Annotated in this window: 53 protein-coding genes (2 of these 53 only partly in view); 35 read left to right on the top strand and 18 right to left on the bottom strand. The window is 70.6% G+C overall.

Annotated elements, in window-relative coordinates; translation table 11 throughout:
- A protein-coding gene (locus HLB44_RS07930; protein WP_173122002.1) for a LysR family transcriptional regulator crosses the window boundary here: on the bottom strand, positions 1-387 show its beginning. Its footprint begins 567 nt before the window's first position; the window shows 387 of its 954 coding nt (coding positions 1-387); its start codon is at positions 385-387; the stop codon falls past the left edge of the window.
- 34 nt (positions 388-421) lie between these two features.
- On the opposite strand from HLB44_RS07930, the gene speB reads away from it, so the two are divergent.
- Positions 422-1,372 (top strand): agmatinase, encoded by a 951-nt coding sequence (speB, locus tag HLB44_RS07935; protein ID WP_173122003.1) that lies wholly within the window; start codon positions 422-424, stop codon positions 1,370-1,372.
- Here speB and HLB44_RS07940 read toward each other — a convergent pair.
- On the bottom strand, positions 1,315-1,908 hold the full coding sequence (locus HLB44_RS07940; protein ID WP_173122004.1) for a GNAT family N-acetyltransferase: 594 nt from the start codon (positions 1,906-1,908) through the stop codon (positions 1,315-1,317). The two genes, speB and HLB44_RS07940, sit on opposite strands and share 58 nt — an antisense overlap.
- A gap of 16 nt (positions 1,909-1,924) precedes the next feature.
- Positions 1,925-2,425 carry a nuclear transport factor 2 family protein gene (locus HLB44_RS07945; RefSeq protein WP_173122005.1) on the bottom strand — a complete coding sequence of 167 codons (501 nt, stop codon included), beginning with the start codon at positions 2,423-2,425 and terminating at the stop codon, positions 1,925-1,927.
- A 64-nt stretch (positions 2,426-2,489) separates the two neighbouring features.
- On the opposite strand from HLB44_RS07945, the gene HLB44_RS07950 reads away from it, so the two are divergent.
- Positions 2,490-3,044: a winged helix-turn-helix transcriptional regulator gene (locus HLB44_RS07950; RefSeq protein WP_173122006.1), complete on the top strand. Its 555-nt coding sequence runs from the start codon at positions 2,490-2,492 to the stop codon at positions 3,042-3,044.
- Here the strand turns inward: HLB44_RS07950 and HLB44_RS07955 are convergent.
- Positions 2,939-4,225: an SMP-30/gluconolactonase/LRE family protein gene (locus HLB44_RS07955; protein ID WP_173122007.1), complete on the bottom strand. Its 1,287-nt coding sequence runs from the start codon at positions 4,223-4,225 to the stop codon at positions 2,939-2,941. The two genes, HLB44_RS07950 and HLB44_RS07955, sit on opposite strands and share 106 nt — an antisense overlap.
- 5 nt (positions 4,226-4,230) lie before the next feature.
- Positions 4,231-5,127, bottom strand: a complete 897-nt coding sequence (locus tag HLB44_RS07960) for a M24 family metallopeptidase (protein ID WP_173122008.1) — start codon at positions 5,125-5,127, stop codon at positions 4,231-4,233.
- 82 nt (positions 5,128-5,209) lie between these two features.
- Between HLB44_RS07960 and HLB44_RS07965 the strand changes: the two genes are divergently transcribed.
- Positions 5,210-5,881, top strand: coding sequence for a Crp/Fnr family transcriptional regulator (locus tag HLB44_RS07965; protein ID WP_173122009.1), 672 nt, complete (start codon positions 5,210-5,212; stop codon positions 5,879-5,881).
- A 31-nt stretch (positions 5,882-5,912) separates the two neighbouring features.
- Here HLB44_RS07965 and HLB44_RS07970 read toward each other — a convergent pair whose 3' ends face one another.
- Positions 5,913-7,334, bottom strand: a complete 1,422-nt coding sequence (locus tag HLB44_RS07970) for a M20/M25/M40 family metallo-hydrolase (RefSeq protein ID WP_173122010.1) — start codon at positions 7,332-7,334, stop codon at positions 5,913-5,915.
- A gap of 63 nt (positions 7,335-7,397) precedes the next feature.
- Entirely contained in the window at positions 7,398-9,110 is a 1,713-nt protein-coding gene (locus HLB44_RS07975) for a phospholipase D-like domain-containing protein (protein ID WP_173122011.1), read from the bottom strand.
- 143 nt (positions 9,111-9,253) lie between these two features.
- Here HLB44_RS07975 and HLB44_RS07980 point away from each other — a divergent pair, with 143 nt between their 5' ends.
- The 7 genes from HLB44_RS07980 to HLB44_RS08010 all read left to right on the top strand — a co-directional run bounded on the left by HLB44_RS07980 (position 9,254) and on the right by HLB44_RS08010 (position 13,910).
- Positions 9,254-9,715 carry a hypothetical protein gene (locus tag HLB44_RS07980; protein WP_173122012.1) on the top strand — a complete coding sequence of 154 codons (462 nt, stop codon included), beginning with the start codon at positions 9,254-9,256 and terminating at the stop codon, positions 9,713-9,715.
- 2 nt (positions 9,716-9,717) lie between these two features.
- Entirely contained in the window at positions 9,718-10,635 is a 918-nt protein-coding gene (locus HLB44_RS07985; protein ID WP_173122013.1) for a DUF2145 domain-containing protein, read from the top strand.
- A gap of 51 nt (positions 10,636-10,686) precedes the next feature.
- Positions 10,687-10,989 (top strand): type II toxin-antitoxin system RelE/ParE family toxin, encoded by a 303-nt coding sequence (locus HLB44_RS07990; protein WP_173122014.1) that lies wholly within the window; start codon positions 10,687-10,689, stop codon positions 10,987-10,989.
- On the top strand, positions 10,986-11,285 hold the full coding sequence (locus HLB44_RS07995; RefSeq protein WP_173122015.1) for an addiction module antidote protein: 300 nt from the start codon (positions 10,986-10,988) through the stop codon (positions 11,283-11,285). The genes HLB44_RS07990 and HLB44_RS07995 overlap by 4 nt, the downstream gene beginning before the upstream one ends.
- Before the next feature lie 18 nt (positions 11,286-11,303).
- Positions 11,304-12,680: a phospholipase C/P1 nuclease family protein gene (locus HLB44_RS08000; RefSeq protein ID WP_173122016.1), complete on the top strand. Its 1,377-nt coding sequence runs from the start codon at positions 11,304-11,306 to the stop codon at positions 12,678-12,680.
- A gap of 78 nt (positions 12,681-12,758) precedes the next feature.
- Entirely contained in the window at positions 12,759-13,628 is an 870-nt protein-coding gene (locus HLB44_RS08005) for a hypothetical protein (protein WP_173122017.1), read from the top strand.
- A 24-nt stretch (positions 13,629-13,652) separates the two neighbouring features.
- Positions 13,653-13,910 carry a hypothetical protein gene (locus HLB44_RS08010; RefSeq protein WP_173122018.1) on the top strand — a complete coding sequence of 86 codons (258 nt, stop codon included), beginning with the start codon at positions 13,653-13,655 and terminating at the stop codon, positions 13,908-13,910.
- Between the two features lies 1 nt (position 13,911).
- Here HLB44_RS08010 and HLB44_RS08015 read toward each other — a convergent pair whose 3' ends face one another.
- Positions 13,912-15,147, bottom strand: coding sequence for an anion transporter (locus HLB44_RS08015; protein ID WP_173122019.1), 1,236 nt, complete (start codon positions 15,145-15,147; stop codon positions 13,912-13,914).
- Between the two features lie 18 nt (positions 15,148-15,165).
- Positions 15,166-16,824 carry a type VI secretion system contractile sheath domain-containing protein gene (locus tag HLB44_RS08020; RefSeq protein ID WP_173122020.1) on the bottom strand — a complete coding sequence of 553 codons (1,659 nt, stop codon included), beginning with the start codon at positions 16,822-16,824 and terminating at the stop codon, positions 15,166-15,168.
- Between the two features lie 65 nt (positions 16,825-16,889).
- On the opposite strand from HLB44_RS08020, the gene HLB44_RS08025 reads away from it, so the two are divergent.
- The 14 genes from HLB44_RS08025 to HLB44_RS08090 all read left to right on the top strand — a co-directional run bounded on the left by HLB44_RS08025 (position 16,890) and on the right by HLB44_RS08090 (position 30,714).
- Positions 16,890-17,276, top strand: a complete 387-nt coding sequence (locus HLB44_RS08025) for a hypothetical protein (protein ID WP_173122021.1) — start codon at positions 16,890-16,892, stop codon at positions 17,274-17,276.
- Between the two features lie 20 nt (positions 17,277-17,296).
- Entirely contained in the window at positions 17,297-17,980 is a 684-nt protein-coding gene (locus tag HLB44_RS08030) for an SDR family oxidoreductase (RefSeq protein ID WP_173122022.1), read from the top strand.
- An 18-nt stretch (positions 17,981-17,998) separates the two neighbouring features.
- The gene (locus tag HLB44_RS08035) at positions 17,999-18,304 is read left to right on the top strand and encodes an acylphosphatase (protein ID WP_173122023.1); all 306 of its coding nucleotides are present in this window, start codon (positions 17,999-18,001) and stop codon (positions 18,302-18,304) included.
- 108 nt (positions 18,305-18,412) lie between these two features.
- Positions 18,413-19,246 (top strand): AraC family transcriptional regulator, encoded by an 834-nt coding sequence (locus HLB44_RS08040; RefSeq protein WP_173122024.1) that lies wholly within the window; start codon positions 18,413-18,415, stop codon positions 19,244-19,246.
- Between the two features lie 299 nt (positions 19,247-19,545).
- Positions 19,546-21,408 (top strand): hypothetical protein, encoded by a 1,863-nt coding sequence (locus tag HLB44_RS08045; RefSeq protein ID WP_173122025.1) that lies wholly within the window; start codon positions 19,546-19,548, stop codon positions 21,406-21,408.
- Positions 21,405-22,709, top strand: a complete 1,305-nt coding sequence (locus HLB44_RS08050; RefSeq protein WP_173122026.1) for an MFS transporter — start codon at positions 21,405-21,407, stop codon at positions 22,707-22,709. The genes HLB44_RS08045 and HLB44_RS08050 overlap by 4 nt, the downstream gene beginning before the upstream one ends.
- 18 nt (positions 22,710-22,727) lie before the next feature.
- Positions 22,728-23,342, top strand: a complete 615-nt coding sequence (locus tag HLB44_RS08055) for an NAD(P)H-dependent oxidoreductase (protein WP_173122027.1) — start codon at positions 22,728-22,730, stop codon at positions 23,340-23,342.
- Positions 23,343-23,358: 16 nt separating this feature from the next.
- Positions 23,359-23,964 carry a GTP cyclohydrolase II RibA gene (ribA, locus tag HLB44_RS08060; RefSeq protein ID WP_425500794.1) on the top strand — a complete coding sequence of 202 codons (606 nt, stop codon included), beginning with the start codon at positions 23,359-23,361 and terminating at the stop codon, positions 23,962-23,964.
- A gap of 9 nt (positions 23,965-23,973) precedes the next feature.
- Positions 23,974-25,734, top strand: a complete 1,761-nt coding sequence (locus HLB44_RS08065) for a WD40 repeat domain-containing protein (protein ID WP_173122029.1) — start codon at positions 23,974-23,976, stop codon at positions 25,732-25,734.
- Positions 25,735-25,810: 76 nt separating this feature from the next.
- Entirely contained in the window at positions 25,811-27,178 is a 1,368-nt protein-coding gene (locus HLB44_RS08070) for an amidase family protein (protein ID WP_173122030.1), read from the top strand.
- A gap of 66 nt (positions 27,179-27,244) precedes the next feature.
- A complete protein-coding gene (locus tag HLB44_RS08075) occupies positions 27,245-28,231 on the top strand; it encodes a formylglycine-generating enzyme family protein (RefSeq protein ID WP_425500795.1) in 987 nt (328 codons plus the stop codon).
- 106 nt (positions 28,232-28,337) lie between these two features.
- Positions 28,338-29,135, top strand: coding sequence for a glutathione S-transferase family protein (locus tag HLB44_RS08080; protein WP_173122031.1), 798 nt, complete (start codon positions 28,338-28,340; stop codon positions 29,133-29,135).
- The gene (locus HLB44_RS08085; protein WP_173122032.1) at positions 29,135-29,884 is read left to right on the top strand and encodes a carbonic anhydrase; all 750 of its coding nucleotides are present in this window, start codon (positions 29,135-29,137) and stop codon (positions 29,882-29,884) included. The genes HLB44_RS08080 and HLB44_RS08085 overlap by 1 nt, the downstream gene beginning before the upstream one ends.
- Positions 29,884-30,714 (top strand): 2-keto-4-pentenoate hydratase, encoded by an 831-nt coding sequence (locus HLB44_RS08090; protein ID WP_173122033.1) that lies wholly within the window; start codon positions 29,884-29,886, stop codon positions 30,712-30,714. The genes HLB44_RS08085 and HLB44_RS08090 overlap by 1 nt, the downstream gene beginning before the upstream one ends.
- A 13-nt stretch (positions 30,715-30,727) precedes the next feature.
- Here HLB44_RS08090 and HLB44_RS08095 read toward each other — a convergent pair whose 3' ends face one another.
- Genes HLB44_RS08095 through HLB44_RS38125 form a run of 3 tightly spaced genes read right to left on the bottom strand, consistent with a single transcriptional unit; the run spans position 30,728 to position 34,412 of the window.
- Complete coding sequence (locus HLB44_RS08095) at positions 30,728-31,138, bottom strand: type II toxin-antitoxin system VapC family toxin (RefSeq protein ID WP_173122034.1); 411 nt, start codon at positions 31,136-31,138, stop codon at positions 30,728-30,730.
- A gap of 3 nt (positions 31,139-31,141) precedes the next feature.
- Positions 31,142-31,402, bottom strand: a complete 261-nt coding sequence (locus tag HLB44_RS08100) for a hypothetical protein (protein ID WP_173122035.1) — start codon at positions 31,400-31,402, stop codon at positions 31,142-31,144.
- 40 nt (positions 31,403-31,442) lie between these two features.
- Entirely contained in the window at positions 31,443-34,412 is a 2,970-nt protein-coding gene (locus HLB44_RS38125; protein WP_173122036.1) for an ATP-binding protein, read from the bottom strand.
- Positions 34,413-34,677: 265 nt separating this feature from the next.
- Between HLB44_RS38125 and HLB44_RS08110 the strand changes: the two genes are divergently transcribed.
- The 4 genes from HLB44_RS08110 to HLB44_RS08125 are packed head-to-tail and all read left to right on the top strand — an operon-like array spanning position 34,678 to position 38,533.
- The gene (locus tag HLB44_RS08110; protein ID WP_173122037.1) at positions 34,678-35,670 is read left to right on the top strand and encodes a TRAP transporter substrate-binding protein; all 993 of its coding nucleotides are present in this window, start codon (positions 34,678-34,680) and stop codon (positions 35,668-35,670) included.
- Between the two features lie 25 nt (positions 35,671-35,695).
- Positions 35,696-36,214 (top strand): TRAP transporter small permease, encoded by a 519-nt coding sequence (locus tag HLB44_RS08115; RefSeq protein ID WP_173122038.1) that lies wholly within the window; start codon positions 35,696-35,698, stop codon positions 36,212-36,214.
- 10 nt (positions 36,215-36,224) lie between these two features.
- A complete protein-coding gene (locus HLB44_RS08120; protein ID WP_173122039.1) occupies positions 36,225-37,508 on the top strand; it encodes a TRAP transporter large permease in 1,284 nt (427 codons plus the stop codon).
- Complete coding sequence (locus HLB44_RS08125; protein ID WP_173122040.1) at positions 37,505-38,533, top strand: Gfo/Idh/MocA family protein; 1,029 nt, start codon at positions 37,505-37,507, stop codon at positions 38,531-38,533. Before HLB44_RS08120 ends, HLB44_RS08125 begins: the two co-directional genes overlap by 4 nt.
- Before the next feature lie 18 nt (positions 38,534-38,551).
- Here HLB44_RS08125 and HLB44_RS08130 read toward each other — a convergent pair whose 3' ends face one another.
- Entirely contained in the window at positions 38,552-39,427 is an 876-nt protein-coding gene (locus HLB44_RS08130) for a TauD/TfdA family dioxygenase (RefSeq protein ID WP_173122041.1), read from the bottom strand.
- Between the two features lie 65 nt (positions 39,428-39,492).
- Between HLB44_RS08130 and HLB44_RS08135 the strand changes: the two genes are divergently transcribed.
- From HLB44_RS08135 to HLB44_RS08145, 3 genes are read left to right on the top strand one after another with little or no spacing between them, the layout of a single operon-like run.
- Positions 39,493-40,014 carry an MOSC domain-containing protein gene (locus HLB44_RS08135; protein ID WP_173122042.1) on the top strand — a complete coding sequence of 174 codons (522 nt, stop codon included), beginning with the start codon at positions 39,493-39,495 and terminating at the stop codon, positions 40,012-40,014.
- Between the two features lie 38 nt (positions 40,015-40,052).
- Complete coding sequence (locus tag HLB44_RS08140; RefSeq protein ID WP_173122043.1) at positions 40,053-41,039, top strand: NADPH:quinone reductase; 987 nt, start codon at positions 40,053-40,055, stop codon at positions 41,037-41,039.
- Between the two features lie 19 nt (positions 41,040-41,058).
- Positions 41,059-41,703, top strand: coding sequence for a dihydrofolate reductase family protein (locus HLB44_RS08145; RefSeq protein WP_173122044.1), 645 nt, complete (start codon positions 41,059-41,061; stop codon positions 41,701-41,703).
- Here HLB44_RS08145 and HLB44_RS08150 read toward each other — a convergent pair whose 3' ends face one another.
- Positions 41,704-43,356, bottom strand: coding sequence for a sulfurtransferase (locus HLB44_RS08150; RefSeq protein ID WP_173122045.1), 1,653 nt, complete (start codon positions 43,354-43,356; stop codon positions 41,704-41,706). It lies immediately after the preceding gene.
- A 185-nt stretch (positions 43,357-43,541) separates the two neighbouring features.
- Here HLB44_RS08150 and HLB44_RS38130 point away from each other — a divergent pair, with 185 nt between their 5' ends.
- Together HLB44_RS38130 and HLB44_RS08160 are read left to right on the top strand one after the other, a co-directional pair.
- Positions 43,542-44,459 (top strand): GNAT family N-acetyltransferase, encoded by a 918-nt coding sequence (locus HLB44_RS38130; protein ID WP_173122046.1) that lies wholly within the window; start codon positions 43,542-43,544, stop codon positions 44,457-44,459.
- An 8-nt stretch (positions 44,460-44,467) separates the two neighbouring features.
- Complete coding sequence (locus HLB44_RS08160; RefSeq protein WP_173122047.1) at positions 44,468-45,262, top strand: SDR family NAD(P)-dependent oxidoreductase; 795 nt, start codon at positions 44,468-44,470, stop codon at positions 45,260-45,262.
- Here the strand turns inward: HLB44_RS08160 and HLB44_RS08165 are convergent.
- Positions 45,248-47,842: a sensor domain-containing protein gene (locus tag HLB44_RS08165; RefSeq protein WP_173122048.1), complete on the bottom strand. Its 2,595-nt coding sequence runs from the start codon at positions 47,840-47,842 to the stop codon at positions 45,248-45,250. The two genes, HLB44_RS08160 and HLB44_RS08165, sit on opposite strands and share 15 nt — an antisense overlap.
- A gap of 134 nt (positions 47,843-47,976) precedes the next feature.
- On the opposite strand from HLB44_RS08165, the gene HLB44_RS08170 reads away from it, so the two are divergent.
- A complete protein-coding gene (locus tag HLB44_RS08170; RefSeq protein ID WP_173122049.1) occupies positions 47,977-52,422 on the top strand; it encodes a DEAD/DEAH box helicase in 4,446 nt (1,481 codons plus the stop codon).
- 27 nt (positions 52,423-52,449) lie between these two features.
- Here HLB44_RS08170 and HLB44_RS08175 read toward each other — a convergent pair whose 3' ends face one another.
- From HLB44_RS08175 to HLB44_RS08185, 3 genes are all read right to left on the bottom strand, one after another.
- Positions 52,450-52,800, bottom strand: coding sequence for a nucleotide pyrophosphohydrolase (locus HLB44_RS08175; RefSeq protein WP_173122050.1), 351 nt, complete (start codon positions 52,798-52,800; stop codon positions 52,450-52,452).
- 21 nt (positions 52,801-52,821) lie between these two features.
- Positions 52,822-54,789 (bottom strand): RNA polymerase sigma factor RpoD, encoded by a 1,968-nt coding sequence (gene rpoD / locus HLB44_RS08180; RefSeq protein ID WP_173122051.1) that lies wholly within the window; start codon positions 54,787-54,789, stop codon positions 52,822-52,824.
- A gap of 147 nt (positions 54,790-54,936) precedes the next feature.
- Positions 54,937-55,398 (bottom strand): hemerythrin domain-containing protein, encoded by a 462-nt coding sequence (locus HLB44_RS08185; RefSeq protein ID WP_173122052.1) that lies wholly within the window; start codon positions 55,396-55,398, stop codon positions 54,937-54,939.
- 127 nt (positions 55,399-55,525) lie between these two features.
- Here HLB44_RS08185 and HLB44_RS08190 point away from each other — a divergent pair, with 127 nt between their 5' ends.
- Positions 55,526-55,634, top strand: the beginning of a protein-coding gene (locus HLB44_RS08190) for a DMT family transporter (RefSeq protein ID WP_343051252.1). 839 nt of this gene lie beyond the right edge of the window; the window shows 109 of its 948 coding nt (coding positions 1-109); its start codon is at positions 55,526-55,528; its stop codon lies beyond the right edge, outside the window.

Consider the following 55,634-nt stretch of genomic DNA (forward strand, 5'->3'; position numbering starts at 1 on the left):
CAGCAGCGCATCGACGATGCCCAGCCGCAGCCGTGCGCCGGGCGCCTGGCCGAGCTGCGCCACGTCGTCGCGAAACGCCTGCAGCGAGGCCAGCAGCCGCAGCGCGCTGCGGTGCAGCTGCTCGCCGGCGGGCGTCAGCACGAAGCCGCCGCGCCCGCGTTCGGCCAGCCGCGTGCCGACCCGGGTCTCGAGCTCCTTGAACTGGCGGCTGACGGTCGACAGATCCGCCTGCAGCTCGGCCGTTGCCGCCGACAGGCCGCCCGCCGCGACGACGACGCAGAACAGCCGCAGCTGGCGCAGCTCGGCATCGCCGACGGGCGCGAAGGCGCGCGCCGCGTCGCCGGCAAACAGGACCTGGGCGTCAAGTGAACTTGCTCGGCTGGTCATTCTTCGAGGTCGTCAAGCGGCCTACGCTGCCGCGATGTTTGCATTCTTGTCGTCCTCGAGCTTCCTGCGCGCACCGCCGGTGAATCCGCAGGCGCCACCGCGCCCCTTCGGTCTCGCTGGCCTGGCGTGGGACGGCGCAACCACCAACCGCCCCGGCGCACGTTTCGGCCCGCAGGCGATCCGGCAGGCCAGCCAGATGCTGTGCGACGGCATCCACCCGCTGTTCGACGTCAGCCCGGCCGGCATGCTCGACGATCTGGGCGACCTGCCGCTGCCGAACACCGGGCTCGAAGCGATGCGCGCCGCCTTCGCCGCGCAGCTGCCGGCGCTGCTCGCGCGCCAGCACATGGTGTGGCTGGGCGGCGACCACTCGGTGACCTTGCCGATCCTGCGCGCGCAGCGCCAGCGCCTCGGCCGGCCGCTCGCGGTGATCCACTTCGACGCCCATTGCGACACCTGGCGCGACCACTTCGGCGAGCCGAGCGGCCACGGCACCTGGGTGTCCGAAGCGATGCAGGAAGGGCTGGTGCTCGACGCCTGCTTCACGCAGATCGGCATCCGCTCGGCCGGCGAGCGCGCGGCGCGCGATCACGTGCGCGAGCGCGGCGGCCTGATCTTCACGGCGCGCGACCTGCGCGGCCGCGACAGCCCGGCGCAGCTGGCCCCGGTGATCGCGCAGATCCGCGAGCGGCTGGCCGCGCACGGCGCGCCGCCCGTCTACCTGAGCCTCGACATCGACTGCCTGGACCCGGCCTTCGCACCCGGCACCGGCACGCCCGAGCCGGGCGGCCTGAGCAGCGCGCAGGTGTTGACCTTCCTCGAAGAGCTGGCCGACCTGCCCTTCGTCGGCATGGATTGCGTCGAGGTCGCGCCGGCCTACGACCATGCCGAGCTGACCGCGTATGCCGCGGCCAGCTTCGTCTGGACCTACCTGGCCGGGCGGCTGGCGTGCGGCGGCGCACGGGTTGGCGCGTCCAGCACGTAACGCACTTCGTCGCTGGAGCGGCCCTTGAAGTGGTCGGCCTCGCGCTGCAGGCCGGCCTCGATGAAACCCAGGCGCTGCATCAGGCGGATCGACGACAGGTTCAGGCTGTCGATCTCGGCCTGCACGCGCTGCACGCGGTAGTCGTCGAACAGCAGCGCGAGCAGGCGGGCGCAGGCCTCGGCCGCGAAACCCCGCTGCTGGAACGGCACGCCGATCTCGTAGGCGATGAAGGCGCGCCGGTCGGCGAGCACCGTGGCCTGCACCGTGCCGACCAGCGGCTCACCGGGCAGTTGAATGGCCCGCAGCGCCCAGTTCAACCAGACCTGCGTGCCGTCGTCGGAGCTGCGGCGCTCGAGCCGGGCATAACGCTGTTCGAGCGCGGCCACGGTGGCCGGCGGGTCTTGCGGGATGAAGTGGTACAGGCGCGGATCGGCCAGCAGCGGGAACAGCTCGGCGGCATGCGCGCCGCGCAGCGGCTCCATGCGCAGGCGCGGCGTGCTCAGCACGGCTTCGGGGTCGACGGGGGCGGCGCTCATCGCCCGCATCATCGCCTCAACCGGGTGACGCGGTCATGAAGGGTCCCACCTCCGGCCACGGCCGGTCGGTGATCGGCGCGGCCAGCGCTTCGTCGAGCCCCTGCGCCGCGCGCCAGGCCAGGAAGCGGGCGCAGCGCTGCGTGTCTTCGAGCGTGTGGATGTGCTCGATGCGGCCCCAGCGCATGCGCATCTGCTGCATCACGACGTTGCGGTACGGCCCATCGGGAGCATGGGGAACGCGAAACTCCAGCCGCACGTAAATGCGCGTGTTCCACGGCGGGCCGACCACGTCGACCGCTTGCACTTCGAACTGCAGCCCGGGGAACAGGCGGTACAGCCGCTGCCACCAGGCGGCCATCGCGCCGGCGCTGCAGCGCAGGCCGCCGATGGCCGAGTCGCCCTCGAAGCGGTATTCGAAACGCGGCGCGAGGCGGGAGAGCATCGGCGCGAAATCGCCGCCGTTGAGCGCCGCGAAGATCCGCCGCAGCTTGCGTTCGACGATCAAGGCGTACATCATCTCAGTTGGCTTGCTTGATGCAAGCAATGTAGCCACAAAGCTTTCTTCAAGCAAGCCATCTGCCATGGAACGCACCTCGGTCGCCGACTTCGCCTGCTCGATCGCCCGCACGCTCGACCTGGTCGGCGAGTGGTGGACGCCGCTGATCCTGCGCGACCTGTTCCTCGGCATTGACCGCTTCGACGAGCTGCAGCGCGACCTCGGCCTGGCGAGCAACGTGCTCTCGGCGCGGCTGAAGAAGCTGGTCGACGCCGGCATCGTTCACAAGCAGCCGCTGCCGGAGGACGGCCGCGCCGTGCGCTACGTGCTGACCGAGCGCGGGCGCGACCTGTACCCGGTGCTGCTGGCGTTGATGGCCTGGGGCGACAAGTGGCTGGCGGGGGATGCCGGCCAGCCGCTGCAGGTGGTGCACTCCGCCTGCGGCGCAGTGACCGCCGCGGTGCCGCACTGCTCGGTCTGCGGCCGGCCGATGGCGCTGCACGACATTGAATTCCGCCCTGGCCCGGGCGGGCGCTACGGAGCCGGCACGGCAGTCATCGCCGAGCGCTTCGCATCGAGCGCGGCGGGGTACGGCAGCACCGCCAGCCCGCCGACATCGGGCCGGAAGCGCGGCAGGTAGAGCCGGTCACGGCCCGGCACGACGACCGAGATGTCGGGCACGACGCTGCCGTCGTGCAGGCTGGCGTACAGCGGCGTGCGGCCGTCGGGCGACAGAGCCATCACACCACTCGAACGGCCGACCGGCAGCCAACTGCGCGGCAGGCGCAGCAGCAGCGACTTCAGCCACGCGTGGTTGTGCAGCGTCGTTGCCAGCGGCGTGCGCAGCTTGATCAGGCCGATCCAGATGCGGCCCTGCGGATCGCGGTCGAGGCCATCGGGCAGGCCGGGCAGGTTCGCATGCAGCACCTCGAAGCGACCCGGCCCGGCATCACCCAGGTGCAGCCGCAGCAGCCTGAAGTTGGTGGTCTCGGTGATCAGCAGCGAGGTCTCTTCGCCGCCGCCGGCCGAAGGGGCATCCCACAACACGCCATCGATGAAGGCGAAGCCGCTTGCCGCCAGCCGCACGCTGCGGCGCTGCAGGTCGACCAGCCAGAGCCGGCCGTTGCGCGCGCGGGTGATCGCCTCGTTGAAGGCGCCGCCGCCCATCGACGCATCCGCCGCCGCGAAGGGTTCGCTGAAGACGATGCGCTGGCCGTCGGCGCTGATGTCGAGGTCGTTGCAGAACTGCACCGGGCGGCTGTTGGCGGGCGTCATCGCGTCGAGCGCCAGTGCGGCACTGGCCGCGGGCACCGCTTCGTGGCCGAGCGCGCCTGCCGGCACGTCGAGCAGCACCGGCTCGATGCGCCGCGACTCGATGTGCAGCCGGTACAGCCCGGGGCGCTCATCCGGCGCCGACGCGCGGCCGTGCAGGCGCGATGCGCAGAAGTACAGCAGGTCCGGGTTGCGCGGATCGAAACGCGCGCCCGCCGGGATCAGCGGCGCGCGCACCCAAGGCCGCGCGGCGCCGCTGGCCAGGTCCAGGCGCCAGATCTGGCCGTCGAGCGCGGTGACGAAGGCGCGGCCCCGGTCTTCCTGCAGCACGACCTCGTCCTGGCCCGGCAGGTGCGGCGCGATGATGGAGGCGTGCTGGCGCAGCTCGTCGCCGGCGGCAGTCACCGCGCGCAACTCGGGCGCCGGGTCGGCGAGCGGGTATTGGTCGGCGATCACCGCATCGGCGGGGGCGGCGGCGTGCCACCAGGCGGTGGCCGCGACGGCGGCGGCGATCAGCAGGGCCAGCGGAAGGGAGCGCAGTCGGATCATCGCTATCACCAGGTTGGCGCGGCCACATGCGGCACGCTGTCGTCGAGCCAGTAGGCGCGGTTCGGCTCGACGACCAGGATCTCCTCGAACTTCGCGCCGCCGCCGGCAAAACCGATGTGCGGCTCGATCGCCCACAGCCCGAGCTGCCTGCCCTGGTGCTCCGGCGACAACACCTGGCTCGCGCCGCCATGGCGCAGGAAGGCCCAGTTCGCCTGCAGGCTGAACCAGCCGAGGTAACTGCCGCGGCCGATGCGCAGCGGCGTGCCCTGGCGCGGCTTGACGCGGTAGACGCGGTGGCCGAGCACGCAGAACGGGTACTTGGCATGCACGTTGTCGAAACCGGCGGCGCTGATCTGGCGGTCGACCTCGGCCCAGATCGCATCCGACTTCAGCCCGCTCATGAAGAGCGCCGGAATGCGCGCGCGCAGCCCGCGCAGGAAGTCCATCGCCCGGGCGAGCTCGTCATGCGGCCCGAGCGCGCAGGCGTAGCCGACGTCGCCGATGTAGCCGTCGACCATCGGCGAGACGTCGAGGATCGCGCAGTCGCCCGCGGCCAGGCGCCGCTCGCTGGGGTGGTAGTCGGCGTAGCGCTGATAACCGTCGAAGCGCGCGTGCTCGCCGAACCACGCGAACGGCCGGTGCAGGTAACGCGTGACGCCCTGGTCTTCCAGGTGCTGCGCCAGCAGCTCGGCGGCCTCGACCTCGCGCATGCCCTCGTGCAGCTGCGCGGCGACCGTGGTGACGCAGTGATAGGCGATGCGCTGCGCCCGCCGGAAGCCGGCCAGTGCCTCGGGCGGCGCCAGCGCATCGGCGCGGCTGGGCAGCCGCGACAGCCAGCGCGACGCGGCGCGGTAGCCGCGGTCGAGCCAGCCGCTCGGTTGGACCTGGTAGCCGATCGGCATCGGAGGAGCCCCCTGGGTGATGACGCGCCGTACTATCCCGGGCCAACGTGACGAAGACTGTCGCGCTTGAGCAATCAACCCGATGCATGAACCCGACGCCGATCCGATGCGCCTGCCCGAGCCGGTGCAGGCGCTGCTGCTCGCGCAGGCGCACCGGCGCAAGCTGGCGGCCGGTGAATCGTTGTTCCTCGCCGGCTCGATGCCCGATGCGCTGTTCGGCGTGGTCAGCGGGTGCCTGTGCGTCAGCCAGAGCGGCGCCGACGGCCGCGAGGCGGTGATCGCGCTGCTCGAGCCGGGCCACTGGTTCGGCGAGGTGTCGCTCTTGATCGGCCGCGAGCGGGTCTACGACACCTGCGCGACGCAGCCGAGCGAGGTGGCGGTGCTCGGTGCGGCCGAGTTCCACCGGCTGATCGCCACCGAGCCGGGGCTGCTGATGGCCTTCACGCAGCTGGTCTGCCGCCGCCTGCGCGCGGCGCTGGCGTGGATCGACGATGCGCTGCTGCAGCCGCTGCCGGTGCGCCTGGCGCAGCGGCTGGTGCGGCTGGCGCAGGAGGCCGCCGCCGCCGGCGATGCGGCGCTGCCGGTGTCGCAGGAGCAGCTGGCGGCGATGCTCGGCGTCTCGCGCCAGACGGTGAACCGGCAACTGCAGCAGTGGCAGCGCATCGGCGCGCTGCGGCTGCGCTACGGCCGCATCGAAGTGGTCGACGCAGCGGGGCTGACGCGCGCGGCGGCCGCGGCGGACGGAGCCGCCTGAGTGATCCCGGCGGACACAGCCGCCTCAGCGTTCACGGCGCCGCCGACCGCGGCAGCGGCATCGGCCCGAAGCTGAGCTCGCTCTGCGCCGCCAGCCAGGTCATCACCGCCCAGGCGGCGACGTTTTGCCGCAGCTTGGCCGGATCGACCTTGTCCAGCGTGTCGTTGGCGGTGTGGTGCACGTCGAAGTACTCGCTGCCGTCCTGGCTCAGCTCGAGCGCCGGCCAGGAACGGCGACGCATCAGCACGCCGGCGTCGGGCCCGGGCGTGCCCTCGTTGCTGCCGAGCACGATGTTCAGCGGCGCCAGCTGCTCGGCGATTGCGCGCACCGCCGGCAGCGCCTCCGGCCGCACGCGGCTCTGGAAACGGTAGACCAGGCCGGCGCCGAGGTCGCTCTCGGCGACGAACTGGTGCACCTGGTCGCGGTATTTGTCGGCGTAGGCCACCGCGCCGTCGAAGCCGTTCTCCTCGTTGCCGAACAGCACCACGCGCACCGTGCGCCGCGGCTTCGCGCCGCTGTCGAGGATCAGCTTGGCGGCGGCGGTGACGATGCCGACGCCGGCGCCATCGTCGAGTGCGCCCGGGCCGAGGTCCCAGCTGTCGAGGTGCGCGCCGATCAGCACCACCTCGGCCGCCCTGTCGCTGCCCGGGATCTCGGCGATGACGTTGTGCGTCAGCGCCGGCACGTCGGTCTCGGCCTGCAGCGACAGCTGCATCGTCAGCGGCTGGCCGTAGCGCTGCAGCCGCGCGATCAGGTCGGCATCGGGCACCGAGACGGCCAGCGCCGGGATCGGCGCGACGCCGTCGGCATAACGCGTCGAGCCGGTGTGCGCGAAACGGTCGCGGTCGGTGCCGATCGAGCGGATCGCCACCGCCAGCGCGCCGCGCCGCGCGGCTTCGCTGGTGCCGTTGATGCGGGTGGCGACGGCGCGGCCGTAGCCGCGCGCGTCGGCCGTGCGGTCGGTCTTCTGGTCGATGAAGACGATGCGGCCGCGTGCGCGCTCGCTGGTGTCGGCCTTCAGCGCGTCGAAGTCGGCGTAGTAGGCGATCTCGGCCTGCAAGCCGGGCTTCGGTGTGGCCACGCTGTTGCCGAGCGCGGCGACGACCAGCGTTTGCAGATAGGGTGCGGTCAGGCTGGCCTGCACCTCGCCGCGCTTCCACACGCGCAGCGGCACCGGCTCGGCGCGCACGTTGGCAAAGCCCAGCGCCTTCAGCTTCGCCAGCGCCCACGCCACCGCGCGCGCATCGCCGGCCGAGCCGGCCGGGCGCGGGCCGACCTCGGTGACCAGCGAATCGACGAGCTCGTAAGCGAGCGGGCTCTGCGCGGCGCGGGCGGCGAGCGCGCGGCTCGTCGCCAGGTCGGCGGCACTGAACGCGGCGGGCTGCGCCTGGGCCGGCGGCAGCAGCAGCAGCGCGGCGGCGGCGATCAGCGGCGCAAGGGAACGGATCGGCATCGTGTGCATCGGGGTTTCAACGCTCGTGGCGGGACGCTGATCCTAACGAGGCATCGACGCGCGCTACAGCCAGTCCTCGCCGATCAGCAGCGACATCAGCGCGAGCTTCAGCCGCAGCGTCCACGAGCTGTCGGGCTCGTCGGCAAGCGCGTGTTCGCGGCCATCCTCGTGCATCAGCCACTCGATGGCGCCGTCGGCGGCGCGGCGCAGCCGGTAGCTGCCGGTCAGCACCTCGGGGCGCGACAGCCGCGCCAGCTCGGCGGCCAGCGCCGGGCTGTGAATCGCCACGCCGATCTCGGTGTTCAGCCGGCGCGAGCGCGGATCCATGTTCAGCGAGCCGATGACCACCTGGCGGCGATCGATCACCGCGACCTTCGCATGCAGCCGCGCGGTCGAGCGGCCGAAGGCGCCGAGCGCCGTGGTGCGCGCGGTCAGTGTCGGGCTCAGCTCGCGGATCTCGACGCCGGCCTCGAGCAGCGCCGGGCGGTAGCGGGCGTAGCCGTGGTGCACCAGCGGCTCGTCGGTGGCGCCGATCGAGTTGGTCAGCAGCTGCAGCCGCACCCCGCGCCGGGCCGCGTCGCGCAGCGTTGCCACGCCGTCCGCGCCGGGCACGAAGTACGGCGAGACGATCGCCACCGACGCCTCGGCCGAGCGCACCAGCGCCAGCGTGCGGTCGACCGCGCTCGCCGGGCAGGCCGAGTCGTCGACGCAATCGCCCTTGTCCGGCGCGTCGGCCAGCAGCTGCGCGGGCGCGGCATGCAGCTGGATGCGGGGGCCGGCGCTCAGCTGCACCTCGAGCGACGGGCGGCCCAGTGCATCGAGCTGCGGCGGCAGCGCCTCGTCGCTGACGGCCACGGCGGCGTCGAAGCGCAGGCGCAGCGCGCTGCCGTCGGTGCTGTCCTCGAGCGCGGCCACCGGCCACGCGCGCTCGCTGTTCCAGAAGCTGTCGAACAGCGCCGACAGCTCGTTCACCACCGGGCCGGCGGCCAGCACGTCCATGTCGATGAAGTTGGCCTGCGCGCTGCGCATGAAGTACTCGTCGCCCAGGTTGCGGCCGCCGGCGATGGCCAGCGCGTTGTCGGCGATGAAGAGCTTGTTGTGCATGCGCTGGTTGATGCGTCCGAGCTCGTGCAGCGAGCCGAGCACGCGCTGCGCGACGCTGCCCGAGCGCACCGGCAGCGGATTGAACATCCGCACTTCGACGTTGGCCTGCGCGGCCAGACCGGTGAGCAGCGGCAGCACCGGCGCCGCATGCAGATCGTCGACCAGCAGCCGCACGCGCACGCCGCGGCGCGCCGCATCGCCGAGCGCGCGCAGCACCTGGCGGCCTGAGTGGTCGTCGGCGATCAGGTAGGCCTGCAGGTCCAGCGTGCGCTCGGCGCGCTTGGCCAGCGCGAGCCGCGCGTCGAGCGCATGCGGGCCGTTCGGCAGCAGCTGGAAACCCGACAGCGCCGGCGCGTCTGCGGCCAAGCTGGCCGCGGCGACCTGCTGCAGCGGCGACGGGCCGGAGCCTTCGACGAAGGCCGTCGAGGGCGCGCGCGCGACCTTGGCCGGCAGGCTGCCGCAGCCGGCCAGCAGCACGATCAGCACCAGGCCGGCGAACCGCAGCAGCGATGCGCGGCGCGGCGGGTGGGAGGCGTGGGGGGTGGTCGGGGCGTCCATGTCGGTGCGGGCGGTGATGCGGTCGTGCAGAGGAGGGGATGTCGGCAGTCTCCCGGTGCCGGCGCCGGCGCACATCGCCCGCAAGAGCCAATCGCGGCCTGTGGTGCGGGCCATCGCGGGACGATGCGCTGCGATGCACTGTGGCCCGCGGCGGCGCATCCGGCCCCCGGCTTTCGACGAAGTGCCGCGCGCCGTCGCCAAGCGTCGTCGGCGTGGTGCGAGCGGGTATCCTCGTCCTCCAAGCCTGGAGTCCTTTCATGTCCCGCCGCCTCTGCCTTGCCCTGATGGGCCTGTCGTTCGTTTCCGTCGTGCCTGCGTGGGCGGCCAGTTCCACCGCGTCGTCGACCAGCTCCGCCGCGTCGAATCTGGTCGGCAGCCTCTCCGGCTCGATCCGCCAGTCGAGCCAGAGCTCGTCGAAGGGCACCGGCGTCGCCGCCGGCCCGTACCGCGTGATCGAGGTCGCCGCGCTGCCCGAGCAGCCGGGCACCGTGCGCATTGCACTGAAACCGGTCGCCGGTCCGGCCGACGACGAAGGTTTCTCGCTGCTGCTGCCGCAAGCCACCGCCGACGCCGCCCGCATCGGCACCGGCGACGTGATCGACGCCCGCACACGGCCCTACGGCATCGAGTTCGCGCGCCGCGACGACGGCCGCGCGTTCTTCCTCGTGCTGGCCGACGACTGGTTCCGCGAGCTGCGCTCCAACGCCGTCGCGCTGTAGCCATGTTCATTCGCGGGCTGCGGCGGGTTGCGGCGACGCTGCTGCCGCTGCTACTGACGGCGGCCTCGGTCGCGCATGCCGCCTGGCCGCAGCCGTGTTCGGCGCCGCCGAGCTTGAGCGCCACCGAGCAGGACCGCCTGCTGCGCCTGGCCGCGCTGATCAAGACCGAGCTCGAAGCCTCCGGCGCGCGGCTCGCGCTGGTCGCCCGCTCGGGGCTGGACCTGGGCCGCTTCGGCGTGCGCTACTCGCATGCCGGCGTCAGCCTGAAGGCCAGCCGCAACACGCCGTGGTCGGTGCGCCAGCTGTACTACGCGTGCGACGAGCAGCAGCCGAAGCTGTTCGACGAAGGCCTCGCCGGCTTCCTGCTCGGCACCGACGATCCGCGCCTGGGTTATGTCTCGCTGCTGCTGCTGCCTGAGCGCGAAGCCGCTGCGCTCGAACGCACGGCGCTGGACGACCGGCGCGCGCTGCAGCTGCTGGCCCCGCGCTACAGCGCCAACGCCTATCCGTTCAGCGTGCAGTACCAGAACTGCAACCAGTGGCTCGCCGAACTGTGGGCGCTGGCCTTCGGCGAGCTCGGTCCCGCCGAAGAGACCGCAGCGCTGCGCGCGCAGGCGCAACTTTGGCTGCAGCGCCAGGGCTACGCGCCGCAGCCGCTGGAGGTCGGCGCATGGATGGTGCTGGCGCCGTGGATCCCGTGGCTGCACCGCGATGATCATCCTCCCGAGGACCTGGAGCGCCGCACCATCCGCACCAGCCTGCCGGCCTCGGTCGAAGCCTTCGTGCAGGCGACGGTGCCCGGCGCGCAGCGCATCGAGTTCTGCCACGCCGGCGCGCAGGTGGTGGTGCGCCGCGGCTGGCAACCGATCGCCGACGGCTGCCGGCCGGCCGAAGGTGATCGTGTGCTGGCGCTGGATTGACCAGTGCGCGCTCGCGCTTGACAACCGGTATCCATGTGGATACAAGCACGCATGTTGTCCGTTCAGCTGACGCAGGAGTTCCAGGACTGGCTCGATGCGCTACCGGATGCCCGTGCGCAGGTCCGAATTGCCGCACGGTTGCGGCAGGCCGAAGCAGGTAACCTGGGAGATTGGAAGACGGTTGGTGGCGACTTGTCCGAGATGAGGGTGAACTTCGGACCAGGCTACCGTCTGTACTTCACCCGTCGAGGCAATGTGCTGGTGATCATGCTCGCCGGGGGAGACAAGTCCTCACAGTCGAGCGACATCAAGCGAGCCCGTCGCATTCTCAACCTACTGGAGTTAGGGCCATGAGCACTGCCAAGAACCCCGGCAAGCTGGTGCCGTTTGACGCCGCTCGATACCTCACCGATGACGTTGCTGTGGCCGAGTACATGACCGCAGTGTTGGAGACGGAAGATCCTGACCTGCTGTTGCTGGCGCTTGCGGACATCGCCCGTGCACGAGGCATGGCCCAGGTGGCCAAAGATGCCGGCCTCGGTCGAGAAAGCCTCTACAAGGCGTTGACACCCGGCTCGAAGCCTCGTTTCGACACGATTCTCAAGGTGGCGCGCGCGCTTGGCGTTCGGCTCACTGCGCAGCCGGTATAGCGAATGATGCAGGGCACGATGGCGAAGCCTTCATCCGTGGTGTGCGTCGCTGTGCGCCGGTCTGTGGCCGCGCTCGCCTTGGCCGCGCTGAGCCTCGTCGCCGCACCCGCCCACGCCTGGAGCAACCACGCGCTGTGCACCTGGCCCGCGCTCGCCGCGCTGCCTGAGTTCACCGCGCTGCCGCCGGCGCCGGCCGAATCGCTGGCCAGTTTCCTAAAGGCCGAAGCGAGCGGCCTGCAGAAGCTGCTCGACGACGAGGAAGCCTGGGCGCAGCGCCACGTGCCGAACTACCCGGCGCGGCCGGCGGCGCTGGCGTTTCGCGCCGATCCATCGTTGAGCGCCGACGAGCTGCAGCGCCGTTTCATCGCCGCACTGCGCATCAACCCGGCGTCGAAGCTGCCGCTGTTCCTGCAGCTGCGTCCGGGCCAGGGTGGTGCCGGCCGCGCCGCGTTGACTGAGGCCGACGTGACGCCGCTGAAGACCAAGGAGTCGAGCAAGTTCGACGCCTTCGTCGCGCTGCGCGAAGGTGAGCCGGTGCCGGTGATCGACATCGTCGCCAGCGCGACCGACGAGCCCGACTACGGCCTCGACATCGGCATCTGGTCCGACAACGGCACCCCGCACGGTGCGGCCTACGGCTTCGGCAAGCAGCCCTTCGGCAATCCGAAGGTCGAGTTCTCGAGCCAGGCACCGATGCACATCGGCTTCTTCCACGAGTCGGCCATCGTCTACAAGGCCGCGCCCTTCCTCGGCCGCACCTTCCCCGAGTACCGCGTGCACCTGTGGCGCTCGCTGGCCGCCTACGCGCTGAAGACCGGTCATCCGTACTGGGGCTGGCGCTTTGCCGGCTGGGCGCTGCACTACCTGCAGGACCTGACGCAGCCGTACCACGCGCGCGTGCTGCCGGGAATCAGCACCGCGCGCATGCTGGGCATCAATACGCTGGACATCGTCGGCGTCAAGGGGCCGAAGGAGCGCGCGATCACCTTCGTCAGCAACCGGCACTTCGCGCTGGAGAACTACCAGCTGCGCTGGCTGCGCGCCGCGCACCTGTCCGGCCGCGACGACGACCTCGCGTTCCGCGCGCTGCGCGACACGGCCCTGGATGCCGGCGCGCCGTATCGCGACGACTCGCCGCGCCAGGCCATCGCCAAGGCCTCGCACGAGGCCTCCGACGCCACCGACGCCGCGGTGGTCGCCGCGCTGCCGCCCAAGTACACCAGCGATCCGGACTACACCTTCGGCGTCACCGAGACCGGGCTCGACTTGCGCGCCGAGCTGGCGAAGGCCTCGCCGGCCGCCGTCGCGCCGATGGAGCAGGCGCTGCTGCCGCTGCTGCGGCAGTTCGGCCTGCACACGCGCAGCTTCGTGCGTGGGCTGCTGGCCGCGCGATGACCGTGCGAGATGTTTAACCCCGTTCGCGGATCCCGGGCGTGAAAGGGTGGACAAGCCACCCCACGACGAGGTTCGCGAATGCCCACCACCGCTCCCACCACCACCCGCCGCAGCCTGCTGGCTGTCATGTCTGCCCTGGCCGCCGGCGCCGGCGGCCTGCTCGCCACCGGCTGCGCCACCGCCGAGGCCCGGCCCTACGGCGGCCTCGCCGCGCTCGAGGTCTACGACCGCGACTCGGGCCAGGTGCTGCCTACCTACCACCACGACGGCCGCCGTTTCGTGCCGGGCCGGCCCGGCGCGCGCTACGCGCTGCGCCTGCGCAACCTGACCGGCGCCCGCGTGCTGGTCGTGCTGTCGGTGGACGGCGTCAACGTGATCTCCGGCGAGACAGCCGACTGGAGCCAGACCGGCTACGTGCTCGACCCCGGCCGCAGCTACGACATCAACGGCTGGCGCAAGAGCGGCACGCAGATCGCGGCCTTCGAGTTCGCGCCGATCGAGCATTCGTACGCGGCGCTGACCGGGCGGCCCGGCAATGTCGGCGTGATCGGCATGGCGGTGTTCCGCGAGCGCGTGTACGCGCCGCCGCCGCCCCCGGTTGCGCCGCCGATCGCGCGCTCCGAGTCCCTGGGCCGCGCCGAGAGCCGCGCCGCCGATGCCGCCGCGCCCGCCGCACCGAGCGCGCAGGCGCCGCGCGAGAAGAGCGCCGAGGAGTCCGCCGTCGCCGGCTCGCGGCTGGGCACCGGCCACGGCCAGCGCGAATGGTCGGTCTCGCAGCGCACGCGCTTCGAGCGCGCGAGTTCGTCGCCGGAGCAGCTGAGCCAGCTCGAGTACGACAGCCACGAGCGCCTGGTCGCCGCCGGCATCATCCCGGGGCCGATGGCACATACCCGGCCGCGGCCGTTCCCGTCCAACCAGGGCTTCGTGCCCGATCCGCCGCAACGCTGATCAGCGGGAGCACACTCCCGTTTCATGAAATACGAGGTCCACCGCGTCGGTCACCGCCTGGAAGCGATCGGCGCGCACAGCGGCTACCGCATCCGCATGTCGACGCTCGCCGCCGACACGCTCGAGACCTGGCCGGTCAGCGTGCACATTCGCGGCTCGGAGAGCGAAGGCGAGGTGAAGGTCGACGTGCCGCGGCACCATTTCAGCAGCGCGACCGAGGCCTTCGACTACGGCTACCGCTGCGCGACCCTGTGGATCGACGCCTGGGATCACCGGCGCTGACTCAGCCCGAAGCGCTGCGCAGCGCCAGATAAACCCACGTGATCGCCAGCGTCACCAAGGTCACCGGCACGCCGATGCGCGCATGGGCGCGCCAATCGATGGTCACGCCGCGCTGCGCCGCTGCGTCGACGACGATGATGTTGGCGATGCTGCCGACGATGAACAGGTTGCCGGCCAGCGTGCTGACCAGCGCCAGCGTCGCGCCGGCCAGTGGATGGTCGGCGCTCGGCAGCAGCAGCATCACCGCCGGCACGTTGGACACCAGGTTCGACAGCACGAAGGTCGCGGCGAACAGCGGCCCCGGCTGATCCAGCGGCACGCCGGCGCCGGCCAGGTGCGCCATCAGCTGCGCCGGCAGCCCCGTCTTCTGCAGCGCGTGGTTGACGACGAAGAGCCCCATGAACAGCACCAGCAGCTCCCAGTCGACCAGCCCGAGCATGTGGCGCGAGTGCAGCTTGCGGCTCATCAGCAGCACGCCGGCACCGGTCAGTGCGATCACCTCGCGCGGCCACGACGTGAACAGGAAGCAGGCGACGATGACCGCGGCGACGGCCAGGCCCTTTGCGGTCTGCCACGGATCGAGCGCATCGCTGGTGGGTTGCACGACCTCCGCGGGCGCTGCGTCGACCCTGCGCGCCAGCCGCTCGCTGCAGCGCCAGGCGATCAAGGCCCAGGTGCAGCCGAGTCCCAGCAGCACCGGCACTGCCGCGTCGCGCAGGTAGCCGGCGAAGGGCAGCTTCAGCGTCTCGCCGATCAGCATGTTCTGCGGGTTGCCGATCAAGGTCGCCGCCGAGCCGATGTTCGACGCGCAGGCCAGCGCCAGCAAATAGGGCAGCGGGTCGAGCCGGCGCCGGCGGCAGGCATCGATCAGCACCGGCGCGACGGCCAGGCAGACGATGTCGTTGCTGAACACCGCCGACAGCGCCGCGACCGTGACGATCAGCGCGCCCAGCAGCAGCGGGGCGCTCAGCGGCAGCTCGCCGAGCCGGCGCGTCACGCGGTCGTAGAAGCCGCCGAGCCGCATCTGCGCCGACACCACCATGAACGCGAACAGCAGGATCAGCGTCGGCAGGTGGATCGCGCGCGCGGCTTCCTCGAGGCTCAGTGCATCGATGCCGATCAGCGCGATCGCGCCCAGCAGCGCGATGCCGGTGCGGTCGAGTTGCAGGAACGGCAGCCCGCCGAGGATCATGCCGAGGTAGACGGTGGCGAAGATGCCGACGATGGCTTCGGTCATGCGGCTCGAGCGTCGTCCTCAGGGCTTGCGCAGGTCTTTCAGCAGCACGCTGAAGTCGAGCTGGGCGCGGCCGCCGGCGCGCCGGCGTTCGCCCAGCTCGTCGAGCAGCGCGTCGAGCTCGGCGTCGTCGGCGGCGCTGGACTCCGGCGCGCTCGCCGCGACCGGCGCCTCGACCAGCGGCGCATCGCCGCCCCAGGGACCTGCCAGCGCGCCGCCGGCCAGCGAGACGAAGCCGCCCAAGCGCACCTCCGGCTGGCCCTTGTGCGCCAGCAGCGGCACGACGCCGATGCCTTGCAGCGCGGCGACGTGGCGTTCCGTCAGCAGGCGTTCGGTGCAGGGCAGGGCGACCGCCTGGCCGTCCTCGTCGTAGTGGAAGAAGTAGGGCAGCTCGTCGAGGCCGTACTGCGCCAGCGGCGGGTGATGCGCGCCATGCTCGTTGACCTGCTGCGCCAGCAGCACCGCGGCCACCAGCGCCGGGTTGCCCCACAGCAGCGTCTGCAGCCCGGCGCGGGGGTCGAACTCCTCGAAGGCAAAGCGCGTGATCGGATCGGAGCGCTTGCCGTAGGGCGCGCGCAGCAGCACGCGCGGCGTGACCAGCGAGACGAAACGCGCCGCCGGCAGCGCGCGCAGCGCGGCCCAGGCCTCGGCGATGCGCGGATGCAGATCACCTGCGGCCGCGTCGATGCAATCGCGGCCGAGCCCGGCGATGAAGGGCGCATGCGCCGCAGCGGCGATCTGTGCGGCGCGCCCCAGCAGCTCGGCCTGCGGCGGCGTCATCTCGAAGCCATAACAGCCGATCAGCGCGGAGAGTGCACCCTGGTGCGCATCGAGCGGCGGCTGCTCGACCAGCAGCTTGTACAGCGCGGTGTCTTCGAGGCGGTCGGTCGCGCTCAGGTCGGCGGCGAATTCCTCGGCGCTGATGTCGTAGGCCACCAGCTGCACCGCGTTGTCGGTCTCGATGCGGCGCACCGCGAAGTCCAGCGTGCGCCAGGCCGCTTCGAGGCATTGGAAATCGGGGTGGTGCAGCACGCGGCGCATCGCCTGCGTCAGCGCGCGGTCGACCGCGGCGGTCAGTGCCGGTGCATCGGGCGCGGCGGCCTCGACCAGGTGCGGCGCGACGATGCGCCTGAGCATTGCATCGAGCGGGCCGGGCGGCGCCGGCGGTGGCGCCTCGCGGCCGAGCAGCCGCGCGAAGTCGTTCATGCGGGCGTCGATCGGCAGCGTGTCGCCGCGGGCGGGCACGTTGGCATCGACGCCGCTGCTCGTCTCGGCGGCGGAGACGTCGCCCCACTGCCGCACCTCGGCCGCCGCGGCGGCGAAGGTCGACGGCTGCGCGAGCCGCTGGCGCAGGCTCACCAGGCCGTTGAACAGCGGCAGGCTGTCGTAGAGCGCATCGGGATGCAGGTCGTCGAGCGAACGGGGCTTGAGCTCGACCGTGTCGCCGGCGCCGTCGATCGGCAGCCGCAGCACGCTGCCGAAGCCGGCCAGCAGGCGGTCGAGCGTGTCGACGTCGAGCTTCAGCGGCTTCGTTGCGGCCAGTGCGTCGCCGCGGCGCAGCTCGCCGCGGTGGGCGCGGCCGGAAAAATCGCCGAGCAGCGCGATGCGAAAACGCCCGCCGCTGCGGCGCGGTGCCGGCCGGCCGGCCGAGAAGCGGCCGAAGTTGAAGCTGTGGCTCATGGTGGTCTCCCGGGGGGAATCGGGCGATCCTAGCCCTGTCGCGCGACGAGGTACAAAGGCCCCCCATGTTGGAGTTCCTGTTCGAAGTGGTCGGCGAGCTGCTGCTGCAGTTCATCTTCGAAGCGCTGGCGCAGGCCGGGGTGCACGTCGTGCGCAACCCGGACAAGCAGCCGAAGGAGCACAGCCTGTGGGTGATCATCCCGGGCTACATCCTGTTCGGCCTGATCGCCGGCGGCATCAGCCTGTGGCTGGTCCCGGACTACCTGATCCGCGGGCAATGGCAGCAGATCGGCTACCTGCTGCTCGGCCCGGTCGCCGCCGGTGCGGCGGTGGCGGCGATCGGCCATTGGCGCAGCCAGCGCGGTGTGCCACGCTACGGCATCGACCGCTTTGCCTGCGGCTACGTCTTTGCGTTGAGCTTCGCGCTGCTGCGCTTCGTGGTCGCCGAGTGAACGAACAAGGATCGCCTGCGATGAAACTGATCGACCTGCAGGGCCGCCGCGTGCTGATCACGCAGAGCAGCGACTTCATGGGCCCGGCGCTGCAACGCGTGTTCGGCGCACTCGGCGCGACGGTGGTCGCCGATCCGCGCCCGCTGGGCGATCACCCGGCGCTGGCGCGGCAGGTGGTGAGCGAGGCCGGCGACGTCGATGTGCTGATCGCCCACCTCGCGCTGCCGGCGCCGACGACGTCGCTCGCCGATGTCGACGACGACGAATGGCGGCGCGCCTTCGCGCACCTGGTCGACCCGCTGCCGCGTCTGGCACGCGCGGTGCTGCCGGGCATGCGCGCGCGCCGTGCCGGCCGCATCGTGGTGATCGGCAGCGCCGCCGCGCTGCGCGGCATGAAGCGCACCTCGACCTACAGCGCCGCGCGCGGTGCGCAGCTGGCATGGGTGCGCGCGGCCGGCACCGAGCTGGCGCGCGAGGGCATCACGCTGAATGCGATCGCGCAGAACTTCGTCGACAACCCGACCTACTTTCCGCCCGAGGTGCAGGCCAACCCGGCGTTCCAGGAGCGTCTGAAGCGCGAGGTGCCGCTGGGCCGGCTGGTCAGCGGCGACGAGGACGCGCTGTTCGCCGCCTACCTCGCGAGTGACGCGGCCGCGTGTTTCGTCGGCCAGGTGTTTCCGGTCTGCGGCGGCTGGGTCAGCTGACATCCCGAAGGACGAGCCATGGCAACCCGCGACGACGACGACCTGCAATGCTGGCTGGTGCGCGTGCGCGGCCGCGTGCAGGGTGTGGGCTACCGCGAGGCCTGCGTGCGCCATGCGCGAACGTCGGGCATCACCGGCTGGGTGCGCAACCGGATGGACGATTCGGTCGAGGCGACGCTGCAGGGCCCGCGCGCACAACTGCAGGCGATGTGCGACTGGATGCGCGAGGACATGCCCGCCGCGCTGGTCGACGACATGGACGTGAAGACCATCGAGCCGCCGTTTCCGCGCTTCGATCACTTCGAGCGCTGGCCGACCCTGTAGCCGCGTCGCGCGGACACATTTGAAACGCGGGCGTCGGCAGCCGAAGCCGCGCTGATACGCGCCCGCCGCAGACTGCGTGCGGCTCCGTTCACCGCCGCACGCCTTTCGATGTCCGCGCTCCAGCTTGTCGCTCCCTGTCCGGCGCTGCGCGATCATGTGCTGTGCTACGTCGCGCGGGATGCCGCGGCGGCGCGCGCGGTGCCGGCCGAGGCGCAGTTCCCGGCGCACACGATCAGCGGCCTGGTGCTGCTGCATGGCGGACGCATTCACGCGCCGCAGCATGGCCGCGATTTCGCCGAGTGCACGCTGCTCGGCCTGCAGCCCAAGCCCTATCGCCTGATGTACGTGGATGGACCGCAGACGACGGCCGTGCTGTTTCGCGCCGGGCGCGCCGGCGAACTGCTTGGCGTGGCTGCCGCCGACATCGCGGCGCAGCTGCTCGATGCGCGCGTCGTGGTGCCGTCGCTGGCACTGCAGGTGTTGATGCACCGCTCGCGCGAGGCGACCACCGCTGCCGCGCGCATCACCGCGCTCGAGGCCTATCTGCTCGATCGCCTGGAGCGGCGCCCGCCACGGCCAGCGTGGGCCGAAGCGCTGCTCGCACTCGGGCCCGAGCTCGCGCTGTTGCCGCTGCCGGCGCTCGCCGAGCGCCTGGGCTGGAGCCCGCGCCAGCTGCAGCGCTGCTTCGGCGAGCTCTTCGGCGTGCCGCCGAAGACCTACCAGCGCCTGGCGCGCGGCCAGGCCGCATTGCGCGGCCTGCATGCCGATGCGGCGGCCTCGCTGCCGGCATTGGCGCAAGCGCTGGGTTTTGCCGACCATGCGCATCTGTCGCGCGAATTGCGCGACACCGCGGGCCATGCCCCGGCCACCTTGCGGCGTGGATTCGACCGTGGTCTGCCGGCATTGGCGCCCTTGTCGGCGCTGCTGCGCGCGGATCTGTGATCTGCATCACCCGCGGCGGTTTGCATTGTTTCACCGCAGCTTCAATCGCACGATTTGAAGAATTCGGACCGGCCTTTTCGCGGCCGGCACCTACAAATGCGGTGCGGCAAACATCGTCGCGTCAACCAAAGCGAAAGCACACCATGAAGTTCGACACCCTGAAGAACCTGGCCAACACCAAGGCTCCCACGATCCGTCCGCCGAAGCAGATCTGATCGTGAAGGCGCCGGCCGCGTTTCTTGCGGTGCGGCCGGCGCCTTTTTCCCTTTCCATTCATTGAATTGAATTCGAGCCATTCCATGGACGTTCGCATCACCAATCTCTACGTCGACGAATATTCCTCATTCGTCTATGCCGCGGACGATCGCGGACTGGTCCGAAAACTCAAGCTGAATCTCGAATTGCTCGAGACCTCGCCGGCGCTCAAGCACGGCAGCTGCATCAGCGCCATCGGCGCCGGCGGCGATTACGTCTTCACCCGCGACATCCTCGGCAACCTGATGCAATGGGATGCCGCAACGCTGCAGCCGCGCGGCATGGTCGCCACCGGCCAATACACGCTGGAATTCGCCGGCGAAACCGCGGCGCCGAATCCGTCGCAGGCGATGGCCTTCGACGGCGAGCGCATCTGGTGCTGCAACCCCTTCGGCGAACTGCAGGCCTGGCGCATCGGCAGCCTGGCCTTCGAACGCTCGCTGAGCCCCGACGGCGACGTGCTGCTCGACTCGGTCTGCTTCGACCGTGCCGGCAAGGTCTATGCGTCCGACGTCATCGGCGGCATCTGGCAGGCCGGCCCTGGCGACGAGCGCCTGAAGGTGCTGCATGCCGCCGAGACGCCGCTGGGCACCAGCCATTCGCTGGTGCACGACGCGCGCTGGGATCGCCTGTGGTGCAGCACCGACAACCACGGCGGCATCCTGATCGTCGGCCTCGACGGGGCGGTGAGCGAGCGCTTCGAGTTCACGCGCGACGACGTCGAGCAGATCGCCTTCACCGGCAGCGGCGCCGAGGCCTTCGTCGCCTGCTTCGACCACTACATCTACCGCGTCGACAACCGCGAGGCGACGCCGCGCATCGTCGCGCGCTTCGGCCCGTTCAAGTTCCAGGTCAACCACGTGCGGGTCGGCCCGGAACGCACGCTGTATGCGACGCTGGAATCCGGCGAGCTCTACGCGATCGATGCCGACAGCGGCGCGATCATGGCGCAGGCCTTCGGCACCGATGCGGTCTGGGGCATCGACCCGGCCTCGGCGGAAGGCTTCTGTGCCGGCCTCGAGTCGGGCTCGCTGCTGTCGATCGGCGTGCAGCCGGGGCGGCATGGCGATGTGGCGCTGGCGCTGCACAAGAGCCCGGACCTGGGATTGGGCCGCGTGCGCCGCGTGTTGTCCGTCGAGGGAGGCGTCGCCGGCGGCGCGCTGGTCGGCATCAGCACCTCGGGCGCGGTGTTCAAGACCGACCGCGATGGCCGCGTCGAATGGACGCAAGCGGTCGGCGGCATCCTGCGCGACATCGTCATCGGGCCCGACGGCTCGAGCGTGATCGTCGCCAGCGAGGACGGCCACATCAGTGAGCTCGAGCTGCAGCGCGGTCGCCTGCTGCGCCGCCTGGCCTGCGCACGACCGGCCTGGTGCCTGGCGCTCGACAGCAGCGGCCGCCTGGTGGTCGGCGAACGCTCCCTCGGCGGCCTGGGCGCGGTGCGCGTGCTCGACGCGGGCGACTGGTCCGAGCTCGGCCGGCTCGAGCTCGAAGGAAATCCGAAGCGGCTGCGGCCGCTCGGGCCGGGGCGCGTGCTGGTCGTCGGCAACGGCGCGTTCCGCGCCCGCATGCTCGATACGCGCGCGGTGCAATGGGGCACCGAGTACCGCGAATGGGTGATGAACACCGTCGAGAACGGCATCACCTTCGGCAGCCGCGTCTACATCGTCACCTACGGCCAGCAGCTGCTGTCCTTCGATGCCGGCAGCGCCGAGCTCAAGAGCGTGCAGTTCAGCCCGGATTCGTTCCCGAAGGGCCTGGCGGTGATGCCGGGGGGCGCGCCCGATGAGGGTTATCTGCTGATGGGTGGCCGCGAGTTCCTGTCGGTCTACCGCATCGGTGACCAGATCGATCCGGCGTTGCTGAAGACGGTCTATCTCGCGCGCGATGCGCAGGGCATGCTGTGAGCTCCGAAGCACCATCCGCCCGCCTGCCGGCGCAGTTCTACGCGTTCCAGTCGGGCATCGTGCTCGGCTACTTCGCGCTGCGCCTGGGCTCGTTCGCTGCGGCCTGGTGGTGCCTGGAGAGCACGCGCGATCCGCTGCAGCTGGCGGCGATCCTGGCGCTGGCGACCGGTTTCGATCTGGTCGTCGGGCCGCTTGCGGCGCCGCTCGGCGATCGCTTCGGCGGCCGGCTGGTGCAGGTCACCTTCGTCGCGCAGATCGTCTGCTTCGCGCTGCTGGCGCTTGCAGCACGCGGATCCTTCGACGCCATCGTGCTCGCTGCGCTGCTGATCCCGGCGCAGTTCCTCGATGCGGCGCGTGATCCGGTCGCCGATGCCGCGCTGCCGCAATTGGTCGGCAACGCCAGCCTGACCGACGGCGTGCGCATCCGGCGCGCGCTGGGCACCGCCTCGCGCATCCTCGGACCGGCGGTCGGCGGCGCGGTCACGGCGCTGCTCGGTGCCAGCGCCACGTTCGTGCTGGCGGTCGTGGCGCTGGTCGCCGGCGCGCTGTTGTGCGCGACGACGCGGCTGCCCGGTGCGGCGGCGGCGATGAGCGCCGGCACGGCCACGCTCGGCACCTGGTGGCGCGACACGCTCGAGGGCCTGCGCAGCCTGCTGGCCATTCGCACCGAGCTGGCGATTGCGATCGGCTCGGCCTTCCTGACCGCCGCGGTGGCCTGCTTCGTCGCCATCGCCGTGCCGCAGCTCGCGCTGCAGACGCAGGGCGCCTGGGTCGCCGGCGTCGTCGATGCGGCGCTCGGCGCCGGTGTCGCGGTGGCCGCGCTGTTCGCGGTCAAGCCGTTGAATGCACGCTTCGGCGCCTGGCGCACGGTGCTCGGCGGCCTGGCCGCCGTGCCGCTGGCCTTCGCGCTGATGGCGATCGCGCCGCTGGCCGTCTGGCTGATGGTGCCGGCGGCCGCGGCGATCGGCTTCGCACTCGTGCTGGTCGGCACCAACCTGTCGGCGCTGCGCCTGGGCGCCACGCCCGAGGCCTGGCGCACCCGCATCGTCGCCAATGCCACCTTCGTCTCGTCGCTGCTGGTGCCGCTGGGCAACTTGGGCGCCGGCTGGCTGGCCGAGCGCAGCGAGCCCGCGCTGCTGCTGGCCGGCTTCGCGGCCTGCACGCTGGTGCCGCTGCTCGCCATTCCCGCCGCGCCGCATCTGCGTGCCCTGCTCAATGCCGGCGAATCCGGCCAGCGCGCGGCCTACCTGAGCCTGTTCCCGGCCGCCTTTCGCGGCGCCGGCCCCCGCCCGTCCGTTTGACCCCGAAGGAGCCCCTCCGTGGAGACTTCCGATACCCGCATCATGATCCTCGCCGGCAGCCCGCGGCCCGGGTCGGAGTCCCTGCGCGTCGCGCAGGTGATGCAGCGATTCCTCGACGACCAGGGCGGCATCGCGCCGCAATTGCTCGACCTGGCGCAGCTCGACCTGCCGAAGTGGGAGGACGAGGCCGCCGATCACGAAACGCTGGCGCTGAACACGCTGCGCGAGGCCGCCGACTCAGCCGATGCGCTGGTGATCGTGGTGCCGGAATGGGGCGGCATGGCGCCGCCGGCGCTGAAAGCCGCGCTGCTCGCGCTGACCAACGGCGAAGTGGCGCACAAGCCGGTGCTGTTGATTGCCGTCTCGGCCGGCATTGGCGGTTCGTACCCGATCGCCGAGCTGCGTGCCTCGTGCACGAAGAACGCACACCTGGTGTTCATCCCCGATCACCTGATCGTGCGCCATGTCGAGCAGCAGTTCCCGGCGCATCCCGGCGACAAGACCGCCGACCACCAGCGGCTCGAGCTGCGCGTGAAGAGCTCGCTCAGCCAATTGATCACCTACGCACGTGCGCTGGCCCCGGTTCGGCCGACGCTCGCGCGTGCACTGAAGGCCTATCCCTATGGTCATTGATCTGCCCCCCGTCAGCGTGTCGCCGGCCATCAAGGCCAGCGCCGAGATCCCGCTCGCCGGTGGCGCGAGCGGCCGCTTCTACAGCTTCGACATCGGCGGCGCCGGCCGCGACGGCAAGGCGCCGGACCATGTCGCCGTGCGTTTCCCCGGCCCGTCGGTCGAGCCCGGCGGCGTGCCGCTGGTGCGCATCCATTCCGAATGCCTGACCGGCGACGTGTTCGCGTCGCTGCGCTGCGATTGCGGCCCGCAATTGCAGGAAAGCCTGGCGCTGTTCGGCGCGCAGGGTGGCTACTTGCTGTATTTGCGCCAGGAAGGGCGCGGCATCGGCCTGGTCGCCAAGCTGAAGGCCTACCAGCTGCAGATCGAGCAGGGGCTGGACACCTTCGAGGCCAACCGCGCGCTGGGCTTTCGCGACGACCACCGCGACTACGGCATCGCCGCGCGCATGTTGCAGGCGCTGCAGGTCGAGCGCGTGCGCCTGCTGACCAACAACCCCGACAAGGCCGCCGGCCTCGAGGAACACGGCATCGAGGTCGACGCCGTGCTGCCGACGCGCCGACACGAGAACCCGCACAACCACCGCTACCTGCACGCCAAGCGCGAGCAGGGCCATCGCCTGTAAGGAGCGTCCATGAATTCGATTCAATCCACTGCCGCAGGCAGCTTGGCGCATTTCGGTCCCATTGCCGGCATCGCCTGCAGCGCCGAGCACATCGCCACCGCCGGTTACGACAACCGCGTGATCCTGTGGGAGCGCGCGACGCAGCGGGCGCTGGCGATGGGGCTGCACGATCACCTGGTGAACAGCGTGGCGTTCTCGCCGGATGGCAAGCGCCTGGTCAGTGCCAGCAGCGACCACACCGCGCGCATCTGGGCCGTCCCCTCAATGCAGCTGATGACCGTCCTGAGCGGCCATGCCGACGATGTTGACACTGCCGTCTTCTCGCCGGACGGCAAACGCATCGCCACCTCGTCGCACGACCACACCGTGCGCACCTGGGACGCGATCACCGGCCAGCCGCTGGCCCTGATGCTCGGCCACCAGGGCGACGTGCTCGCGCTGGCGTGGGACGACAACGGCAAGTCCCTCGTCTCCAGCAGCGACGACGGCACCGTGCGGCGCTGGTGCCCCGACAGCGCGGTCGAGATCGAACGCGTGCAGCTCGGTGGCGCGCAGAGTGATGCGCTGGCCGTGCTGGCCGACGGCCACATGGTCTGCGGCGACGACACCGGCACCTTGTACCTGGTCGGCCCGCGCGGCGTGCTGCAGCGCCAGGCGGCGCACATGGCCGGCATCAAGCACCTGAAAGCCGACGCGGCGCGGCAGCGCGTGCTGTGCCTGAGCTACGACGGCAGCTTCTCGGTCTGGCAGCTCGACGGCGGCGGCACGCGGCTCGATGAAGTCGCGCGCATTCCGATCCCGGCCATCGTCTGGCCACGCAGCTGCGCGCTGGCCGACGAGCACTCGGCCGTCTTCGGCAGTTTCGGCTCCACCTACGCCAGCGTCGACCTGCGCGACGGCCGCTGGGAGCTTTCGCGCATCCGCCGCGACCGCAGCCTGAACGCCGTTTGCGCGGCGATGGACAGCACTTGGGACATCGGCGACGCCGGCATCCTGCGCCGCGACGGCGTCGCGGTGGCCGACCTCGGCACGCTGTGCAACTTCCTCGTCGCCGGCGGCCCGACGCTGTACGCGGGCGGCCAGTCCGGCGTGCTGTTCGATGCCGCGGCCGGCAAACCGCTGCACCGCCATGCGTCGCCGCTGAACTGTGCGGCAAGCTACCTGCACCAGGGCGAACGCCGGCTGGTGGTCGGCACCTACACCGGCGAGCTGCTGTTCTTCGTCCTGGGCGATGGGACGCTCACTTTGCTGGCCGGCATCCGCACGCACGAGAACGCGATCAAGGGTCTCGCGGTCGCGCATGGCCGCGTGTTCTCGTGCTGCGCCGACGGCGCGGTGGCGCTGAACGATGCCGCGGACTTCCAGCTGCTGCAACGCGTGCCCGGCGGCCACACGGCGATCGCCAACGGCTGCGTCGCGACGGCCGACGGCTACGCCAGCGTCGGCCGCGACTTCAAGCTGCGGCTGTGGCGGCGCGACCTGCAGCAGCGCTGCCTGAACACGCCGCACCGGCATTCGATCCGCTGCATCGCGGCATCGGCCTCCGGCCGCTATCTGGCGACCGCCGGCTACCGCGGCATGGTCGCGATCTACGACCGCGTCGACGACAGCTGGCTGCCGACGCTGCGGCCATCGACCTTCGGCATCTCGTGCATCGTCGCCGACCCGGCCGGGGAGGGCTTCATCGCCAGCTCGTACGACGGCACGACGCACCGTATCCCGGCGCCACGCACACCGGTGATGCCGCGCCCGGCGGAGAGCGTCGCGTGATGATCAGCCCCCAGCTCACTTCGTTCGCGGCCCCCGAGGGGCGCTCAGTGCCTTTCGGGCGGCCGGGCAGGCACTGATGCCCGAGCGCCTCGATCCGCTCGGCACGATCGTCGACTACCACGCGGCGCTGGGCGCCGGCTGGCTGCGTGCCGGCGAGGCGCTGGAGCTGGCGTGCGCCAACGCGCAGGCGCCGGACGGCGAGGGTGCGCGGGTCTTCGCACGCCACGACGCCGACATCGCGCGCGCCAGCGCCGTGCAACTGCAGCGCAGCGGCGGCCGCCAGCTGCGCGGGCCGCTCGACCGCGTGATCGTCAGCATCAAGGACAACTTCGACATCGCGGGCCAGGTGACCAGCGCCGGCTCGCCGACGCGCGAGGGCGGCACGCCGGCGGCGCGCGACGCCGCCGCGGTGGCGCGGCTGCGCAGCGCCGGCGCGATCCTCGTCGGCCGCACGCGCATGTCGGAATTCGCCTATTCGGTGACCGGAACGCATCCGGACTATCCGCCGCCGCGCAACCCGTGGCAGCGCGCGATCGGCCGCATCCCGGGCGGCTCGACCTCCGGCGGCGCGGTGTCGGTCAGCGACCGCATGGCGCACATCGCGCTCGGTACCGACACCGGCGGCTCGCTGCGCGTGCCCGCGGCGCTGTGCGGGCTGGTCGGCTTCCGGCCCTCGCTCGGCCGCGTGCCCAGTGAAGGCCTGTTTCCGCTGTCGCCGGCCAGCGACACCATCGGCGCGATGGCCCGCGCCGTCGACGACTGCTGGCGCGTCGACAGCGTGGTCGCCGAACGGCCGCTGGCGCCGCGGCGCGATCGCGCGCCGCGCAGCTTCCATTTCGCGGTGCCCGACGGCCTGTTCACCGCGCAGCTGGCACCGCCGGTGGCCGCGGCCTTCGAGCGCCTGCTGGCGGTGATCGGCCGCTCCGGCGCCTCGGTGCGCCGCCTGCCGATGCCGGTCTTCGACACGTTGGCCCCGCTGCAGGCCGATGGCGGCATCACCGCCGCCGAGGCGTGGCGCGCGCATGGCGACGGCGGCGCACTGCTGGCCTGCCGCGACCCGCTGGTGCGCGCCCGCATCCTGATGGGCGCGCGCACCGACGACTGGCGCTTGGCGCAGCTCAAGCGCGAGCGCGCAGCGCTGATGCGGCGCTTCGGCCGCGAGCTGCGCGGCTTCGACGCGCTGCTCGCACCGACGGTGCCGATCACCGCGCCGACGATCGCCGAAGCCGATGGCGCCGGACCCGCTGCGCAGCAGATCAACCAGCAGCTGCTGCGCAACACGGTGGCCATCACGCTGGTCGGCGGCTGCGCGATCTCACTGCCTTGTCACGCCGCCGGCAATGCGCCGGTCGGCGCCATGCTCGCCGCACCCGGCGGCCACGACGAGCGGCTCTTCGAGGCCGCGTTCTTCATCGAATCGCTGTTGCGTTTTGCCCAGGAGTGAAAAGTGACCATCGCCCCCTCCGCCCTTGTCAAGCCGGCCGGCCATGGCCACTTCTTCTGGCCGACGCTGCCGCAGGCGCTGCCGCTCACCTTGAGTGAAAGTGAGCTGCTCGGCCTGCCGGCGCAGCACGTGCCCTCGCGCCTGTCGACGCCGCAGCCCGCGCTGATGCGGCGGCTGATGCGCGGGGACGAGGTCGACTGGCTCGAGCGCCTGGCCGACACCGACGCCCCGCTGGCCGAACGCTGGCTCGCCGGGCAATTGCTGGCGCTCGCCGGCGACCCGCGGCTGAAGCCACTGGCGCCGCCGATGGTCGATGTGGCCGGCGGCGAATTCACGCTCGGCCTGGAGCCGCAACGGCTCGATGCGGTGATGGACCGGCTCGCCGGACTCGGCCTCGACCGCGCGTGGATCGCAAAGGAGTGCCCGGCCTACCGCGTTCGCATTCCGAGCTTCCGCATCGGGCGCTATCCGGTCACCAACCATGAATACCGCGTCTTCCTGCTCGCCACCGGCCACCCAGTGCTGCCGACGAGCTGGGAGCTTGGCCGCTATCCGCTGGAGCGCGCGAACCACCCAGTGCATTCGGTCGACGTCGCCAGCGCCGAGGCCTACACCGCATGGCTGTCCGCCAGCACCGGCCGCCGCTTCCGGCTGCCGACCGAAGCCGAATGGGAGCTCGCCGCCGGTGGCCCGGCGCAGCGTGAATATCCGTGGGGCGAGACCTTCGAGCCCGACCGCTGCAACACCGTCGAATGCGGGCTGCTGATCACCTCGCCGGTCGGCATGTTTCCGCGCGGCGCCGCCCGCTGCGGCGCGCAGGACATGGCCGGCAACGTCGAGGAACTGGTGGCCACCGACTATGCGCCTTATCCCGGCGGGCAGTGGATCGACGATCACCTGGTGCAATTGAACGGCCGCTACCGCGTCGCGCGCGGCGGCAGCTTCGCCCGCTTTCGCGATCTCGCGCGCTGCAAGCGGCGGCACGGGATTCACCGGACGACGCGGGTGTACGTGGCGGGGTTTCGGTTGGCGGAGGAGTTGGCGCGCGCCTGAAGGCAGAATCGCCGGCGTTCAATCCCGTGCCACGCATGCCCCGCCTTGCGTCGTGCCGCGCCCCACGCCAAGATCGTCGCCCCGCACTCCCGCCGCGAGGCCACCGATGATCAAGCTCTACGACAGCGCCTTCAGCCCCTTCGCCCGCAAGGTGCGCATGGTGCTCGAGCACAAGGGCCTCGAATTCGAGGCGCTCGACGGGCTGCTGAGGTCGAACCATGACACGCTGAAGGCTGTCAATGGCCGCATCGAAGTGCCGACGTTGGTCGACGACGGCATCGTGGTGGTCAACTCGTCCGACATCGTCGCTTACCTCGAGCACCGCTACCCCGATCGACCGGTGCTCCCGGCTTCACCCGCCGCGCGCGTGCAGGCCCGCGCCTGGGAGCGCACGGCCGACAGCTTCATCGATCCGATCCTGATCAACCTGTCGTACTGGTCGTGGGCCGAACGCGACGATCAGATGCCGGCGGGGCTGCTCGACGCCGCCTGTGCCGACCTGAAGCCGGTCTACGACGCGCTGGAACGCGAGCTGGCGGAGCGCGATTTCGTCAGCGGGCCGGCGCTGTCGATCGCCGACATCGCGCTGTTCCCGCACCTCGCGAGCGCGCGGGCGATGGCGGTGGAGTGGGGTGCGCAGCAGCATCCGAACCTGACACGCTGGTTCAAGCGCCTGCGCGCGCTGCCGATCTGCGCCGCCGACCTGCAGCGTGCGCGGTCCTTCTTGGTGTCGATCGATGGCCAGCAGCTCGAGCGGCGCAAGATCTTCTGGCGCGGCGACCGCATCGAGTGGATGCTGGTACGCGGTTTCCACGACTGGTTGATCGACGAGATCCGGCAGGATCGTGTGCTTTGGCCGGGGCCGGCGATTCCGGCCCCTCTCACCTTCAAACAGGACACATGATGAAGTCACCCTTGCTGTTCGCTGCCGCGTGTGTCGCCGCGGCTTCCGCCGCCCAGGCCGCTGACAAGCCTCACTGGAGCTATCAGGGCCATGGCAGCCCGGCGCACTGGGCCGAGCTGGATGCCGGGTTCAAGACCTGCAAGCTCGGCAAGCTGCAGTCGCCGATCAACATCGAGACGAAGAAGATCGAGAAGTCGGCCGACGCCAAGCCCATCGTCTTCGGCTACACCGGCGGGGCCGCCGAGGTGGTCGACAACGGCCACACGATCCAGGTGAACCTGCCGGCCGCGGGTGCCGCGACGCTGGAGGGCAGCGAGTACAAGCTGCTGCAGTTCCACTTCCACGCGCCCAGCGAGGAGATGATCGACGGCAAGCGTTATCCGCTGGTGGCGCACCTGGTGCACAAGAATGCGCAAGGCCAGCTCGGCGTCGTCGCGGTGCTGTTCAAGGCCGGCAAGGAGAACGCCGCGCTGAAGCCGGTGTTCGACAGCCTGCCGGCCAAGGCGGGCGAGACGCGCAAGCTCGACGCTGCTTTCAATCCTGCCGACCTGCTGCCGGCCGAGCGCGGCTACTACGCCTTCATGGGCTCGCTGACCACGCCGCCGTGCAGCGAGGAAGTGCGCTGGCAGGTGCTGAAGACGCCGGTGGAAGCCTCCGCCGCGCAGCTGGCCGCGTTCAAGAAGCGTTATGCGATGAACGCACGGCCGGTGCAGCCGCTGAACGGGCGCAAGGTGGTGCTGAGCCCCTGATGACGAGCCGAAGCCTCCCGATCGCCGACCTCGCCGCGATCGCCACTGAAGCCCTCGCCGCGCGCGACGAGCGGCGCCAGATTGCGCCTTTCTCGTCGCGCTACGACGGCCTCGACCTCGACACCGCCTATCGCATCGCTGCCGACGTGCGGGCGCAGCGCATCGCGCGCGGCGAGACGCCTGTCGGCCGCAAGATCGGCTTCACGAACCGCACGATCTGGGCCGAGTACGACGTCTGGGCACCGATCTGGGGTTCGATGTACCAGACGACGGTGCACGACCTCGCCGCGCTCGCCGGGCGTTTTTCGCTCGACGGCCTGGCCGAGCCGCGCATCGAGCCGGAGATCGTCTTCGGCCTGGCGCGCGCGCCCGAGCCCGGCATGGACGCGGCGGCACTGCTCGGCTGCATCGAATGGGTCGCGCACGGCTTCGAGATCGTGCAGTCGATCTTCCCGGGCTGGAAGTTCGCGGCCGCCGATTGCGTCGCGGCCTTCGGGTTGCACGGCGCGCTGCTGGTCGGGCCGAGGCAGTCGGTCAGCGCCCATCGCGCGGGCTGGCTGGCCAGCTTGTCGAGCTTCGCGATCGACCTGGCCTGCGACGGCGTGGTGGTCGACCACGGGCAGGCCGCGAATGTGCTCGACGGGCCGCTCTTCGCCTTGCGCCACCTGGTCGAGCTGCTGGCGGCCGATCCGTCGCAGCCGGCGCTGGCCGCGGGCGAGGTGGTCACCACCGGCACCTTGACGCGAGCGTTGCCGGTGGCGCCGGGGCAGGTGTGGACGACGGCGCTGCGCGGCGTGGCGCTGGCCGGGATCGGCGTGCGCTTCGGCTGAGGCGGGCCGGACGCTATGGAAGGAAATCTTCCAGACGTTGCCCGCAGCGCAGGCCGTCGATGTGTGAGAAGTGCGCGTCGCGGGTCAGCAATGCTGCGCCGAGCTCGAGCGCGCTCGCGGCAATCCACAGGTCATTGGTCGGAATCGGTTGCCCCTTGCGACGCAGTCCTGCGTAGATCAGCGCGTAGCTGTCCGCGGTCTGCGCTGTGATGGGTATCGACTCGACGCGCGGCGAATCGAGGAAGCGAGCAAGTTCGGCTCGGTTCTTCGCTTCGCGCGTTCCGGCTGCAAAGCCTCCAAGCAATTCGCCCAGCACGACGCTATTCACGAACAGGCGCTCGGCGTGTGCGAGGACTTCGACAACCTCTGGCACTCCGAGCATGAACGCCGTGTAGGCGTTGGTGTCGATCAGGATCGGCCGCATCCGCTACTTCCAGAGCTTCGCGTCGACCTCGCTGAACGCTGCCGTAGCGCGCTCGAATGCGGCAGCATCGCTCTTGCCCCAGCTTCCGGACAGCTCATCCAGATCGGCATGCCGACGCAGTGCCGGCTTCGATGGGCGGCGTCCGAGCCCTTGTTCGATGAGACGCAGCACCAAGGCATTGACGCTTGCGTCCTCTTTGACTGCGCGTTTCTTGAGTTCGGCGAGCGATCGATCGTCCAGGCCGCGAATGCTGAGATTGGCCATGCCATCACCTGTGCATGTGAAATGCTGTCACCGAATGCTATCAGGAGGGCGTCGCGCTGCCGACACCCTCGCGCTCGTCACGCCGCTGCGCCGTCACGCGCAACCCGCGCAGCTTGCCCACCAGATCCGCCGCCGAGAACGGCTTCTCCAGCGCCTGGCAGCCGGTCTCGGCGAGCAGCCGGGTCGCATCCAGGCTCAGCGTGTCGCCGGTGACGAACAGCATGCGCTCGGCGAGCTGCGGCGCATGCGCCTTCACCGCGCGCCACAGCGCGGCGCCGTCGGTGTCGGGCATGCGCAGGTCCGAGACCACGGCGTCGAAGCTGGCGAGCTGGAGCATCTCGATCGCCACTTCGCCGGACTCGGCCGTCGTGACCTCGTAGCCGGCTGATTCGAGCATCGAGCGCATCACGTCGGCGAGCTCCGGTTCGTCGTCGACGACCAGCACGCGTGCACCCTCGGGTACCTCGGCGGCCACCGGTTGCGCGGGTACCGGCGGCCGCGGCGGAGTGGTCGCCTCCAGCGGCAGCCAGAACAGGAACGACGCGCCGCGGGCGCTCGCCTCGAGCTCGAGCTCACCGCCGTGCTCGCGCGCGATGGCCTGCGACACGGCCAGGCCCATGCCGGTGCCGACGCCTTCGCTCTTGGTCGTGAAGAAGGGCATGAAGATGCGCTCGGCCACGTCGGCCGGCACGCCCGGGCCGGTGTCGGCCACGCGCAGCCACAGGTGCCGGCCGGATCGATGGGGGCCGGCCGAGTGGCCGGTCTCGATCGTCAGCTCCCGCGGCCCGTCGCTGCCGGACATCGCCTGCTGCGCATTGACGAAGAGGTTCAGCACCACCTGGCCGAGCTGGTCGCCGTCGCCCCAGACGCTGGGCAGCCCGGGCGCCAGCTTCAGCTCGACGCGGATCGCATGCGTGCGCAGCACGTAGCCGAGCATCTCGGCCGCGCCCTGCACCACATCGTTGAGCTGCACCTCGCCGCGCGCCGCGCTGCGCTGCCGCGCCATGTTCAGGAAGGTGCGCACGATGCGGCTGCAGCGCAGCGCCGCCTCGCGCACCCGCTGCGCCTCGGCCTGCAGCGGCCCACCCGTCGGCATCTGGGCGCACATCTCCTCGAGCAGCGAGGCGCGGCCCATCACCACCGCCAGCGGGTTGTTCAGCTCGTGCGCGACGCCGGCGAGCAGGCTGCCCATCGTCGTCAACTTCTCGCTCTGGCGCAGCTCGTTGCGCTGGCGCTCGATGAGCTCGGCGCTGCGGTGCTGCTCGGTGACGTCGCGCGCGCTGGCGGTGTAGTGCACCGCGCCGTCGACCTCGCTTCGCCACAGCACCGCCTCGATCGGGAACTCGCGGCCGTCGGCGCGGCGCGCGTTGAGCGTCCAGCGCCGGCCGAGCAGCGGGGCAGCGTCGCCGCGCTGCAGCCGGGCCAGCAGCGCCCGTTGCCGCTCGCCATCGGCTTCGGGCAGCAGCAGCGCGCTGGAGCGGCCGATGGCCTGCGCGCGCGGCAAGCCGAACATCAACTCGGCCGCCGGGTTGAAGTCGACGATCGTGCCGGCCGCGTCGGCGGTGACGATCGCCTCCATCGCATGGTCGATCACCGCGGCCTTCAGCGCATTGGCCGCGCGCAGCCGCCGCTGCAGCCGCAGCCGCCACATCAGCGCGAGCCCGCCGAAGAGCGTGATGCTGGCGACCAGCGCGACGATCAGCATCACGCGGCGCGCCTCGGACTCGCGCTCGCGCGCACGCAGCAGCGAGTTCTCATATTCCTTGCGCTCGAGGTCGAAGCGCGTGCGCAGTTCGGCCACCGCCGCAGTGCTGTTGGCGGTGAGCACCGCCTTCTCGGCTTCGCGCAGCCGCCCGGTGGCGCGCCAGGCCTCCTCGTAGTCGCCCAGCCGGGCGTGGATGGCCGCTGCATTCTCGTGATAGCGAACGGCCCAGCGCGCCGTCGCCAGCGCGGCCAGGATCTTGTGGCCGGCGTCCAGCGCCTCCAGGCTGCCGGCGCGTTCGCCCAGGCGCGACAGCGCGTCCGCGCGCGCCATCGTGAGCCGGAAGCGCAGCGTCGCGGGCAGCGCGGTGCCGCGCTGCACGGCGGTGCGGCCCAGCGCCTCGAGCGCCTGCGCCGGCCGATCCTGCTTCAGCTCCAGGTCGACCAGCAGCGCGAGCAGGAAGCTCTGCATCTCGGTGTAGGCCAGCTGGTCGGCCATCACCAGCGCGCGCTCGACGATGCCGCGCGCCTCGGCCACGTCGCCCTGCGACGCCAGCACGCCGGCGAGGTTGTGCCACAGCCGCACCGCGTACGTGCGGTAGACGCCGGTGTCCACCAGCTCCAGCGCCGCCCGGTAGCGGCCGATCGCCTCGCCGGCGTTCGATTGCGTCATGCGGTCGAGGTGGCCGAGCGCGCCGGCCACGCCGTTCATCACCCGCGACATCGCGTAGCGGTCGCCCTCGCGCTGGGCGATGGTGTAGGCGCGGTTCAGGTGGGCCATCGCTTCGGCGCTGCGCCCCTGGCGGTCGTGCCAGCGTGCATGCTGGACCAGCGCGCGGGCCAGGTGGAAGGGCTGCTGCGTGCGCTCGGCAAAGGCGACGGCGTGGGCGAAGCGGGCATCGGTGCTGGCGCCCTCGCCGAGCACGTGCGAGATCATCGCGTCGCCCAGCAGCAGCTCGGCCTGCGCATCGTTGTCCTGCCGCTGTTCGGCCAGCGCCAGCGCCTCGCCGATCAGCGCGCGCGTGCCGGCGGTCTCGTCGATGTCGGCGCGCACCTTGATCATGCGGCGCAGCGCCAGCAGCATGGCGGCGGCATCCTGGCGCGTGCGGGCGGCGGCCAGCGCGGCCTGCGCTTCGGCGGCGGTGGCGCGGGGATCGTGGGCGGCGGCGCGTTCGATCTCGTCGGCGGTGCCCGCCCGCGCCGATGCCGCGGCCAGCGCCAGGCAGCCGACGAGGGCCGCGGCGAGCAGCGTCTGCAGGCACCAGCGCCTGGAAATCCAGGCCCGGGCCGGATGCGGGAGAGTGCTCACGTGCCGGGCGCCCTTCGAAGCCGCGAATGGTTGCGGCGGCCGGTATCAGCGCCGCTTCAGCCGCGCGCGACGCATTGTCGCAAGTGTTTCACCGACAACGTTCATCAGTCATCGTACAAGCTCGAGCGATCGCCGCTCGGGTATTCCCCTGTGGAAACGCTATTGACACCCGAATCCGCACTGTCGACGATACGTCGGTTGTACGACAACCGATGACTCGGCCCGGCGCACGTGCCCGGCAGAGCGCACGACTTGGAGACATGCCATGAAGCGTCGCGAACTGATCAGGCTGTGCGGATCGGCGCTCGCCGCCGGCGCCGTTGCGGCGCCCGCGCTGGTGCAGGCCCAGGACAAGGTGGTCTGGAAAGCCTCGGACGTGCATCCGCTCGGCTACCCCACGGTCGAGGCGATCCAGCGCATGGGCAAGAAGCTCGAGGCGGCGACCAACGGCCGCATCTCGATCCAGATGTTCCCGTCGATGCAGCTCGGCGGCGAGAAGGAGATGATCGAGCAGGCGCAAGTCGGCGCGCTGCAGATCGCGCGCATCTCGGTCGGCGCGATGGGGCCGGTGGTCGACGACCTGAACGTCTTCAACATGCCCTTCGTCTTCCGCGACGAGGCGCACATGCGCAAGGTGATCGACGGGCCGATCGGGCAGGAGCTGCTCGACCGCGTGTCGAACTCGCCGCAGTCGAAGCTGATCGTGCTGGGCTGGATGGATGCCGGCACGCGCAACGTCTATTCGAACAAGCCGGTCACCAAGCCCGCGGACCTGAAGGGCATGAAGATCCGCATGATGGGCAACCCGCTGTTCGTCGAGACGATGAACGCGATGGGCGGCAACGGCGTGGCGATGGGCTTCAACGAGCTGTTCAGCGCGCTGCAGACCGGCGTTGTCGACGGTGCCGAGAACAACCCGCCGACCTTGCTGGCGCAGAACCACTACACCGTCAGCAAGGTGTACAGCCTGACCGGCCACCTGATCATTCCGGAGATCTTCGTCTTCTCCAAGCGCACCTGGGACAACCTGTCGAAGGCCGACCAGGATCTGCTGCGCAAGGTCTCGCGCGAGGCGCAGATCGAGCAGCGCGCGCTGTGGGACGCCTACGTCGGCGAGGCCGAGACGAAACTCAAGGCCGCCGGCATCAAGTTCATCCCCACCGACAAGCCGGCCTTCTACGCCGCGACGCAGCCGATCCGCGACAAATATGGCGCAAAGTACGCGGCGCTGATCAAGCGCATCGAAGAGACGAAGTAGTGTTCTTCTGACGCGCCGGCCGTCGATGAAAAACGCCTACCAGCAGGCGATGGAACGCCTGTACCTGGCCTGCGTCGTGATCTCCGGCGTCGCGCTGGTGGTGATCACGCTGATCATCCCCGTCGGCGTCTTCATGCGCTACGCGATGCACAGCCCGCTGTCGTGGCCCGAGCCGGCCTCGGTGATCATGATGGTGATGTTCTCGTTCATCGGCGGCGCCGCGGTGTACCGCGCGAAGGTGCACATCGCCGTGCAGGCCTTCGTCAATGCGGTGAGCGAGGGCAAGCGCCGCGCGATGGGCTGGCTGGCCGATGGCTGCATGGCGGCCACGGCCCTCTTCATGCTCGGTTACGGCGTGCAGTTGTGCATGACCACGCGCTTCCAGACCATCGCCGAGTTCCCGTGGCTGTCGGTGGCCTACGTGTACCTGCCGATCCCGATCGCCGGGCTGCTGACGCTGCTGTTCCTGATCGAGCGCATCTGGGTCGGCGAGCCGCCGCCGAGCTCGGTGATGTACAGCGACCAGGCCGCCGAAGTGGAGTGAACGAGATGATATGGACGCACTGATCCTGCTCGGCTCGTTCGCCGTGCTCTGCGCCATCGGCGTGCCGGTGGCCTACGCGCTCGGGCTGGCCGCGATCATCGGCGCGCTCTATGTCGACATCCCGCTCGAAGCGGTGATGCTGAAGATCTCCGACGGCACCGACGACTTCTCGCTGCTGGCGATCCCGTTCTTCGTGCTCGCCGGCGCGATCATGGCCGAGGGCGGCATGGCGCTGCGGCTGATCAACCTGGCCAAGGTCTTCGTCGGCTTCATCCGCGGCGGGCTGGCGCTGGTCAACGTGCTGGCGAGCACGCTGTTCGGCTGCATCTCGGGCTCGTCGGTCGCCGACACCGCGTCGATCGGCTCGGTGATGATTCCGCAGATGGTCAAGGCGGGTTATCCACGCGTCTTCGCGACCAACGTGACGATCTGCGGCTCGGTGCAGGCATTGATGATCCCGCCCTCGCACAACGCGGTGATCTACTCGCTCGCCGCCGGCGGCACGGTGTCGATCGCGCACCTGTTCCTCGCCGGCGTGTTCCCCGGCCTCCTGTTCGGGCTGTGCGTGATCGGGCTGGTGCTGTGGATGTCGAACCGGCGCGGTTTCCCGAAGGCTGAAGCCGTGCCGTTCAGCCAGGTCGGCCGGATCGTCGCCGATGCGCTGTGGGGCCTGGTGACGATCTTCATCATCATGGGCGGCATCCTGTCGGGCGTGTTCACGGCCACCGAGTCGGCCGCGGTGGCCTGCGTCTACGCCTTCCTGGTCACGCTCTTCATCTACCGCGACTACCGCTGGCGCGACCTGCCGCACCTGGTGCACCGCGTCGTCAAGACGGTGGCGATGGTGATGATGCTGATCGGCTTCTCGGTCGCCTTCGGCTACATGATGACGATCATGCAGATCCCGGCGAAGGCGACGCAGTTCTTCCTCGGCATCTCGCAGGACAAGTACGTCTTCCTGCTGATGGTCAACATCCTGCTGCTGCTGCTGGGCACCTTCATGGACCTGGCGCCGATGCTGCTGATCTGCACACCGATCTTCCTGCCGGTGATCAAGACGCTGGGCATCGACCCGGTGCACTTCGGCATGGTCATGATCCTGAACCTCGGCATCGGCCTGATCACGCCGCCGGTGGGGCCGACGCTGTTCGTCGGCTGCGCCATCGGCAAGGTGACGATGGAGCAGGTCAGCAAGGAGCTGTGGCCGTTCTACGGCGCGATGTGTCTCGCGCTGCTGCTGGTGACCTACGTGCCGGCGATCTCGCTGTGGCTGCCGGGCCTACTTCTCAAATGACGCGGCAGCAGGTTGCGCTGATCGGTGCCGGCATGGCGGTAGCGCCGCATGTGGCGAGCCTGGGAGCGCTGGCCGAACGGGTCGACGTCGGCTGGATCGTCACGCAGAGCGGCACGCGTGCTGCGGCAATCGCCGAACGCCTGCGCGGAGCCCGCTGCAGCACTTCGCTCGACGACGTGCTCAGCGACGACCGCATCACCGCGGCGCTGGTGCTGACACCGCCGAACACGCACCTGGAGATCGTCACGCGGCTCGCCGGTGCCCGCAAGCACGTGCTGCTGGAAAAGCCGCTCGAGCTCGACAGCCGCCGCGCTGGCCAGCTGGTGGCGGTGTGTGCCGAAGCCGGCGTGCAGCTCGGCGTGATGCTGCAGCACCGCCTGCGCCCGGCCTCGCTGGCGATGAAGCGGCTGGTGCAGGGCGGCGCGCTCGGCGAGATGACCTGCGCGTCGGTCGACATGCGCTGGTGGCGGCCGCAGAGCTACTACGACCAGCCCGGCCGCGGCAGCCGCGCGCGCGATGGCGGCGGCGTGCTGCTGACGCAGGGCATCCACACGATCGACAACTTCCTGCAGATCGCCGGGCTGCCGTCGGAGCTGGTCGCCTTCGCCCACACCAGCCCGGTGCATCGGATGGAGTGCGAGGACGTGGTCGCTGCGGCGCTGCGTTATGCCAATGGCGCGACCGCGACGCTGAATGCCACCGTCACCGCATTCCCCGGCTTCTCGGAGCGCATCGAGGTTTGCGGCACGCTCGCCACCGCGACGCTCGCCGGCGGCCAGCTCGAGGTGCATTGGCACGACGGCCGCCACGAGACCATCGGCCAGGCGCAGATGCTGGGCGGCGGCGCCGACCCGATGGCCTTCACGCACGAGGCGCACCAAGCGGTGATCGAGGATTTTCTCGATGCCATCGCTCAAGCGCGCGAGCCGGCGATCAGCGGCGCCAGCGTGCTGCCGGTGCAGCGCCTGATCGATGCGCTGCTCCAATCGGCGGCGACGCGGCAGGTGCTGGACTTCGGCGGCTGAGCCGCCTCGGCCGACCCGTCAAATCGGCACCTCGCCGATCACCACGGTGCGGTGAATCACGCGCCGCTCGGCGCTCGTGTCATAGCTCGTTGCGCGGTGGATCGTGCTGCGGTTGTCCCACATCAGCACGTCGCGCGGGCGCCAACGGTAGCTGAAGACGAAGCGCGGCTGCGTGGCGTGCGCCATCAGCTGCTCGATCAGCGTCTCGCTCTGGTCGGCCGGCAGCCCGGCGATGTGCGACACGTGCCGGCTCAGGTACAGGACCTTGCGGCCGGTGTCCGGATGCGTGCGCACCAGCGGATGCTCGATCGGCGGCGTCTGCAGCCGCTGCGCCGCGGTCATCGGCGGCTCGCCCATGCGCCGGCGTGAGCGGTCGAGGTCGTGCACCGTGCGCAGGCCGGCGATGCGACGCTTCATCGCGTCGTCGAGTGCTTCGTAGGCCGCGGCCATGTCGGCGAACTGCGTCTCTCCGCCGACGGCCGGCGTCTCGATGCCGTAGAGGATCGTCGCCAGCGCCGGCCGGCGCTGGAACGACAGGTCCGAATGCCAGGTCAGCGTGCCCTTGTCCGGATGGCGGCCGATGGTGCGGCCGCTCGCGGCGTCGACGTTCGACAGCACGTAGATCTCGGGATGCTGCGGATGCCGGTACTGATCGAGCACGTGCACCTGCAATTCGCCGAAGCGGCGGCTGAAGGCGATCTGCTGTGTTTCGTCGATGTGCTGGTCTGGAAAGCGCAGCAGCTGATGGTGATGGAAGGCCGCGCGCAGCTCGGCGAACACGTGATCCGGCAGCGGCGGTCCGAGGTCGAGATCGAGCACTTCGGCGCCGGTGCGGTCCGACAGCGGTCGAATGTGCAGCACGCCGTGCGGGGTGGTGTCGGTCGCGCGGTTCACGGGCGGGCCCTTCGTTCGTCGGATGATCGTACGCTGCAGCGCCAAACGCGAGCCACCATCCGCCCATGCCCGACCTGCACGCACTGACGCGCCAATTCCCGCGCGACGGCCTTCTGAACGCCATCATCCTGCGCCCGGCGCGCCACGTGCCGCCGATCAGCGTGGCGGAAGCGTGCGCGATCGGGGGCCGCGGCCTCGAAGGCGACCGCAGCGCGCAGCGCCTGCCGACCACGCCCGATGGCGGCAAACGCCAGGTCACGCTGATCCAGGCCGAGCACCTGCCATTGATCGCCGCGTGGACCGGCCGTGCAACCGTCGACCCGCTGCTGCTGCGCCGCAACCTGGTGATCTCGGGCCTGAACCTGCTGGCGGCCCGCTCGCCGTTCGGGCCGTCGCAGGCACTGCGGCTGCACATCGGCGAGGCCGTCGTGCTGGAGCTCAGCGGCCCCTGCGATCCGTGCTCGCGCATGGAGGAAGCGCTCGGTCCCGGCGGCTACAACGCGATGCGCGGTCACGGCGGGGTGACCGCCCGGGTGCTGGCCGGGGGCGAGCTGCACGTCGGCGATCGGGTGTGGGTCGAGCGCTGATCCAGAATCGGCGCTGCTTCCCCACAAGGACGTCGACCATGCAAGCCGCCTACTACGAACGAACCGGCGCCGCGCGCGCGGTACTGCAGGTCGGCGAGCTGCCGGAGCCGGCGCCCGGCCCGGGTGAAGTGCGCGTGCGCCTGCACTGCTCCGGCGTCAACCCGTCCGACGTCAAGTCGCGCGCCGGCCTGCGCAGCAGCGTGCTGCCGTTCGAGCGTATCGTGCCGCACAGCGATGGCGCCGGCGTGATCGACGCGGTGGGCGGGGGCGTGTCGCCCGCGCGCATTGGCGAGCGCGTGTGGATCTGGAACGGCGCCTGGGGCCGGGCGAACGGCACGGCGGCCGAGTGGATCACGCTGCCGGCGCGCCAGGCCGTGGCACTGCCGGAGGACACGCCGCTGGAGGCCGGCGCCTGCTTCGGCATTCCGGCGCTGACCGGGCTGCACGCGGTGCAGAGCCACGGCGGCGTGCAGGGCAAGACCGTGCTGGTGGCCGGCGGTGCCGGCGCGGTGGGCCACTACGCCGTGCAGTTCGCGCGGTTGCTCGGTGCGCGCCAGGTGTTCGCCACCGTCAGCAGCGCGCAGAAGGCCGCTCTCGCGCGTTCAGCCGGCGCCGATGCCGCGATCGACTATCGCGCGGAAGACGTGGCCACGCGCGTGCGTGACCTGGCCGGCGGCGCCGGCATTCACCGCATCATCGAGGTCGACATCGCCGCCAATGGCGCCCTGGACGCCGAGCTGCTGCGGCCGGGCGGCGAACTGGTCGTCTACGGCAGCGGCGCGCGCGAATTCAGCCTGCCGTTCTTCCCGCTGATCGCGCGCAACCTGAATCTGCACTTCTTCATCGTCTACAACCTCGGCGAGCCTGACCGCGCCGCGGCCGAGCAGACCTTGACCCGGCTGTTGACCGAACAGCGCCTGACGCACCAGATCGCCGAGCGCCTGCCGCTGGCGCAGATCGCCGCGGCGCACGAGCTGGTCGAATCCGGCCGCGCGATCGGCAACGTCGTGCTGACGATCGCTTGATTGCACGAGGAGACTTCCAATGCCCAAATTACGCGTCAACAGCTTCGCCATCTCGATCGACGGCTACGGTGCCGGCCCCGACCAGAGCCTACAGGACCCGCTCGGCGTCGGCGGCGAGCGGCTGCATGAATGGGTCTTGTCCACGCTTACCTTCCGTCGGTTGTTCGGCAGCGAAGGCGGCTCTACCGGCATCGACGACCAGTTCGCCGCGCGCGGATTCGACAACATCGGCGCCTGGATCCTCGGCCGCAACATGTTCGCCCCATCGCGCGGCGCCTGGCCCGACGACCAATGGAAGGGCTGGTGGGGCGACAACCCGCCGTACCACGTGCCAGTGTTCGTGCTGACGCACCACCCGCGCGCTTCGATCGAGATGGACGGCGGCACGGTCTTCCACTTCGTCACCGACGGCATCGAGGCCGCCCTGCAGCGCGCAATGGCCGCCGCGCAGGGCAAGGACGTGCGCCTCGGCGGCGGTGTGGCGACGATCCGGCAATACCTGAGCGCGCGGCTGATCGACGAGCTGCACCTGGCGATCTCGCCGGCGCTGCTGGGCCGCGGCGAAGCGCTGCTCGCCGGGCTCGACCTGCCGGCCTTGGGCTACCAGTGCACCGAGCACGTCGGCGGCGAAGGCGCGATGCACGTGGTGCTGGCGAAGCGGTAGTCAGCCCACCATCACCTTCACATCCGGATACCCCATCAAGCGCAGCACGTAGTAGGTGACCGCCGCCTCGCCCGGGTTGTCCGCGATGCAGACGATCTCGGCGTAGCGCGGCACGCCGGCCTTGCTCAGGAGGGTCCACAGGTCCTTCGCGGCCTTCGGCGTGCCGTCGGCATTCAGCAGCTCGGTGTGCGGCAGGTGGATCAGCTTGCCGTCCGGCGCCTTGCTCGGCGCGTTCTTGCCCGAGGCGATGAAGACGCGCGGGTACGCGCCCTTCGCGCTGCTCTCGGCGCCCTGGACCACGACGCCGGAACGCGCGCGCGCCGGATACGTCGTCGGCACGATCGACACGTCCAACGGGTTCTTCTTCGGCCCGACTGCGGTCGGGTCCTTGGTCAACGGCAGGCCCTTCAGTCCCCACTCGTCGACCGAATCCATCAGGATCGATACGTGCTTCTGCCCCATGCGCTCGAGCGCCAGGAAGGCCAACGCCGAGTGCTCGTTCAGGCCGCCGTCGGAGACGATCACCGCCTCATGCGCCGCATCGACGCCGGCCGGTCCGAGCAGCTGCGCCAGCTTCTGCGGCTCGGCGAGATAGCGCTTGAAGTCAGCGGCCGGAATGTTCAGTGCGAAGGGCACGTGGCCCTGTTGGAATTTCTCCGCCGGGCGCACGTCGACGACGGTCAGCTTCGTCACGCCGTACATGCGCATCATCTTGTTGCTCCAGCCATTGAGCCAGCCCATGTCGCGCTTCAGGGCCGGCGCGTCGTAGGTCCAGAACGGCAGCGATCGTTCGTCCTGCAGCCATTCGAGCTGCGATTCCTTGTAGAGCTTGACGTTGGGGTATCCGGCCACGAACTTCAGCGCGAAGAACGGCACCGTCGCGGCGATGCCGCCGCCGCAGTGCGCGTGCACCTGCTGCTCGGGCTGGATGCCGAAGTAGCGGGCCATGCGCGCGATCTCCTCGGCGGACTTGAAGGTCTTGTCGGCATTGAAGAAGTCGCCGGTCGGCATCATGATCGCGTTCGGCACGTGGCCGGCGCGGTCGAAGAACTTCATCTCGCCGAAGTGGTGGCTCGGCTCGAGCGCCTCGACCAGCGCGTGGTTCGCGCGGTCGCCCGACGCGGCCAGGAATTCGGGCAGGCGCACGCGCAGCTCGTCCTTCGGCTTCGCGCCGACGCGGAACGTGCCCTTCGCCGGCGTCGGCGTGGGCTCCTTCGTCACCGGGCGGCCGGCCTCGGCCCACTTGGCCAGACCGCCGTCGAGCACGAAGATGCGGTCCGCCGGAAAGCCCTGGTAGTAGAGGTCGAAGAAGATGCGCGTCGCGAAGTACGCGCCGCCCTGGTCGTAGATGACGATCTTCTTGTCCGGGCTGACGCCCCAGGACTGGAAGTGCGCCTCGTTCTCCGCGGGCGACAGCTCGCGCCCGCCGAACGAGAAGACGTCGACATTGACCGCGCCGGCGATGTGCCGGGCCGCATGCATCGGCGGCGGCGAGGCGTCGAGCAGCAGCACGTCGCCGGCGGCGAGCGCCTGTTCGAGCCACTGCACGGTGACGAGCGGGCTTCTGGCGCGCTCGCTGGCCAGCGCGGCCTGCGGCAGCAGCAACCAGCTGGTGAAAGCGGCGAGCATCCAGGCAATCAATGACCTGCGCATGGTGTTTTCCTCCGGGCGAGCCTTCCGAAGCGGGGCCGCTCGCGCCGACTGTGGCCGCGCCAGCGTGCGCCGGCCAACGAAGTCTGACAAGGTGCAGTTCGGCGGGGTCCAGGCGCGCTTCGCGGCGACGGACGGTGCAGCCTCCGCGTCGGTTACAAATCGGCTGGAACACCGAAGGATCCCTCGTGACCCATGCCGTCCCGATCACCCGGCTCGAGCCGTCCGAATGGCCCGCACTGGCGGCCTTCATCCACCGCCACAACCGGGTCGGCGGGCGGATCCGCTGCCTGCACTTCGACCAGGGGGAAACCCTGGCGCTGCATGCGCAGGAGCTGGCCGCGCTGCAGCCGGACGAGGCAGCCTTCTGGTGCGTGTACGGAACGGACGGCATCGCCGCGCTGATCGGCTGCGAGCTCGATCCGGCGCTGCGCCGGGCCTGGCTGCGGGGGCCCTTGACGGCCGGCGACGATGACGCTCATTTGACGCGGCCATTGCTCGAGCGGCTCGAGACCGAGCTGGACACGCTCACCACCTTCGATGCCTTCCCGGCGCAGGACGACGAGCCGCTGAACGCCTTCTATCGCGACGCCGGCTATCGCCCGATGGGCGTGCATCGCGTGCTGCAGGCCGCGCTGGCCCCGCTGGCCGATACCCCGTTGCCGGCCAGCCATGGCAGCGTGCGCCGCGCCACCCCGGCCGACCTCGCGCCGCTGCTCGCCGTGCACCAGGCCCTGTTCCCGTCGAGCTACCTGAAGGACAGCGACTTCGAGCGCGCGCTGTCGGCCGAGGACCGCTGCGTGCTGGTCACCAATGACCTCGCCGGCTATCTTCACGCGAAGGACGATCCCGAGCAGGACGAGGTCTACATCGATTACGTCGGTGTCGCCGAGCGCGCACGCGGCCAGGGGCTCGGGCACGCGTTGCTGACTGCGGCGCTGGCCTGGGGCCGCACCCGCGGGCGGCGTCAGGCCTCGCTCACCGTGCGCGAGGATCGCGCAGCGGCGTTGCGGCTCTATGAGCTGGCCGGCTTCCGCCAGGTCAGCGCAGGCGCCCACTGGCGCAAGGAAGTCAACCCCACCGAAGCACCGGCCGTCCCCGGCTGAACACCCACATGACCACCCTTTCGATTCCCACCCGCGTTGCAGTGATCACCGGCGGCGCCCGCGGCATCGGCCGCGCGATCGCCGAATGGTTCCTGCGCCACGACCACCAGGTCGCGCTGCTCGACATCGACCACACCACGCTCGACCGCACGGTCATCGAGCTTGCACGGCCGGCGCACGTGCTCGGCATCCATTGCGACGTGTCCGATCCGGCGCAGGTGGCGCGCGCGGCGGCCGAGGTCATCGCGCGCTTCGGCCGCGTCGATGCGCTGGTCAACAACGCCGGCGTCGCGGTGTTCAAGCCGGTGCTGGAGACCTCGTTCGAGGACTGGCGCACGGTGCTGGCGACCAACCTCGACGGCGCCTTTCTCTGCACGCAGGCCTTCGGCGCGGTGATGGCGCAGGCGGGCCGCGGCGCGGTCGTCAACATCGCGTCGATCTCGGGCCTGCGCGCGAGCACGCTGCGTGTCGCCTACGGCACCAGCAAGGCCGCACTGATCCACCTGACGAAGCAGTACGCGGTCGAATTGGGCAACGCCGGCGTGCGCTGCAACGTGATCGCGCCCGGCCCGGTCGAGACCGAGATGGCCAAGCTCGTGCACAGCGTCGCGATCCGCTCGGACTATGTCGACACGATCCCGCTCGGCCGCTACGGCACCACCGAGGAGATGGCCAGCACCGTCGGTTTCCTGTGCAGCGACGACGCCAGCTTCATCAACGGCCAGGTGCTGGCGGTGGATGGTGGCTTCGATGCCGCCGGTGTCGGCCTGCCGACGCTGCGCCGGCGCTCAGCGGCCGAATAGCGCGGTCACCTCGTCGAACGGCAGCGGCCGGCTGACGAGATAACCCTGCATCTGGTCGCAGCCCAGCTGCAGCAGCTGGCTCGCCTGCGCCTCGGTCTCGACACCTTCGGCCACCACGGTCATGCGCAGCGAATGCGCGAGCGAGACCATCGTCGAGACCAGCAGCAGGCTGTTCGGCTCGTCGAGCATCGTCTTCACGAACGCGCGGTCGATCTTCAGGATCTGCGCCGGCAGCCGCGCCAGGTAGGCCAGCGACGAGTAGCCGGTGCCGAAGTCGTCGATCGCCAGCTCGACGCCCCGCGCGCGCAGCGCGTGCAGCTTGCCGATCGTCGCCTCGATGTCCTCCATGATCAGGCTCTCGGTGATCTCGATGTCGATGCCGTGCGGCTCGGCGCCGCAGGCCAGCGCGGCCTGCACCGTGGCGACGAAGTCGGGCTTGCGCAACTGCACCGCCGACACGTTCACGGCGAGGCGCGGCGCCGTGCCGCCGCGCTGCACCCAGCGCTGGTGATCCAGCGCTGCCTGGCGCAGCGCCCACGCGCCGACCTCCAGGATCAGCCCGGTCTCCTCCATCAGCGGAATGAACTTCATCGGCGGCACCAGCCCCTCGCCGGGGCTGTTCCAGCGGATCAGCGCCTCCAGCGCGACGATGCGCCGCGTGGCGATGTTCACCTTCGGCTGGTAGTGCAGCACGAACTCGTCGCGCTCCAGCGCACGCCGCAGCTTGTTCTCCAGCGCCAGCGCTTCGGCCACCGACTCGGTCATGTGCTGGTCGTAGAAAACGAGTCGCTCGTTGCCCGCCTTGGCTTTCTTCACCGCCGCCTCGGCGTTGCGGTACAGCGTTTCCACATCGCTGCCATCGGTGGGATACAGCGCAATGCCGGCCTTGACCGCCACGCGCAACTCCCGGCCCTCGACCTCGAAGGGGCGCCCGAAGCAGCGCTGGTAATCATTGGCGAAATGCCGCACCAGGTCGGTCTCGGCACGCACGCCCGGGATGACGATCGCGAACTGGTCGGGGCCGACGCGCGCCAGCTGCTTCTCGTCGCCCGCCACCTCGACCAGCCGGGCGCCGATCTGGCGCAGCAGCGCGTCGCCGGCGTGCCAGCCCAGCGTGTCGTTGATGCGCTTGAAGCGTTCGATGTCGATCAGCGTCAGCGCCAGCCGCTGCTGCTCCGCATGCGCGGCGGCGAGGGTCTGCCCGAGTCGTTCACGCAGCAGCGTATTGTTGGCCAGCCCGGTCAGCGCGTCGTAGTAGGCCAGGTAGTCGATCTTCTCGGCCTTGGCCAGGTGGTCCAGCGCGAACGAGATGTCGCCGGCCAGTTCCTCGAGCAGCTTGACCTCGTCGGCGTCGAACACGTCGGGCTCGTCGGCCAGCAGCGTCAGCACGCCGACGGCACGCTCGGCCACCAGCAGCGGAAAACACGCCAGTGCGCGGTAGTTCGCCGCGGCGACGTCGTCGCGCAGCGGCGCCAGCATCGGCTCGGTGTGGAGATCGTTCACGATCACCGGCGCCTTCGAACGCACGGCGCGGCTGGCCGGCTGCTCGCTCTGCGGCGTGCCCTCGCGCGTGCTGAAGCCGTTCAGCGTGGCGGGCCCTTCAACGCCGCCGCACCGGGCCACCACCTGGCCCTGCTGCGTGGCCGCATCGAGCACCGCGATCCACGCCAGCTTGAAGGCGCCTTCCTCCACTGCGATGCGGCAGGCCTCGTGGAACAGCTCGTCGCGGTCCCTGACGCGCACGATGAGCGTATTGATGCCGCTCAGTACCGCATGCACGCGGATCAGCCGCCGCACCTTGTCCTCCACGCGCCGGTGTTCCGTCACGTCCTGCAGGGTGCTGAACCAGCGCCCGCCGCTGCCGGGCAGCGGCTCGATCACCTGGCGCATGTGGCGCGTCGTGCCGTCGCCGTGGCTCAGGCGGTATTCGATGTCGACGCGTGAGCCGGTGACCGCCGCCTCGATGCTCTTGGCCCGAAAGGCGGCCCGATCGTCCGCATGCACCAGCTGCACCAGCCATTCGCGCGCGCTGGCCGGCACCTCGTGCGGCTGGATCCCGATCAACTCCGGCAAGGACTCCGACCAGCTCTCGAACGAGCCGTCCGGCCGCGTGATGACGTGCCCCAGCCGCGCCAGCAACTGCGCCCGGTGCAGCGCGGCTTCGCGCTCGATGAGCGCTCGTTCGGCGCGCAGCCGCTGCGTCACGTCGAGCGGGCAGACGAAGCGCGCCGGCCGGCCGTGGTGGAGCAGCTCGTGCGAGGTGATCTCCACGTCGATCAGCGTGCCGTCCTTCAGCCGGTGGCGCCAGACGCCGGCATTGAGCGCCAGCGGCGGCATCGTGCGCACCGACTCCTCGACGGCATGCACGTCTTCCGCCGGGCGGATGTCGCGAATCGTCAGCGCGAGAAACTCCTCGCGCGTGTAGCCGTACTTGCGGCAGGCGACGTCGTTGACATCCAGGAAACGCAGCGTCAGCAGGTCGTACACCCACATCGGCAGCGGATTGGCCTCGAACAGCAGGCGATAGTGCTGCTCGCTGGCGAACAAGGCCGAGTCGCTTCCCGCGACTGTCCCGGTCATCGGCGATACCTCCCTGGGGCTTGCCAATGCAGGGAAGTATTGGGGCGAAGCGCGGCCCGGGCAAGGCCTTTCGTGGCAACCAGGCGCCATGGACATGAGCCGGCCCGGCGCCCCGAATTCGCCACAATGACCGCATGGCCCCCGACACCGGCACCGAGCGCTTCCACCCCGCCGTCTCCGGCTGGCTGCGCGCGCGCTTCGGCCAGGCCACCGAGGTGCAGCAGCGGGCCTGGCAAGTCACCACCCAGCGCCGCGACGCGCTGATCGCCGCGCCCACCGGCTCCGGCAAGACGCTGGCGGCCTTTCTGTCGGCGATCAACGAGCTCGTGCTGCAAGGCCTGTCCGACGGCCACGGCACGGGCCTGCCCGACGCAGTGCAGGTGCTGTACGTCTCGCCGCTGAAGGCGCTGTCGAACGACATCCGCAAGAACCTGCAGGAACCGCTGGCCGGCATCCGCGCCGGCTTGGTCGCGATGGGTCTTCCCGACGTGCCCATCCGCGATGCCGTGCGCACGGGCGACACGCCGCAGGCCGAGCGTGAACGCATGCGCCGGCAGCCGCCGCACATCCTCGTGACGACGCCGGAATCGCTGTACATCCTGCTGACCTCCAACGCCGGCCGCGCGATGCTGTCGTCGGTGAAGAGCGTCATCGTCGACGAGCTGCATGCGGTGGCCGGCAGCAAGCGCGGCGCGCACCTGATGCTGACGCTGGAGCGGCTGGAAGCGCTGGTCGCCCAGCCGCCGGTGCGCATCGGGCTGTCGGCGACGGTCAAGCCGCTCGACGAGATGGCGCGCTTCCTGATCGGCGCGCGCGAGGCGCATGAGGGCAAACCGGTCGAGATCATCGACGCCGGCCACATCCGCGAACGTGACCTGGCGCTGGAGATGCCACGCTCGCCGCTGACGGCGGTGATGGCCAACGAGGTCTGGGGCGAGGTCTACGACCGACTCGCCGAGCTGATCGCGCAGCACCGCACGACGCTGATCTTCGTGAACCAGCGCCGCGTCGCCGAGCGCGCCGCGCGCCACCTGGCCGAGCGCCTGGGTGAAGAACACGTCACCGCCCACCACGGCAGCCTGGCGCGCGAGCACCGGCTGCAGGCCGAACAGCGGTTGAAGGCCGGCACGCTGAAGGCGCTGGTGGCCACCAGCTCGCTCGAGCTCGGCATCGACATCGGCGACGTCGATCTCGTGTGCCAGCTCGGCTCGCCGCGCGCGGTCAACGCCTTCCTGCAACGCGTTGGCCGCGCCGGTCACGCGATAGGCGCGATCCCGAAGGGCCGGCTGTTCCCGCTGTCGCTCGACGACCTGCTCGAATGCAGCGCACTGCTCGACGCCGTGCAGCGCGGCGAGCTCGATCGCATCCGCGTGCCCGAAGAGCCGCTCGATGCACTGGCGCAGCAGATCGTCGCCGAAGTGGCCTGCCGCGAGTGGAACGTGCAGGCGCTGTTTGACACCTTCCGCCGCGCGCAGCCCTACCGCACGCTGACGCGCGAGACCTTCGACGCCGTGGTGCAGATGCTGGCCGAGGGCTACGCCACGCGGCGCGGCCGCAGCGGCGCTTACCTGCACCTGGACGCCGTCAACGGCCTGCTGCGCGCACGCCGCGGCGCCAAGCTCACGGCGGTGACCAACGCCGGCGTGATCCCCGACCAGTTCGACTACGACGTCGTGCTGCTGCCCGAGGAGCACCGCGTCGGCACGCTGAACGAGGACTTCGCGTTCGAGAGCCTGCCCGGCGATGTCTTCCAGCTCGGCAACACCTCGTACCGCATCATCAAGGTCGAGACCGGCAAGGTGATGGTCGAAGACGCGAAGGGCCAGGCGCCGTCGATGCCGTTCTGGCTCGGCGATGCGCTGTCGCGCAGCGACGAGCTGAGCCATGCGGTGGCGCGGCTGCACGAGGCCGCAGCCGCGTGGCTGGGCGAGCCGGCGGGCCGCGGCGCGGGCGATGAACCCGATGCCGACGCGCTGGCCGCCGGCGTGCTGGCCTGCGAGCGCCAGCTGCGCGAGCAACTCCACCTGCCCGCCCCAGCCGCGCAGCAGTTGGCGCAGTACCTGGGCACCGCGAAAGCGGCCCTGGGCGTGCTGCCCGGTGAGCGCCGCATCGTCTTCGAGCGCTTCTTCGACGAAGTGGGCGACACCCACCTGGTCATCCACTCGCCGCACGGCTCGCGCATCAACAAGGCCTGGGGCCTGACGCTGCGCAAGCGCTTCTGCCGCCAGTTCAACTTCGAGCTGCAGGCCAGCGCGCTGGAAGACAGCATCGTGCTCTCGCTCGGGCCGACGCACAGCTTCGCGCTCGACGAGGTCAAGCGGTATCTCAAGGCCGCCAGCGCGCGCGATCTGCTGGTGCAGGCGCTGCTGGAGGCGCCGATGTTCGGCACCCGCTGGCGCTGGAACGCCACCGCCGCGCTGGCGGTGCGGCGCATGAGCGGCGCGCGCAAGGTGCCGCCGCAGTTCCAGCGCACCGATGCGCAGGACCTGCTGACCGTCGTCTTCCCCGACCAGTTGGCCTGCGCCGAGAACCTGGTCGGCGAGCGGGAGATCCCCGATCACCCATTGGTGCAGCAGACCCTGCACGACTGCCTGCACGAGACGATGGACGTCGACGGTTTCGTGCGGCTGCTAACGCGCATCGAGAGCGGCGAGATCGACATCACCACGCGCGACCTGGCCGCACCGTCGCCGCTGTCGCTGGCGATCCTGAACGCGCGGCCGTTCGCCTTCCTCGACGACGGGGCGGCCGAGGAGCGCCGGACCAAGGCCGTGCGCACGCAGGGGCTGATGGACTTGCGCAGCGCGGCCGACGTGGGCCGGCTCGATCGCCAAGCCATTGCGCAAGTGCGCGACGAGGCGCGGCCGGAGATCGGCAGCCCGGACGAGCTGCACGATGCGCTGGTGGTGCACGGCTTCCTGACGAGCGCCGAGGTGGTGGAGATTGCCGGCGACGACGGTGCGGGGCATGCGGCCGCACTGCAGGCGCAACGCCGCCTGACGAGCCTGCAGACGCCAGGCGGCTTCACGCTGCTGATCGCTGCCGAGCGGCTGCACGAGATGCGTGCGGTGCTGCCGAACGCGCGCTTCACGCCGGCCATCGAGCCCGTCAGCGCGGCGCGCCCCGACGCGGGTGACGCGCTGCGCGAGATCCTGCGCGGTCGGCTCGAGATGCTGGGACCGTCGAGTGCCGTGATGCTCGCCGCACCGCTGGGCCTGAGCGCCGACACCGTGCTCGGCGGCCTGCTGCGGCTGGAAGCCGAGGGCGCCGTGATGCGCGGCAGCTTCACCGCGCCCGAGGCCGACGAGTGGTGCGACCGCCGCCTGCTCGCGCGCATCCACCGCCATACCCGCGACAAGCGCCGCGCCGAGATCCAGCCGGTGCCGGCCGCGCAGTTCATGCGCTTTCTGTTCCGCTGGCACCGGATTGGAGCGGCCACGGGCGGGGTGAGCGACGTCGACGAGCGCCACGAAGGTGAAGCCGGCCTCGCCGCGGCCTTGCGGCAACTGGAGGGTTTTGCGGCGCCGGTGGCGGCCTGGGAAGACGACCTGCTCGCCGCCCGCGTGCGCGACTACGCGCCGGCGATGCTGGACAAGCTGTGCGCCACCGGCCGCGCGGCATGGTGGCGGCCGGCGCGTGGCGGCGAATCGCCGGGGCCCGAAGCGAAACCGAAGACCGGCCCGATCCGCGGTACGCCGGTGCTGCTGTGCGAGCGCGAGGGGCTGGCGCATTGGCAGCAGGCCAGCGGCGCGACGTCGGCCGACGAGGCGCCCCGGTCGGCCAAGGCCGAGCGTGTGCTCGAAGCGCTGCGAACGCATGGCGCGAGCTTCTTCGCCGATCTGCGGCAGGACACGCGGCTGCTCGGCACCGAGCTGGAGAACGCGCTGGGTGAGCTGGTGGCGCAAGGCCTGGTGAGCTGCGACAGCTACGCCGGCCTGCGCGCGCTGGTGATGCCGGCGGACAAGCGCAACAAGCTGCTGCGGCGCCACCCCGGACGCGATCCGGCGATGGAGGATGCCGGGCGCTGGTCGCTGACCCGCCGCGCGCGGCCGCCGGTCGACGTGCCGGGTGCGCTGGCGGATCCGCATGTGGAGCACATCGCACGGGTGCTGCTGCGGCGCTATGGGGTCGTGTTTCGCAAGCTGCTCGACCGCGAGGAGGGGCTGCCGCCGTGGCGGGATCTGCACTACGTGTTGCGCAGGCTCGAAGCGCGCGGAGAAATCCGCGGCGGGCGATTTGTCAGCGGCTTCGCGGGCGAGCAGTTCGCGTTGCCTGAAGCGGCCGCGGCGCTGCGGCGGGTGGCGCGGGAGGGTGCCGAGTCAACGCAGTGCGAGCGGGTGTCGATCTCGGGCGCCGATCCGCTGAACCTGGCCGGCATCCTGACGCCGGGAGAGAAGGTCGCGCGCCTGCCCGGCAACCGGCTGCTGTTCGAGAACGGCGTGCCGGTGGCGGTTCAAGCCGGCGGGGATGTGCGCTATCTGCGCGAGATGAGCGCGGCGCTGCAGTGGGAGGTCAGGAACCTGCTGATTCGGCGGCAGCGGCCCGGAAGTTATCTCGCCGGGTCGGCGCAGGCGCAGTAAGGGCGATGGGCCGCCCTCACGCCGCGATCAGAGCTCGTCGTACTTCTTGCTGCTGCCGCGCGCCCGGTCCACGGGGTACTTCAGCTCGTTGACCTTCAGCTTTGCCTGTGCCGCTGCAATGGGATCGATGTCGAGGGCGCTGGAGAGCTGGATCAGGTACAGCAGCACGTCGGCAAGCTCTTGGCTCACGGCGTCGCGCTTCTCCGGCGAGAGTTCGCGGCTCTGTGCCTCGGTGAGCCACTGGAAGTGCTCCAGCAGCTCCGCGGCTTCGACGACGAGTGCCGAGGCCAGATTCTTCGGTGAGTGAAACTGTGCCCAATCGCGGTCGCTGGCGAACTGGCTGAGTTCCTGCGCAAGGTCGTGCAATGAGTCCGCCATGCTTTTCGACGTCCGTACCCGTCACGCGTCCGCACAACTCCTCAACCGCTCCACCACCCCGGGCGCCTTCAGCTTCTTCAGCGCTTTCGCCTCGATCTGCCGGATGCGCTCGCGCGTCAGGTCCATCTGCCGCCCGGTCTCTTCCAGCGTGTGGTCGCCGCTCATGTCGATGCCGAAGCGCAGCCGCAGCACCTGGGCTTCGCGCGCGGTCAGCCCGTCGAGCATCTCGCCGACGACGCTGCGCAGGTTGGCCTGCATCGCCGCTTCCATCGGCGCCACGTTGCCGGTGTCCTCGATGAAGTCGGCCAGCGTCGCGTCGCCTTCGTCGCCGACCGGCGATTCGAGCGAGATCGGCTCCTTGGCGATCTTCATGATCTGGCGCACCTTGATCTCGGGCATCTCGAGCTGCTGCGCCAGCGTCGCGGCATCGGCCTCGACGCCGAACTGCTGCAGGTGCGCGCGGCTCAGCCGGTTGATCTTGTTGATCGATTCGAGCATGTGCACCGGCACGCGGATCGTGCGTGCCTGGTCGGCGATGGCGCGCGTCACGGCCTGGCGGATCCACCAGGTGGCGTAGGTCGAGAACTTGAAGCCCCGGCGGTATTCGAACTTCTCCACCGCCTTCATCAGCCCGCAATTGCCTTCCTGGATCAGGTCGAGAAACTGCATGCCGCCGCGGTTGGTGTACTTCTTGGCAATGGCGATCACCAGGCGCAGGTTGGCCTCGATCAGTTCCTTCTTCGCATCCAGCGAGGTGCGCTCGCCGTCGTTCATGCGGCGGTGAATGGCCTTCAGCTCGTCCAGCGGCACGCCGGCGCGTTCCTGCAGCTCGGTGAGCTGGCGCTGCAGCGCCTGGATGGCGTGCAGCTGGCGGCCCAGCGCTGCGCTGTGGGGCTTGCGCGCGGCGGCCTCGTCGTCCACCCAGCCCAGGTCGAGCGCTCGCGCCTTGAACTGCTCGACGAAGCGGGCCTGCGGCATGCCGCAGCGGTCGACCGCGATGCGGCGGATCTCGCGCTCCAGCCGGCGCAGCTCGTCCACCTGCGCGCGCAGCTGGCCGCACAGGCGGTCGATGGTCTTCACCGTGAAGCGAAAGCCCGTGAGCTGCTCGGTCAGCGCGTGCTGGGCGCTGGCGTGGGCGCGTGAGCCATGGCCGCCGCGCTTGAGCGCCTTGCGCACCGGCTCGACGGCGGCCCGGGTGGCCTCGAAGCGCTCGAGCGCGGCGCTGCGCATCTCGGCCAGCCGGCGCGTCATCGCCCGGCTGCCACCGCTTTGGTCGTCTTCGTCGTCGTCCTCGAACGAATCGACGTCTTCTTCGGCCACGTAGTCGTCGGCCTCGCCGGCGGCGCTGAAGCCTTCCACCAGCTCGGCGATGCCGATCTCGCCGGCCGCCAGCCGATCGGCCGCGGCCAGGATCTCGCCGACGATGGCGGGGGAGGCCGAGATGGCCTGCATCATCGTCTGCAGGCCGCCTTCGATGCGCTTGCAGATTTCGATCTCGCCTTCGCGCGTCAGCAGGTCGAAGGACCCCATCTCGCGCATGTACAGGCGCACCGGGTCGGTGGTGCGGCCGAACTCGGAATCCACCGAGGACACGGCGGCTTCGGCGGCCTCTTCGGCGTCTTCCTCGCTCGCCGCGGTGCCGGCGCCGCCGCCGGTGACCAGCAGCGTGGCGGTGTCGGGTGCCTTCTCATAGACGGCGACGCCCATGTCCTCCAGCAGCTTCACGCTGGCCTCGATGCCTTCGGCATCCAGCAGCTTCTGCGGCACGTGGTCGTGGATTTCCTGCTGCGTGACGTAGCCGCGGGTCTTGCCCAGCTTGACCAGCGCGCGCAGCTCGGTGCGGTGCCTTTCCGCTTCTTCCACGCCCGGGGCGGCGGCGTCCAGGCCGAATTCGCGCATCAGCGCGCGGGCCTTCGATTTGGGCACCTTCACGCGCAGCGGCTTGCGCTTCACGTCGCTGGCGGGGAGGGCGGTCTTTTGGCGGGTCATGCAGGGTCCTGGGGGGTCAAGCGGGGCGAAACTGGGCGAAACGTGGGCGGGCGGAACCCTCTAATGTCGCTCAGGCGGGCATTCGCCGGGGCACCGACGGATATGGGGCCGGTCCGAGGATTTGTAAGTGGCGGGTGGCCGATCGACTCAATATCGCTTCGCGGCCGCCTTGAGCATGCGCTCGTAGTCGCTGCGGTACTGGCGTGCCAGCCGCAGCTTGCGGGTCTCGCTCAGCAGCTTGCCGGAGAGCTGGAAGAACTTGGTTTCCTCCTCCTGCAGGTGGTGGCGCACCTTGTGCGCCAGCTCGATGGCCTTGGCGCCCCAGGCCTCGCCGGCCGGGTCCAGCGCCTGCAGGTCTTCCACCAGCTCGTCCATGTCGTGGTGTTCCGCCAGCGCGTGGCGCGCGGTGTTCAGGCCCATGTCGTACATCAGGATCGGCACGTACAGGTAGCGCTCCTCGGCCGCCGCGTGCGCGGCGAGCTCGATGCGCAGCTCGCGGAACACCTGTTGGCGCTTGGCCGGGTTTTTCGCCCCCGTGCGGACCAGGCTGGTGCACAGGCGCCGCTGCGTCACGTGGCTGGCGCGCAGGTCGTCATAGAGGGTGTTCATGGGGGCGCGGCTCCCGGTGGGCAACGGGGGAGTGTGCCGCAGCGGCGGTTGTGTGAGTCGCTCGCGCCGTTTGCGCCGGTTCCCAGCAGCGACACTCCAGCGCGTTGCTCCCCGTCCTGCCCGTCACGTGACCACCCCCTCGCCGTCCCGCCCCGCCACGCCGCGCCTCGGCGGCGTCGCCTGCATCGTCCTCGCGCTGGTCTGCTTCGGCGCGCTCGACACCACGTCGAAGGTCG

It is taken from the genome of Pseudaquabacterium terrae (assembly GCF_013266755.1).
In the GTDB taxonomy this organism is placed as follows: domain Bacteria; phylum Pseudomonadota; class Gammaproteobacteria; order Burkholderiales; family Burkholderiaceae_C; genus Pseudaquabacterium; species Pseudaquabacterium terrae.

Bases quoted from the DNA above. Each gene is read 5' to 3' on its own strand.
- speB (WP_173122003.1), top strand. From the start codon at position 422: ATGTTTGCATTCTTGTCGTCCTCGAGCTTCCTGCGCGCACCGCCGGTG.
- HLB44_RS07940 (WP_173122004.1), bottom strand. From the start codon at position 1,908: ATGAGCGCCGCCCCCGTCGACCCCGAAGCCGTGCTGAGCACGCCGCGC.
- HLB44_RS07945 (WP_173122005.1), bottom strand. From the start codon at position 2,425: ATGATGTACGCCTTGATCGTCGAACGCAAGCTGCGGCGGATCTTCGCG.
- HLB44_RS07950 (WP_173122006.1), top strand. From the start codon at position 2,490: ATGGAACGCACCTCGGTCGCCGACTTCGCCTGCTCGATCGCCCGCACG.
- HLB44_RS07955 (WP_173122007.1), bottom strand. From the start codon at position 4,225: ATGATCCGACTGCGCTCCCTTCCGCTGGCCCTGCTGATCGCCGCCGCC.
- HLB44_RS07960 (WP_173122008.1), bottom strand. From the start codon at position 5,127: ATGCCGATCGGCTACCAGGTCCAACCGAGCGGCTGGCTCGACCGCGGC.
- HLB44_RS07965 (WP_173122009.1), top strand. From the start codon at position 5,210: ATGCATGAACCCGACGCCGATCCGATGCGCCTGCCCGAGCCGGTGCAG.
- HLB44_RS07970 (WP_173122010.1), bottom strand. From the start codon at position 7,334: ATGCCGATCCGTTCCCTTGCGCCGCTGATCGCCGCCGCCGCGCTGCTG.
- HLB44_RS07975 (WP_173122011.1), bottom strand. From the start codon at position 9,110: ATGGCCCGCACCACAGGCCGCGATTGGCTCTTGCGGGCGATGTGCGCC.
- HLB44_RS07980 (WP_173122012.1), top strand. From the start codon at position 9,254: ATGTCCCGCCGCCTCTGCCTTGCCCTGATGGGCCTGTCGTTCGTTTCC.
- HLB44_RS07985 (WP_173122013.1), top strand. From the start codon at position 9,718: ATGTTCATTCGCGGGCTGCGGCGGGTTGCGGCGACGCTGCTGCCGCTG.
- HLB44_RS07990 (WP_173122014.1), top strand. From the start codon at position 10,687: ATGTTGTCCGTTCAGCTGACGCAGGAGTTCCAGGACTGGCTCGATGCG.
- HLB44_RS07995 (WP_173122015.1), top strand. From the start codon at position 10,986: ATGAGCACTGCCAAGAACCCCGGCAAGCTGGTGCCGTTTGACGCCGCT.
- HLB44_RS08000 (WP_173122016.1), top strand. From the start codon at position 11,304: ATGGCGAAGCCTTCATCCGTGGTGTGCGTCGCTGTGCGCCGGTCTGTG.
- HLB44_RS08005 (WP_173122017.1), top strand. From the start codon at position 12,759: ATGCCCACCACCGCTCCCACCACCACCCGCCGCAGCCTGCTGGCTGTC.
- HLB44_RS08010 (WP_173122018.1), top strand. From the start codon at position 13,653: ATGAAATACGAGGTCCACCGCGTCGGTCACCGCCTGGAAGCGATCGGC.
- HLB44_RS08015 (WP_173122019.1), bottom strand. From the start codon at position 15,147: ATGACCGAAGCCATCGTCGGCATCTTCGCCACCGTCTACCTCGGCATG.
- HLB44_RS08020 (WP_173122020.1), bottom strand. From the start codon at position 16,824: ATGAGCCACAGCTTCAACTTCGGCCGCTTCTCGGCCGGCCGGCCGGCA.
- HLB44_RS08025 (WP_173122021.1), top strand. From the start codon at position 16,890: ATGTTGGAGTTCCTGTTCGAAGTGGTCGGCGAGCTGCTGCTGCAGTTC.
- HLB44_RS08030 (WP_173122022.1), top strand. From the start codon at position 17,297: ATGAAACTGATCGACCTGCAGGGCCGCCGCGTGCTGATCACGCAGAGC.
- HLB44_RS08035 (WP_173122023.1), top strand. From the start codon at position 17,999: ATGGCAACCCGCGACGACGACGACCTGCAATGCTGGCTGGTGCGCGTG.
- HLB44_RS08040 (WP_173122024.1), top strand. From the start codon at position 18,413: ATGTCCGCGCTCCAGCTTGTCGCTCCCTGTCCGGCGCTGCGCGATCAT.
- HLB44_RS08045 (WP_173122025.1), top strand. From the start codon at position 19,546: ATGGACGTTCGCATCACCAATCTCTACGTCGACGAATATTCCTCATTC.
- HLB44_RS08065 (WP_173122029.1), top strand. From the start codon at position 23,974: ATGAATTCGATTCAATCCACTGCCGCAGGCAGCTTGGCGCATTTCGGT.
- HLB44_RS08070 (WP_173122030.1), top strand. From the start codon at position 25,811: ATGCCCGAGCGCCTCGATCCGCTCGGCACGATCGTCGACTACCACGCG.
- HLB44_RS08080 (WP_173122031.1), top strand. From the start codon at position 28,338: ATGATCAAGCTCTACGACAGCGCCTTCAGCCCCTTCGCCCGCAAGGTG.
- HLB44_RS08085 (WP_173122032.1), top strand. From the start codon at position 29,135: ATGAAGTCACCCTTGCTGTTCGCTGCCGCGTGTGTCGCCGCGGCTTCC.
- HLB44_RS08090 (WP_173122033.1), top strand. From the start codon at position 29,884: ATGACGAGCCGAAGCCTCCCGATCGCCGACCTCGCCGCGATCGCCACT.
- HLB44_RS08095 (WP_173122034.1), bottom strand. From the start codon at position 31,138: ATGCGGCCGATCCTGATCGACACCAACGCCTACACGGCGTTCATGCTC.
- HLB44_RS08100 (WP_173122035.1), bottom strand. From the start codon at position 31,402: ATGGCCAATCTCAGCATTCGCGGCCTGGACGATCGATCGCTCGCCGAA.
- HLB44_RS08110 (WP_173122037.1), top strand. From the start codon at position 34,678: ATGAAGCGTCGCGAACTGATCAGGCTGTGCGGATCGGCGCTCGCCGCC.
- HLB44_RS08115 (WP_173122038.1), top strand. From the start codon at position 35,696: ATGAAAAACGCCTACCAGCAGGCGATGGAACGCCTGTACCTGGCCTGC.
- HLB44_RS08120 (WP_173122039.1), top strand. From the start codon at position 36,225: ATGGACGCACTGATCCTGCTCGGCTCGTTCGCCGTGCTCTGCGCCATC.
- HLB44_RS08125 (WP_173122040.1), top strand. From the start codon at position 37,505: ATGACGCGGCAGCAGGTTGCGCTGATCGGTGCCGGCATGGCGGTAGCG.
- HLB44_RS08135 (WP_173122042.1), top strand. From the start codon at position 39,493: ATGCCCGACCTGCACGCACTGACGCGCCAATTCCCGCGCGACGGCCTT.
- HLB44_RS08140 (WP_173122043.1), top strand. From the start codon at position 40,053: ATGCAAGCCGCCTACTACGAACGAACCGGCGCCGCGCGCGCGGTACTG.
- HLB44_RS08145 (WP_173122044.1), top strand. From the start codon at position 41,059: ATGCCCAAATTACGCGTCAACAGCTTCGCCATCTCGATCGACGGCTAC.
- HLB44_RS08150 (WP_173122045.1), bottom strand. From the start codon at position 43,356: ATGCGCAGGTCATTGATTGCCTGGATGCTCGCCGCTTTCACCAGCTGG.
- HLB44_RS08160 (WP_173122047.1), top strand. From the start codon at position 44,468: ATGACCACCCTTTCGATTCCCACCCGCGTTGCAGTGATCACCGGCGGC.
- HLB44_RS08165 (WP_173122048.1), bottom strand. From the start codon at position 47,842: ATGACCGGGACAGTCGCGGGAAGCGACTCGGCCTTGTTCGCCAGCGAG.
- HLB44_RS08170 (WP_173122049.1), top strand. From the start codon at position 47,977: ATGGCCCCCGACACCGGCACCGAGCGCTTCCACCCCGCCGTCTCCGGC.
- HLB44_RS08175 (WP_173122050.1), bottom strand. From the start codon at position 52,800: ATGGCGGACTCATTGCACGACCTTGCGCAGGAACTCAGCCAGTTCGCC.
- rpoD (WP_173122051.1), bottom strand. From the start codon at position 54,789: ATGACCCGCCAAAAGACCGCCCTCCCCGCCAGCGACGTGAAGCGCAAG.
- HLB44_RS08185 (WP_173122052.1), bottom strand. From the start codon at position 55,398: ATGAACACCCTCTATGACGACCTGCGCGCCAGCCACGTGACGCAGCGG.